This window comes from Candidatus Hydrogenedentota bacterium (assembly GCA_013359265.1).
Classification (GTDB): Bacteria; Hydrogenedentota; Hydrogenedentia; order Hydrogenedentales; family SLHB01; genus JABWCD01.
Map to the genome: position 1 here is coordinate 57,672 of JABWCD010000030.1, position 57,671 is coordinate 115,342.

The window sequence follows — 57,671 nt, forward strand, 5'->3', positions numbered from 1 at the left end:
TCGATCACGCGCACTTCGCGCATCTGTTCGTCGGTGTACTCTTTGTATACGTCATCGCGCGGCGAACCGCTGCCGTTGGTCACGACGATACCGCAATACCACTTGCCGGTCTGCTGAAAGCACTTAACGATGCCGTCGTACGCCATGATCTCGATGTCATCCTGGTGTGCGCCGACCGCCATGTGGGTGGTGCGCGCCAGCGCCGCCTCGGCCTCCAATCCGTCCGGCACGAAGAACTGCGCCGAGGTCATGTTGAATTCAATGGGCACTATCAGTCTCCAAGTACGGGTCCGGGGGATTTCCCCAAGCGTTTTACCATATATACGGTGGTCAATGCGCGTTTCTGGTCCGATGAAAACAAGAACTCGCGCTTGGCGCTCTTGACCCGATAGCCCAGTTTCTCGAACATCGGCTCGACCCCGAGCTCGGCGACCGTTTGGAGAGTAATTTGCTTTGCGCGGTCTCGCCGGGCGACGTCCTCGAGTTCCAGCACCAACGCGCGCGCGACGCCGTTTCCGCGGTGTTTGGCATCGACGACAAGGTTGAACAAATGGAGCCGCCCACCGCGCACGCGGTACGTGACGCTGCCGACGATTCGCCCGGCGGCGACGGCCACCAATCCCCGGCAGCCGCGAACGCTCAAGTCCTCCGATTTAACCGGGGGCGGGTGCGGACCGATTCGCTTTCGAACGTCGCGCGCGCCCGCGTTCACAAGCCGTTCGATCGCCTCGCGATCCTCGCGTGCCGCCTCCCGAATGCGCACGCTTTTCAAATCTGCTGGTCCTCTTTCGTGTTACAGCGCGGGCAAACTTGCCGCAGCTATCGATTGCCCGACGCGCCGCGCCTTTTCGTCCGGCAACTGGACCTGAACCCGCTCCGCCAGCGCCGGAAATTCCGTGTTGATGACCTCATGCGCTCCATCGACAATCAGGTCGCCACCGCGGCCCGACGTGCAGCGTCCGAGCACGAGCACGTGTTTCAGGTCGTAGAAGTCGGCGTAATGCGCGAGCCCGTACCCCATGTACACGCCCATTGTGCGCCAGATATTCTCGGCGCCTTTGTCGCCTGCCTCCAACTTCTCCTGCACAAACTTCAACTTCTCCGCGTCCGTCACGTCCGGCGGCAGAGAAATACCCGCGGCGGGTGCGAGACGAAACACGCACTGCTGGGAAAAGTAGAGCGCGCCGACGCCGCGGTCGCCGCTCCATTCGTCCGCCGGCGCGGCAGGATTGTAGTCGATCGGCGCGAACGCCAACTCGTTCAGCCAGCCGGTGATGTTGCCGTCCATAGTGACGTAACCACCCGCCTCGCTCGACCCCAGCGCAATTCCGAGCACGCCGTTATCCTCGAGCGACATGGACCCGGCCAATGCCGTCACCTCGCCGTCGTTGACCACTTCGACCGGCACGCCGAACTCCTTGCGTATTCGCAGGAAAATGTCGTGTACTTCGCCGAAGCGGTCCTTTGGCACCGAACGAAACAGCGACGCGATCATAGGGCGGCTGTTGATGATGACACCGGCGCTGCTTCCGCCAATTGCGTCTACGCGCGGCAATTTCGACGCGGCCGACTTCAGCGCGGCAAGTATTTCGTTGTAGTGGTAGGAGGGGTCGCCGTGTTTGCGCGGTTCCCACACCACCTCCTCGCTGTAGATGGCTTCGCCGTTCACGACCGCGGAAACCTTGCGGTCCGATGCGCCCAGATCGAACCCGATGCGGTAGCCGTCGAGGTGCCGTCCCAGCGGACGCGTTGTTTCCTTTTCCGCCGGCACTTCGTCCGCGCTGCACGTAACGACGGTAAAGGTGCGTTCATATACGTCCTGTCCCATGAACTGGTAATCGAACGCGCGCGCGCCTTCGGGTGCGTACGTCGCGGCAATGTGTGCGCCGATCGATTTTGGCCCGCCGACGTACACCTTCCAACCGCCGCGCTGCCACAGTAAAAACTTTACGATTCGCTCGACGTACATCAGGTTCGCGCTTGCGCGGACGTGGCCTTCGGGAAACACGCGCGTCTCGAACCGCGACACCGACCCGTCCGCGCGCTCCAATCCGAGCACCAGCGGCACGCCCACGCCCGACTCGTCCACTTCCCGCGAGAACGCGCGGTTGGCGAGCACCGCCGGGCGGAACCCCTCGTCCAACACCGGGACGTGACTCGGTTTGACGAGTTGAAACGCTTTGGACATACGTAACCCTTCCGAAGATAAACGAGGATTGAAGATAGGTTTTATAGCAGTGTGACGCGCCCAGTCAAGTTGACCGCCGCAAAACTTGCCGAATCATGTATGTTTAATACCAAATCAGGCGCGGTCACGCATGGGAGCGCACACAAAGCGCACGGGAGAAGAGACAACGATGGAGACCGTCAACGGACCCACGGACCGCGGTGCGGGTGCGATCAGCATCCTTGCGCGCCGCGAAATCGAGGCGCGGATCGTCGGCCCAATCATCGAAGCGATGTCGCACGAGTTTGGGCGCGAGCGCGTGATTGCGGTTGTTCGCGAGACGATACTAAAGCTCGCTCGCGAGACCGGCGCCGGGCTGGCGCAGCATTCGGGGGGATGTTCGCTTGCGCACTTTGCGAACACCCTGACTTTGTGGCGGGCGGATGACGCACTCGATATCGACATGATCGAATCGACGCAGGAAACGTTGTCGTTCAACGTTACCCGCTGCCGTTACGCCGAGATGTACGAGGCGCTCGGCCTCCGTGAATTGGGCGGAATTCTGTCCTGCAGTCGCGATTACGCGCTGATCGAAGGGTTCAATCCGTCCGTCCAATTGACACGTACGCAAACGATCATGGAAGGTGCTACGCATTGTGACTTCCGGTTCGCCGACAAATCGTCCATAGCTGGGGCCTCATCGAAAGGAAACGAAACATGACTGATCGGATTGGACGGCGCACGTTTGTGAAGAGTGGGGCTGTTCTCGCGGCGGGGCTCGCCTCTTCGCGCGCCTATGGCGCAAACGAACGAGTGCGGCTCGGTTTCGTCGGCGTGGGTAATCGGGGCGGGCAATTGATCGGCGCCGCCTGCAACCATGCCGACGCACAGGCGGCCGCCGTGTGCGACGTGTACACGCCGTACCGCGACAAATGGGCGGCGCAGTTGAAGTGTCAGTCCTTTGCGGACTGGCGCGAGGTCATCGACAACAAGGACATCGATGCCGTCGTGATCGGCACACCCGATCATTGGCATGCCATCATGACGATCGCGGCATGCCGTGCGGGCAAGGACGTATACGTCGAGAAGCCGCTGTCCTTTACGATCGGCGAAGGCCGTCGCATGGTCGATGTCGCGCGGGAGACGAAGCGCGTTGTGCAGGTCGGCACGCAACGTCGTTCGTCCGCGATGCTCGCACAGTTGGGCGAACTGGTGCGCGGCGGCAAGGTCGGCAAGGTGACGGTGTCGCGCGCGTACCGCATCAGCAATATGGCGCCCGCAGGCATCGGCGCCGCGCCCGATTCCAGACCGCCGGCGGACCTTGATTGGAACATGTGGCTTGGTCCGCGGCCCGAGCGCGCCTTTAACGAAAACATCGCGCCGTACAAATTCCGCTGGTGGAAGGAATACTCGTCGCAGACAACGAACTGGGGCATCCACTACTTCGACATGCTGCGCTGGATCATCGGCGAGACCGCGCCTGCGTCCGTCAGCGCGCACGGCGGCGTGTTTGCGGTGAACGACGCGCGCACGATTCCCGACACGATGGAGTCGGTTTACGAGTTTCCAACCGGCCACCTCATGCTTTTCGGCCAGTACGAAGCCAGCGGGACCAGCATGTTTCCCTATGGTGAGTGCGAACTGCGCGGGACGGAGGGCACGGTCTACGCTGGGTCTCGCGGATACCAAATCCGGCAGGAATCGGGCGGCCAGTTCCAGGACTCCGCGCCGCGCGGCGAGAAACTGGAAGTGAAGGTGGACGAAGGCGACGTCACTGTCCAGCACATGCGCAATTTTTTGGACTGCGTTAAATCGCGCAGCAAACCGAATGCGGATATCGAGGACGGTCACCGATCGACGACGATCGCGCATTTGGGCAACATCGCGTTGTGGACCCGGTCGCGCATCGAGTGGGACCCCGTTGCGGAACGCATCACGAACAACGAGGCGGCGAACGCGTACCTTACATACGAGTACCGCAAGCCCTGGACGCTCGATTGAACGGAACTGGACCTACGTGCGGCGGCGTGCGGCAGAATTGCGAATGACGTCCCGCAGCACAATTTGTTCTTCGGTGGTCAGAAGGACGGCGGAATACACGACGAAGTCATGCCACGAAAACAGGAGCGTTTGCGCGTCGGCGATCGCCTGGACGGTCGCTGTCCGCTGCGCGGTAGGTTCCAGTTGTTGCATTTCGCCCAACAGCTCCGGCGCCTGCACGCGCACGGCGTCCTGATTGCCGCGAAGGACTTCAACTTCCCCTTGCAGCAGCACGCAGCCCGTGTTCTCGTCCTCGTCGCCCTGAACGAAGATTGCGTCACCGACCGCGAACTGGGCCGGCTGGCCAATCCAGAGCAGACACATGGCGATGCGCGCTCGCAACGGTTCGGGCAATTCGGTGATAAAGGGCAAAAGCAACAGCCGCTTGCGGTAGTCGGAAAGGGTCATAGCAACTCCTTTTCGTGCCGCTCCTATAGGACAACACTCTACCCGAAATCGGGTACGTATTCCAGAGGGTATGCTCTGCTACGTTGACCGGCACAGCCGGCCCCGGTACCTTGGCTCACATGAGTACCACTCCATTGCCCTCCGGACTTCGAGATATCGTGAGCGCAAAGCTTGCGCAAGCGATTCGCGAGGTCATGCTGCCGTCCGTTCACCATGCGGCCGCTATCAATACAATCGGGTGCCATCTGTTGTGCCACCTCACGGGACAAAATTATGAAGTCGTTGCCGGGTCGCTCATCGTGCGCCAGGGCGGTAATCCGATCGAATTGCGCGCGGACGTGTCAAAGGTCGAAGAAGACGAGTACTACCTGTGGATCGAGTTGCGTCACGCCGATGGCCGTGTCGAGTTGGTCGATTTCGCCGCGCCATACTGGAAAAATTGGGCCCTGGAGAACGGGGCGATTTGGCTCGGCCCGAATCCGGGGGTAGTTTGGGCCTTTGTCGACGAACTTGACGAGCACGTTGCGCGCTACACCCCTGACACCGAAATCACCAACATAGTTCGGGTCGCTCTCCACAATGCGTTTCGTTCGCCCAACCCGCCGGAACAAGTCGGGCAATGGGAGTCGGCGATTAATCGTACAATCGACTTGCTTGCGCTGGAGCCGCTTGCGCTGGAGCATCTGATCAAGGCGGGGGTCGCGGAACCTGCCGGTCCCTCGCGGAATTAGCGCGCGGCCACCCGCACGTCTTTCAGCACCAACTGTACGGTTGTGTCTCCGCGCCAGGTGTTCAGTTGAGGCGCAAACGCAATGTCGATCGCGTCCGCGCGGGTCAGCGCCGGAAGACGATCGGCCATGCGGAATCCAATTGCGTCAATGAGCTTCGGTCCATCCTTCACAACGACCTTGAGATGTCCACCGCGCAACTCGCGCCACGAATCGGCCGCGGCGCGCACACCATACGCGCAGAAGACCGGCGCGGGGTTGCCCTGACCGAACGGTTGCAGTTTGTCCAGCGTGCGCACGAGGCGCATGTCCATTTCCGTTAGCGATACCTGCGCGTCAATATCCAACACGCGGCGTAGTTCGCCGCGAGGAAGCGCGGCGCACGCCGCATCCTCGAAGGCACGCCGAAATGCGGAAAGCTTTTCTTCGCGCACCGTGAGCCCCGCGGCCATTGCATGGCCGCCGGACGCGTCGAGGTGTTCCTTGCAGGTCTCTATTGCGGACGCGATATTGAAACCTGCGATACTTCGCGCGGAGCCGCGCCCGACGCCATCATTGTCCATCGCTACGAGAATTACCGGCCTGTAATAGTGCGCCTGGATGCGACTCGCGACAATACCGATCACGCCGCGGTGCCACTCGCGGCTTGCGAGCACGATGCTGCGCTGCTCCGGGGCGAACGAATTCTTCAACATGGCGAGCGCCTCGGAAAGTGTTTCGCTCTCGATCGATTTGCGCTCCTCGTTGGCGGCGTCCAATTCTTCCGCCATGACGCGCGCTTCCTGCGCGGACTCTGTCAGCAGCAGCTCCAATCCAGTCAGCCCGTCGCCCATTCGGCCGCCGGCGTTGATGCGCGGCGCGATCTGGAACGCGATGTCTTCCGAACGGATCTCATCCACCGCGAGTTTGGCGATGGCCGCCAGTTCGACGAGGCCTACGCGTTTCGACGCGGCGGCGTGGCGTAGCCCCAGCGCGACGATGTCGCGGTTCTCGCCAATGAGCGGCACAACGTCCGCGACCGTGCCGAGCGCGGCCAAATCCAGGTCGCGCCATTCGCCGGTCAAGGCGTGCACAAGCTTGAGGGCGACACCGGACCCGCACAAGTTGGCGGCGGGATGATCGTTCGGCTCGCGCTTTGGGTTGATGACGGCGAGCGCGTCCGGTACGCCGTTTTCAATCAGATGGTGGTCCGTTACGATCGTATCGATGTTCAGTTGCTTCGCGCGGTCGAGCGCATCCAGCGCGGCGGTGCCGTTGTCCACGGTGATAATCAAAGACACGCCGAGACCGCGCGCCCATTCCACCCGGTCCGGGCTCAAGCCGTATCCTTCAACGAGCCGGTTCGGCATGCCGTACAGGCAGTGCTCTATTCCGTAACGGCGCAACCCGCGAATCAACAACGCGGTACCGCTGATGCCGTCGACGTCGTAGTCGCCGAAGACAAGTACGGTTTCGGCCCGCTCGCGCGCCGTGGCGATGCGATCGACGGCGCGCCGCATGTCGGTTAGAAGGAAAGGGTCGGAGAACAGCGATTCGCTGGGATTGAGAAAGCGCCGCGCTACGTCCACGGTTGTTGCGCCTCGCAACAACAGGACGCGAGCAACGGCGGGGGCGATATCCAGTGATCGAGCCAGCGCAAGCGCCTCTGCGCGATTATCGGGCGCGACACGCCACTCGCAGTTTCCCCTCGCGGCGTCTACCATCGTTGTTTCGCAAGCGCCACGATCGCATCGATGACGTCCGATGTCGCCATGTGCGACGTATCCAGCAATACAGCGTCCGGCGCGCGCCGTAACGGCGCGACGGTGCGCGTCATATCTTTATCGTCCCGCGCACGAATGTCTTCCTTGAGCGACGCCGCGTCGTATGCAATACCTTTCGCATCGAATTCGCGTCCACGCCGGCGCGCGCGCTCTTCGATCGAGGCGTCGAGATACACTTTGCACTTCGCCTTCGGGAACACCACCGTCCCCATGTCGCGACCCTCGGCCACTGTGCGTCCGCGCGCACCGACCGCCCGCTGCAATTCGACGAGGTGCGCGCGGACGTCGGGATTGTGATCGAGGCTCGCGATGTAACGGGTAACCTCCGGCGTTCGAATTTCGCGCGTCACGTCCTGGCCATCCACAAAAACGTGCTGCCCGTCGTCCAACTCCCGCGCATCGTACTGCATTGCCCGCGCCGCGCCCGCCAACGCGATGGCGTCTTCTAGATCGATGCCGCGCTGTAGCGCGTACCACGTTGCCGCGCGATACATGGCCCCGGAATCGAGGAACGCAAAACGCAGCGCATCGGCCACGCCGCGCGCGACCGTGCTTTTGCCGGCGCCCGCGGGCCCGTCAATGGCAAGAATGTCGGTGATTTCCGCTGGATTCATGTTTACCCAATCGATTATGCGCGGCCAACTGAAACGCGAATGTTACTGTACTTCCACGATACGCCCGGAATCGCGCACATACGTTTTCGTGGCGTGCGACAGCGGTGTCACCAAAACGGCCCCGCTCTTTGGGTTTGTTGTTTCGTTCAACAGGTAGACGTCGGCCAGTATTCTAACTCCGGCATCGAACGCGCCCGAGACCTTTGGAAGTTCGCCGGAGTCCGCTTCATCGTTTTCGAACGGGATTTGGAACTCCTTTCGCAGGCGGCCGGCCACATCGTTCATCGCATCGCGCGCTTTTTCGATGGTGCGTTTGTCGCGCTCCGCGCGCTCGACCCGGCTGTTAATCGTACGCAGCGCAACGCGCATGAAACCGCTTTGCAGCCGCAGCATTTGCGGGCTGTTCGGCGCATCGCCGCGATCGCGCAAGTGGGTAATAAGTTGCTTCAGAAACTGGACCATTGGCATTGCGGTCGTCATACCGCGGGCGCGCGCATTGGCGCCTTGCAGCAGCTTCACTTCGCTCTCGTGTTTCGCAATCAAATCGTGAAGATGTTCGCGCTCGCGTTTCCAGAGCCGCAGCCGGTCCCGCATATACTCCAGCGTCTGTGCGACCTTGGCGAGGTCCGCGCTGGGTGCGAGCAGGCGTTCGCGCAGCCCGGCAATTTCCTGCATCTCGTTATCCAGGTCGTTTTCCGCGCCGCCTTCGGAGGACAGTTGGGTGAAATCCGCGTGCACTTCGTTGAGGTCTTTCGCGGTTTCCTCGTTCGACTCATCGTCTTCTTCCCAAATCCTGCCTTCGTACCGCGCGAGACGTTCGACACGTTCCTCCGCCAGCGCGATAAGCGTCTGAAAGATGCTGGCAACACGATTGATTAGCGCCAACCGGTGTTGCGCATGCTGCAACTTTTCCGCGACAGGGTCCCCGCCGTCGTCGCCCAGCAGAAACGTCAGGGCGCAACGCGCGGCGTGCTCCGCCTCCGAATGCGCCAGCGCAACGCGTTCGCGCATGGCCGCCAAGTCGCGCTTCATCCGGTTCGCTTTCATCAGGAGACGCAACCCGTCGGGACCCGGATTTTCGCCGTAGTCCTGACAGGTGAGGTCCTGGCGCAGCACGATCGATAACCCGCGGTTGTCCGAACTACGGTAGTGGTCCGCGGCCAGTTGCCGCGTCACGTGGAAAACGCCGCCGTGCACGTCGCCCAATACGGTAATGACCGGCGCCTTGAACTCGCCCATGTTCGTGCTCGCCTCGACGCGGATTTCCGTCCCCGCGAACACCAGTTCGGGCGATTCGGCCGCCTTTCCGCAGACGCTGCCCCACTTCGAGATGACCTTCGATTTGACGAGGATGCCGCGCGCGCGAATATTGCCCTGCCGCACCACGACCATGCCGGAGATGTTTTCGCGCACTTCACAGTGTTGCGACGCGGCGACGCGGCCGAGCACAAACCCTTCGATGCTTACGCTGCCGTCCTCGACGACGACCGTGCAGTTTTCCGGCACCTGATCGAGTATCTTCAAGTGGCCCTTATCGTGAATCAATACGGGGCCGCGCACGTTGACCGGGATGCCGGCGAATATTTTGACATCGCGCGGGCGGGCCGCGGCGATCTGCTTGCTCGTAACAACGTGAAGGCGCGCCGATATCGTGGGAAGGCCGGGCGCGGGAGGCAGCGCCTTCGCCTGAATGGCGAGTTGTTTAGCATGGGGCACCAGCAGCGAGCGCAGGCGCGCGTACGATTCGGGCGCGCCCATCTTGTCGATGAGTTCCAGGACGACGATCCCAAACGTCACCTGGTCCCACGCTAACGATCGCACCCTGCCCGCCTGCAGGTCGTCGATGAATTCGCGAAGCGTCCACTGATGCCGGCGGCCCTCCGTATTGACATTTCCTACGTGAGGGCCGTTTGCCCATTTCTCGACGATCGACGGTATCGCCTCGCACTGCGCTTGGCGCTCCGCGTTGCTATCCCATGATCTGTGCCACGCCAGGCACAAGGCCGCGTCCTGTATGGCAAGGTGTTCCAACTCGTCCGGCCCGGCCTTTTGAACATATTCGATGAGTGCGTCGAGCATCGTCGCTAAAACGCCGCCGCCCGTTGGCCCGCGACCCCGGCGATCGATTCGGAAAACGGAGGGCGCAGCACCCCGCGTTCCGTAACAATACCCGCGATCAGCTCAGCGGGTGTTACATCGAACGCCGGACTGTACACTTTCACGCCGTCCGGCGCGGTCTGCCTGCCGAACGCGTGCGTCACTTCTTCGGCGCCGCGCAATTCGATGGGAATCTCGTCGCCCGAGGCGATCGAGAAATCGAACGTCGACAGAGGGGCCGCCACGTAGAAGGGCACGCCGTGCGCCTTTGCGATCAGGGCGACGTTATACGTGCCAATCTTGTTTGCCGCGTCGCCGTTCGCCGCGATGCGATCCGCACCCACGACGACAAGCTGTACGCGACCTTCGCGCATGACTTGCGCCGCGGTATTGTCGCAAATCAGCGTCACGTCAATTCCCGCGCGCATCAGTTCCCATGCGGTCAATCGCGCGCCTTGCAGCAAGGGCCGCGTCTCGTCCGCGAACACTTGGAACCGTTTGCCCAGTTCGTGCGCGCGAAACATCACGGCGAGCGCGGTGCCGTAGGACGACGTTGCAAGACCGCCCGCGTTACAGTGTGTGAGGACGCCGTCGCCGTTTGCGATGAGTTTCGCGCCGTGCTCGCCGATTGCCCGGCAGCGGCGCGTGTCTTCCGCGCAAATTTCGATGGCTTCCGCCTCGAGCCGCCTCTCGAGCGCAGCGCCGTCCAGATGCGCATGCTCCGCCGCGACGGTGCGCATGCGATCGAGCGCCCAGAAGAGGTTGACTGCCGTCGGCCGGGACGTGGCCAAGTGGTCCGCCGTTTCGTTTACGGTGCGCAGCACGTCGCCGGTAGACGTGCAACCCCGTTCGCGTATCCCGACCAAGACGCCAAATGCGGCGCACACCCCAATGGCGGGCGCGCCCCGCACGCGCAAGGACTTGATGGCTTCCCACACGGCTTCGACCGTTTCGAGTCGAATTTCTCGCAGCTCAGTGGGTAGGAAGGTCTGATCTATGATAAACAACGATCCGCCCGACCAGCGGACAGTCTCTGCCGGCACGAATGGTCTCCCCGTTACGCTCCGTCGGCAATGCTAACGCAGCGGAGCAGCGGATGCAATGGCCATGCGCGGCGCGGAGCCGGGCAGAGCTGGAGCGGCACGCCGCTTACTTGAGCGCGACCTGCCCGTACGCCATCGTGTCGCCCTTCCCGTTCACGCCGATAAGGTCGATCGTATCGCCCGCGGCGTTACCCGCCCGGACTGACGCGAGAAGGAAGCTCCCAAAGGGAGTCTTGAACGGAACCGGAATTCGCCGGGTCGGAACGACGTTTGGGTAAATGGGCAGCAACTCGTTCCGCGGCGATGCGCCCGCGACATAGGCCAGCGCGTAAACCTCGCCCGTCGATGCTACGTGGAAGCGGGCATGCCCCACGTATTCCTGGTCCGATCGCGCCACAAGCACGTGCCTCCCGAAGATGGCGCCGTCGCGAACAATCGCGAGGTTTAGACTTGGAACCGTCGATTTTCCGGGGAAGAATCTGTCGCGCATCAGCGCCGATCCCACCTCCGATTCGGTGTACATGATGTACGCGTCGCCATTCGGCGCAACCCAGAGGTCCTGGTTGGAAATGTGGCCCGCCGTCGCGTCCACATTGGCGATCTCGATCGGCTCGATAAACGGATCGCGTGCGATGTCCTTGTTCGAGGCATAAAACAACCTGCGAAAGACGTAGTCCCACGCCTGCCCGGTCTGTTCTTTCTTGTACGCGCGCCATTCCTCGATTGGTTCGACGATATCACCCACGGCGAGAATATGGCCACGCCCGTTCTCCAACGCGACCTGCGGATAACAGCCGCGAACGGGAAAAGTGACCTGGCCCCTCGATAAGACGGTCCCCTCCATTGCGAGCAGGCAGTAGTGCTGAACGCTGGTTTGGGCGTCAATATTAAACATCAGAATGCGCCCCGCATTCGCGTCCGCTGCGTAACCGCGGTAGGAATGATCGGTAAACGTGGGCGTGCCGATCCACGAGGGCGCGAGTTTCGCGGGTGATAGTGGCGCAGCATTGATGTCGAACGAGAGCAGGTGCGGTTCGCACGCGCCGTACTCGGTGCCCGGCGGCATGATCGAGGGATTGACGTACAAGAAAAGCCGCCGCGCCGCGTCGGTTGTCAGAACGGTTGGCTCGCGTTGTTTGAAGTCGGGCGTTTCCGCGACGACGCTCCAGCCGCCTTCGCCACGCTCGAGGAGTTTCCACCGCGTGTTGCACAACCGCGGCACGCCTTCGCCGGTCTCCATCTGCGCGACGAATACACGATCGCCCACGCGCGCTATCGGGGAACACCCGTAACTCCACAGCGGGCCCGATCCATTGTTCGGATTCGTAAAGGTGTACACATCTTCTTCCGCGACGACCTTTACCTCGACGGCGCCGGCGGACACGATGGCTGCCAGCGTCATGAGCGCAATTCGCATCATGCCTTGTCGCACGCCTTCTGCCAATTCTCCAGCCCCTTCTTCATGTGCGGCACTGGGTCGCTTTCGTGCTCCTCGTATTCGAGCATGATGGGGCCGCTGAAGTTAATCGCCTTGAGCGCCTTCGCAACGGCGACAAGGTCCATGTCGCCTTCGCCGACGATCTGCTCCTTGCCGCCAAGCACCCAGTCCTTCAAGTGTAGCGAATGCACACGCTCGCCCAGCGCCGCGATCACTTCGTGCGGCTTCTCGCCCGACCGAATCACGTGGCCCGTGTCGACGCACGCGCCCACAAGCGCGCTCGAACCCTTCACCGCCTCGATCGTGTTCGAGACTTTGTCGTACCGCGCGCCCGGACCGTGGTTGTGTATTCCAATCTTAATGTTGAACTCCTTGCACAGCGCATCGACGATCTTGAACGCATTTCCTTCCTTCTCGACGTCGGCGGAGATCACCTCGAGCCCGAGCGCCTTTGCGAACTCGAACTTCTTGCGGTTTGCCGCTTCGTCTTGCCCGAACCCTTCGACGCCGTATACGGGCACGGCGATGGCGGTCGACGCGATTAACGCCTTGATTGCGGCGAAACCGGGATCGGAGGCGTCCGGCTTGAAATGCACGCTGCAGAATTCCATGTTCGACAGGCCGAGTTCTTTGAGCTTCTCGATGGCCACCGCCGGATCCTTGAAATACCGGAAACTGTAACTCTGCGATCCCATACGGAACCCGCCGTACTTCGGCGACTCGTCCTCATCCTTTTTCGCGGCGAGCGCCTGCCCAGCCCATGCCACTGCGGGCAGCGCCGCCGCTCCCGCCACAAGAAATTCGCGCCTGTTCACCATTTTCATTTTGATTCTCCAAACGTTTGTCGCGCTCTCCCGTCGCACGCCTGCGCGATACAGCCCAGTGAAAGCTACGCCCTTTGTCCTTTCACCCACCTACCCCGCGCCACTCGCGGTCACATACTCCCGCGACCGCACCACGTAGCACGCTAACGCCAAAAACAATGCGGACGCAACGGCCAACGCCGTAATCGAGAACCATCCCGAGACGGGATACACCGCCCTCATCAGTTCGGGCGGCAGCTCGACTTTTTCGACTTCGATGCGATTGAAGGTCACTTCCGGCAAGAGCCGCAGAACATACTTTTGCAGCGTAATGAAATCCGCGTAGCCCGGCAACGCCGCGACGAGTTTTTCCCATCCGAATATGAACAACGCGGACACCACGACCGGGTGCTTTGTAAGCGTGCTCATTGCTACACAGAATGCGCCGTACGCGACCAGCGCAACGAGGACCAGCAGCGAGTACCGCGCGAACAATCCAAGGTAGTCCGCGAAGGCCAATCGGTTGAAATACGCGCTGCTCGCGAACGTCAGCGCAAATGAAACCAAGATCAGGATTGCCGATACAAAGACGAATGCGGCGTACTTGCCGAGCACAATTGCCGAACGCGGCGCAGCCCGTGCAAGCAGCAACGGCAACGTCCGCGCCTCGATTTCTTCTGAGAAAAGCGAGCACCCAAACACCAACGCCATAAGCGGTGTGATCGTGAGCACGTACAAGAACTGCGCGACCGCATCAACAATTTCTTCCGCGTAGGTCGGCGATTCGGACGGGTTGTATGCGGCCAATAACGGGACGAAGGCAGGAAGCGCGATGAGGAAGGCGATCAACCACGTACGGCGCCGCCGCGCGTGAAGGTACGTGGAAAACGTCGCGACGGACACAAATACGTTTAGAAACAGCCCCACGGCTACTTGGCCTTCGCGTCTGGGCTGGTGAGCGCCGAAACAAGCAGCGCCTCGAACGCGTCGCGGTCTTTCCAGCGCAGGGCGCACCGCACGGGACGCCCTTTCTCGTCCGGCATAGTGTTGCCCTTTTCGTCAATCGAAAGGTGCACCGTTTCGATTTCCATAAGGCTTTCGTCAAACGTCAAATACGCCGCCGCCGTGTCGAACAGCACGCTGCTCGATTCGGCGGGATGGTGTTTCCGATTGGCCCAGAGTTCGTAATTCTCGATCGTTACCGAGGCGAGCGGGTTCGTCGAGTTCTTCACGGCGAGATAGGGCGGGCCCGCCAGGCGCAGCGTGCCGCAAATGTCCAAGGGCGCCATCGTAATCTCCCACGGCGCCGCGAATACCGCTTTCGCCGCCAGGACGTCCTTCACCACGTTCCATTCCGGACTGCGCTCCGGCTTGCCGTCGTAACCGACGTATACGCTGCCCGCCATCAGCACTACCCGCGCCTTCTCCGAAATCGACGCGTCACGCTCGAGCGCCGCCTTGATGTTCGTCTGCGGGCCGATTACACACAAGGTGGTCCGATTCGGCGATTTCTTGACGGTGTCAATCAATGCGCCGACTCCGTCGTCGATAACCGTGCCCTTGTACTGCGCCAATTGATAGTCGCCCAGCCATTGCGCTTGGTGAATCTTGTTGTCGCTGTTCTTCACGCCTTTCGCAAGAGGAATATCCGCGCGCCCCATCTTTTCGAGAATTTTCGCGACGAGGCGCGTCTTTGTCTCCGTGTCATCGGACGCAGTCACGATCAGTCTTACGTCCACCTGTGGCGAACCCAGAAGCATCGCCAAGGCCCACGTATCATCGATGTCGTCGCCCAAATCGGTGTCGAGAATCACGGGCACGGGCGCAGCAGCGGCGGACAGTAGAAATGCGGATGCGAGGAGACTGGCAACCATTCGCAGATACTCCAACGTTGACAGGGACTCACTACTCTCGCTCAGGCGGCAGCAATTTCGCAAGCGTCGCTTCGAGGTTCGCACCTGCCGGCTCCTCGCGAATGACTACGACAAACGGGTGCCGTGCGAAGACGATTGGATTGTCGGGGATCGGCTGCCCCGCCACGGCTTCCGCAACCACCAGGAGTTTTCCGGCCGACTTTGCGATGTCGAACACCCGCCGGTCTTCGATGCGGAGGATATCGAGAAACAATTCCGGCCCTTTTGCACGAACGCCCTCGTCAAACCGGAAGTAGTTCCCCTCGGGTTTGGGCGCGGGCTCCAGCGTCTCGATGGAAACACCTTCGCTTCGCAAGTACGCAACGAGATCGTCCGCCACCTTAATCGGCGGTGCGGACGTGCATGCCGGCAGCATCACTACGGCGGACACAAAAGTTGCGGCGACCAATCGATCTCTCATTGTTTCCATCGGTCTCATCCACACGCGAGTGCTCACCTCAGCCCTGCCAAATCGAACACGCCAAATTGGCTGTCCTCCACGCTGCCGAGGAACAACTTGCCGTCATACTCGTTTGCGCTCGTCACTGGGGCAAGCGATCCGCCGGGACCTTGCAGGTTGTGAATCACTTTGCCGCGCGCGTCCAAACCCAACACAAACGAGTAGCGCACCGCGGCCGGGTGCATCGCTTTCGGCAGTTTCCACACCACGCGCCGCAGCAATGGATACGGCGCCATTCCGTCCGCGGCGGCGTTACGCGGATTTGCCAGCGCGAGCCAAAACGTGCCCTTGCCGTTGGAGGAAACGTTGTCGGGGAAACCCGGCAGGTTGTCGATAAACACGTCCCATGTGTCTTTCTTGTCTCCGGTCAACCAGTAGCGCAAAACGCGGTACTTCCATGTTTCGTTTACCAGCGCGAACGATTCGTCCGGGCTCAGTGCAACGCCGTTCGCGAAACACAAATCGCCGATTAACTTCGTTGTCGTCTTCGTTGCAGGGTCGTACTTCAAGAACTTTCCGTTCCCACGATGCTCCATCAAGTCCGCCAGGTAATTTGGTGCATGAAACTTGTACGAGGCGTCGGTGAAGTAGATTGTGCCGTCCGTCGCGATCGCCAAGTCGTCCGTGAAACCAAACGGCACGCCGCCCTCCTCCGTGGAAAGCGTCGTGATCTTTCCTTCCGGATCGATCGACAGCAGGCCCTTGTGCGCATCGCAGACAATCAGGTTCCCTTGTGCGTCAAACTCCATTCCAAGCGGCCGCCCCCCGGTATTCACAAGCAACTCCGTCTTTAGTAGATCGCGAGCAATTCGAACAATCGAGCCGTTGGCCAGGCCGGTGTAAAAACGCCCTTCCTTGTCTCGCGCAATATCTTCCGGCCCCAGGAGCTGTCCTCGGAAACGAAGCTCAATCGAATCCAGCACATTGTTTTGAGCAAATTGGCCGGTTAGTGAAGGCGCTTCTGGCGGAGTCCACGCAATGGGATCGATTTCGGATGGTCCGAATATGAGCCATGCGAGTACCGCAACGATGACCAAGCCGAGTACCACGGACGCTGTGCCACGCGCGCGCCGTCCTTCAGCGTCCGCATTGGACTGTTCCATCGACACGAAAGATCACCCCTTGTACGTGGAACGGCCGGCGTCCCCGAACGGTTCGTCGCGCTCGCGCACGGCCTGTTTGAATCCCGCCTCGCCGGCGCGCCGCTGGAAGGCATAACCCTCCGGCGTGTGCCGGGTGATTCCATCGAACACAGAACCGAGTATCTGTGTCGTGTGCAGACCTTGCGCCATGAGGGACTGGTTCAGCAGCAGCTTCATCATTATGAGCTGGTTGATGGGCAATCGTGCAATTCGCTCGAGGAGAGCTTCAAACCGTTCGTCGAGTTTGTCCGCGGGCGCGGACTCGGTAGCAAGCCCCCACTCGACGGCCTCGGCTCCGGACAAACAATCGCCGGTGAGCAGTAGCCGCTTCGCCCGTGCGATTCCCAGCCGGTACGCCCACAGCGACGTCGTCGGCGACCCCCACACGCGCGCCGGCGGATACCCAATCTTTGCCTTATCTTCAATGATGATCAGGTCCGAACACAGGGCCATGTCGGTGCCGCCGCCGACACAGTAGCCGTGCACCTTGCACACGACAGGCTTGTCCGCGTGGAACAAACTCATGAAACCGCGGACACACCGCGACGTGAGCGCGTAGTCGATCATGGGGTCCCACGGTTTCGACGGGTCGTGGTTCGCGCGCTGTACATCCGCGTCAAAGATTGTGCCCGCAACCGTGCCAGCTTGTTCGCCGGAATCGCGGTGTTCCGCCGTCAGCACAAGGTCGTATCCCGCGCAAAAGCCCGAACCGTTCCCGGACAGCGCGATGACGTGCACGGACGGATCGAGGCATGCCTGCTCGACAAAGGCCGCGAGTTGGCCCGGCATTTCGAGCGTAATCGCGTTGCCGCGCTCCGGCCGATTCAGCGCAATTCGGGCGATTCTCCCCGTTGCTCGGTAGGCAATAGTCATTGCCCGAACTGCCGAAGATGGTGATCGAAATGCGCCGCGTGAAACTTCAGCCAACGCGTCGGCCCGATATTGCCAAAATACGGATGATGCGGCGGAGAAAACTCGCCGGCCTTCACCTCTGCGAACAGGCGTTGGATCGTGGCCTTCAATGTCTCAAAGTCGCCCTCCGGAAACTTTGGCGGCGGTTGCTTCTTGCTGCGCGGGAGTGGAACGTTCTTGGGGAACTTCGCAATGCCATTCAGCAGCAGCGGAGCATAGATGTACTGCGTCTTAAAATTGCCGCGAAACGCCAGGAGCGGCGTTTCGCCCAGGGTGTACAGCAACGTGGAATTCACGTGCCCAAGCATTTGCGCGCCCGTGAACTTTCCCCACAACGGTTTCGCGTCGGGCGCCACCTTCGCAAACCGATCCAAATAGGTCTGAACGTTCGACTCCGACAAAACAGGCATGGTATGACCCTCCACCGCTGGACCGATATGCTACCGGGAAACGAGGAGAGAATCGAAACCGCCGGGGCGGTTCGGGAAACCAATGGAATGCGAGGCGTCCGAACGTCCCGAGATGTGTTGATGGGAACCGGCCGGCCTCATGAGACCGCCTGTTCGATTGATTGACTGGGCCACGCCGGGTCACTAGACTGAGGTTTGCAGTAGCGGACGAGGGTTGCGTCCGTTCGGGAGGGTATTTACCATGAAAAAAGTACTCGTGCCGCTTGCGGAAGGTTTCGAGGAAATCGAAGCGATCACAATCATCGACTTGCTGCGGCGTGCGGACCTGAATGTCGTCACCGCAAGCCTGAGCGACAAGAACGTGAAGGCCGCGCACGGAGTTACCGTGCAGGCGGACAAGACGTTGGACGAAGCGCTGCGGGACGACTATGACATGGTGGTGCTGCCGGGCGGGATGCCGGGCGCCGACCATCTCGATAACGACAGGCGCGTGCATGACGTGCTGCACAAGATGGCGAACAGCGGGAAATATGCCGGAGCGATTTGCGCCGCGCCAAAGGTGCTTGCGAACGCGGGTCTGCTCAAGGGCAAGAAGGCAACCAGCTATCCCGGCTTCGTCGATAAAATGGGTCTGGCGGACGTGACATATACCGGCGCGCCGGTGCAGTGCGACGGCAAGATCATCACAGGGCGCGGACCCGGTACGGCGATGGATTTTGCGCTGGCCCTGGTAGAAGCGCTGGAAGGAAAAGACAAACGGCACAGCGTCGAAAAGGCGTTGGTGCGGAATTAGTTTGAACTGCGGGTTTTCCAACTCGCCAATCCGAAGCCTAATCACGGGCGGGGCGCCCGTGCTCCGTTGAGGTGTTGTGGCGAAAGCGAAGTCACATGTTCCGGAAGGGTTTCAGACCGTCGTTCCTTATTTCCATGTCGACGGCGCAACACGTTTCCTGGCGTTCTTGCGGGATGCGTTTGGCGCGACTGAGACGTATCGGTCGGTGACGCCGGAGGGGAAAATCATGCACGCATCCGCGCGGATCGGCGACTCGATGATCGAAGTATCCGATGCGACGCAGCAGTGGCGCGCCATGGCGAGTGCGATTCATTTGTACGTGCCGGACACGGACGCGGCGTATGCGCGGGCGCTTGGCGCCGGGGCGACGACACTCTACGAACCGGCGGACATGTTCTACGGGGAGCGTTCCGCGGGCGTGACCGATCCGTTCGGCAACAAGTGGTATATCGCCACGCACGTCGAAGATATACCGCCCGCGGAGATGGAATCGCGGCAGAAAGAGTTTGCGAGGAAACAATCGCAGCAGGGCCAACAGCAGTAATGCAAAATTGGGCGCGGCGCCGGTAACTCGGCGCCGGCGAGTGCAGGAGCGACACATGTTTTACTCGGGAATATCGGACGAAGCGGGAAAGACCATCGATGCGCAGATTGCGGCGCACCGCGAATTGGGCTGGGACCACCTCGAGTTGCGGCTGGTGAACGGCACGAACCTCACAATGGTGGGCGACGAGCTGTTCGATGAGGTTGCGAATAAGGTGAACGCCGCGGGTATGAAGGTCTCATGTTTCGGCAGCGCGATCGCGAATTGGGCCCGGCCCATCACTTGTGACGCGAACATCGATGTAGAGGATCTTGCGCGCGCGATTCCGCGCATGCACCGGCTCGGCACGCCGTTCATCCGCGTGATGAGTTATCCGAACGATCCGAAGCATCCTGTCTCCGAACCGGAATGGCGCGCGGAAGCCATCGCCCGGATGAGGGTGCTCGCCAAAATGGCGGAGGACGGCGGTATCACGTTGTGCCATGAGAATTGCAGCGGTTGGGGCGGGCTGTCCGCGGAAAACAGCAATATCCTGTTGGGAGAAGTAAACAGCCCCGCGCTAAAGGTCGTGTTCGATACCGGCAACCCGGTCACGTACGGACAGGATGCGTGGGATTATTACCAGACCGTCTACAACGACATTGTCTACGTCCATATCAAAGACGCGAAAAGGACCGATGGCGAAGAACTCTACACGTACTGCGGCGAAGGAGACGGATACGTGCCGGAGATCGTGTCCGATCTGCTTGCCAAAGGGTATGACGGCGGCTTTTCGATCGAGCCGCACCTGGCCGCCGTGATCCACACGGGCCAAGGCGCACCAAGCGAAGAAGCGCTGCACGATTCGTACGTCGAGTACGGGCGCCGGTTCATGAAAATTGTCGAAGGGGCAAGCGCGCACAGCGCGTAAACGGGAGGGGAATGGACGATGTCGAAGGCACTGCGTTGGACGAAGATCAGGGCATTTATTGGGGCCGTGTTCGCGGTTGCCGTATTGATCGGTTTTATCGCGGTGGGGGCCGCTCTCTTTGGCGTGCGCCTGCCTGTCCTTAGCGCAATTACTGACGCGTTCGGCATTGGCGCAGGCCAGTAGCCATGCGGCCGTTTGCCGTGCTGAGCGTCCTGTTCTGTCTTGCGTCACTTGCCGCGGACGACATCCCGCCGTATTCGGTCCAGCCCTACGTGCGCCAACGCTTCGACGAGGTTGGCAGGGCGCTGCGATTTCAGGGAACGTCTGCGACGGACGTGGCGACATGGCGCGCCGCATCGAGGGGAAAGCTCGAACAGCTTCTCGGGTTGGACACGATGAAACCGTGCGACCTCGACCCGAAGATTACAGAACGCGTCGATTGCGGCGATTACATCCGCGAGCGCGTAGAAATTCGGACGGAGCCGGGAATCGGTATGCCGGTCTACGTGCTGGTCCCAAAAACGGGGCAGCCGCCATTTCCCGTTGTGATATGTCCGCACGGGCACGGCGGCGGCGGCAAGGTGGCCGTCGCGGGGGTCGCGACGGAGCCGAAGGTCGCGGACGCGATAAAGAACTTTCACTATGACTACGGCGTTGCGTTCTGCAAGGCGGGATGTGTTGTGGTTTGCCCTGACGCGCGCGGATTCGGCGAACGCCAGGAAAATGCGGCGAAAAGCGATCTCCGCAATTCCTCGTGCCAATGGATCAACCAGATGGCGTTGCCGCTCGGCCAGACCGTCACGGGGATGTGGGTTTGGGACCTCAAACGCGCGGCGGATTATATCGCCACACGCGCCGACTGCGACGTGAACCGACTTGGGTGTGCGGGCTTGAGCGGCGGCGGGCTGCAAACGTTGTGGTTCACGGCGTTGGACGATCGCGTCAAAGCGGCCGTCGTCAGTGGATACTTTTACGGCGTCAAAGAATCCCTGCTCGAAATGCACACGAATTGCTCGTGCAACTACGTTCCCCATTTGTGGGAAAACGCGGACCACGGCGATCTCGGTTCGCTCATCGCGCCGCGCCCACTCATGATCCAGACCGGCGACGAGGACAACCTCAACGGCGCGAGCAATCTCGACAACGTCAAACCGCAGATCGACATCGCGCGCCGCGTGTACGACCTGCTCGACGCCGGCGGGAATCTTCGTCACGATGTATTTCACGGGCCCCATCGGTGGGACTCGACCAATGCGGTCCCGTGGTTGGTAAGAACGCTGGCGAAGTAGTCCGCGGGCCTCTACGATTCTCTCGATCGACGTCAGTTGCGCGCCGGAAAAATGCGGCAGGGAAGTGCGCCGCGCAGGGCGCAGTTTGACCGATTCTGAGGCCCTTTGTTATCATTACGGTCTACTCGGTGGGCGGCTAGCTCAGGTGGTTAGAGCGCCGTCTTCACACGGCGGAGGTCACAGGTTCGAGCCCTGTGCCGCCCACCATAGTCCTACCTTTCGCCGCACGCTTCATTGGGGTGAAGATTCGCGGCGGGAAAGTCGGACAACTAACAGCGAATACACGTCGAACGGCGGTATCGTGCAATGCGCCGCCTTACCCTTGAAAGCAATGGCGATGGCTATCTCTGGGTTGTCGGGTGAGCGCACGCTGGCGGATTGCGGCTTCCATCCCGGCGGAACCGGCACGGCTACTCTCAATGGGGCCGGGGAATGCGCCGATACGCTCTCGCCAGTGACGGATACCGCGTAACGCACCGCATGCACGGTCAGCGCGCCTTGTTTCCGGCCAAGCCGCTCGTAGACCACCGTCCGAATACCGGGCGCCGATGCCGTGACTGAGAGGTCTTCTCCTGCCAGTTTTGTCAAGGCCGTTTGCAGCGGCGCGGGCTCTCGCGCATTTTTCGTCTCGGCAACGATTTCGCCCGCGCGTTTCGCGAATTCCCCGGGGTCGAGTATGTCCAGCGCAGCGATACTATCGAGCGCCTGTCGCGATACCAGTTCTTCCAGCGACGAAACGTGCAACGTCCCGGAAGCGTTTTGCGCCGCCGCGTCGTGCAGTATTCGCCGGTGCTTGGCATCCCGTTCGTTGACGCTGTAATCGAACATCGCACAGTCGCCGGCGGTGAGCAGCTTGCCCCCGTTCTTCACGAATTCCGTAATCGCCCCGATGTGATGCTCTTCCATGTATTTCACGTTCGGGACTATCAGGACGCGATACGCTCGAAGCGCCGACGCCACAAGGTGCGACTTGGAAAGTGCAGCGAACGGTATATGCGCCGAATACAGTTCTTGCGCTGTCGCGAGCGCCTGGCGCAGGTGCTCTTTGTTGTTATACCGAAGTTCATCGTACGCGAGGACCAGCCCTACCGGCGCAACCAACGAGAACCGTTCGAGGACGTCGCCGTTCGCCTCGAAAAAGTTCCTCCATTTCCGGCGGATTTCGGGATGCTGCATGTCCGGCTGCACAAACGCGCCGCCACCGCCTGCCGCGCATTCCGCGAAGCCAAGATCGATTTGTTGCGGCGTCGCCGCGTAACCGTGCACGACGGGACGGATGCCCAGCATCAGCGACTGGTTGTATTGGAGCGAGTAGCCGAAGGGTACATCCGCCCCGAACAGTCCCGACGGATGCGCCTCCTCGAACATCACCCACTGTGTCGCGGGCTTCCACACTTCAATGTCCTTACCGCTCTGTGCGCGCCCCGCTGCGCCCCTGACGCGCGAGATTGCCCCCCAGTTCGCGACTGCAATGAACTCCAGATTGTGCGCGTGCGCTGCGGCCTGGATGCGATCGAGGTAGTTTCGCATGGATTCCTGCCAGAACAGGTGGGTCGCCGCGTCGCGGAACGTACCCTGCGCGTCCCCTTGCCACAGCGGCTGAATCGCGCCCATGGAGTGGTCATCGCCTAAGAGCGCCTCGGCGTGCTTGCCGCGGTAACGCCGTTTGAGGAATTCGGCAAATCGCCGCGCACACTCGTCGTGATGGCATTCGACGATGCAGTCGTCCACGAACACGCCGTCGTATCCACACTCCGCCACAAGCCGGACGACGGCCTCGTGGTACCGGCTCCAAGCCGGTTCATTCACGCACGGTCTATAAAGCCAAAGCGGGTAGTTCGGCTCGGGGGCCCAGGCGCCGAACGACTGACGCTCGCGCTGCATCCAGCGAATCGGGTCACGCGAGGGTTTGCCACCGATTCCGAGGGACGCATAGTCGTCCCAATGGTCGTAGAACGACCAGAACCCCTGGCGGCTCGTGTGATCTCCGCCAATAATGGCGGGGTTTATGTAGCAGACAACCCGCTGAACGCCGGCCGCGTGCAACTCGTGAATGAACGTACGAATCCTGTTGCGCCGTTGGCGTATCGTCTCAACGGGGACCAGTTCGGGCTTGAATCCGCTGTAGTCTGCGGTTGGGCCGAACACGCTGTTGAGCGGCAATACATGCCCAAGGTGCAATACACTGGGAGGCGCTTCGCGAACCGATTGCAGAAACCCGGGATCGTCCATTACATTGGCCGAAACCGCTGTTACGTATGTCATCGGGGCCGTCGTAACCGCAGGCCCCGAGGCATATGCGAACGACGATAGTGCCGCCACGAATGCGGCCCGGCGGACAGACCGGTGTCCAAATTGGAAACCGTACCTGCGCGCACGCGCAGTGCGATTATTGCCGTACAACGGGCTCAATCCTTCCTTCGGTTACGCGGACCAATTGGGCCAGTAGAGGTTGCGCGCGCTCGGCATTCATGTAGGTACAAAGCAGCACATCGGGCTCAACTTCTACGATGCATCCCATCCCCCAAACGGGATAATCGATGATCGTACCCGCGTCCCAGTTAAGTCCATCATCCCGGCTGACGTTGATTGCGTATTGCGGATAGCGGTGCGCGCAGACAATGGCGCCGGAATGCGTGCGCGCGATGGATTGCGCGTAGCCGGGGAACGTCGTGCGCGCCGCGGCGTCCCACGAGGCTCCTGCGTCGTTAGACCAGCACTGCCACATCGTCTCGCTGTATACAGGCCGCACCAGCACGGTGACAGTGTCGCCCATCACGACCGCGGACGGTTCCGTCAGATCAAGCGAGCCGGAAATCGTCCCGCGTTTGGCGTCGGTCCACGAGGGCCAGTCGATGTCAATCGGGGCGGACCACGTGGCGCCACGGTCGACGCTGCGAATTACGAATGCCTTTGCGTGCGTTGCGCTCCACGTGCGTACGTCGGTGAACACGGCGCCGTCCTCTTTAGCGCCGCCAAGCAGGAAGCGCAGCCACACACCGCCTTGCGTAACATGTACCGGTCCGTACGGAACGAGGTTCTTTGGAATGCTGGGCCACTCCGTCGCAACCTGTGACGGAATCGGTTCCGTCCATGTAACGCCGTAGTCGTTCGAACTCGCCATTGCAATTTCGGGTACCGGTTTCTGAACGGCCTCTTGCGGTCGATAGACCATTACGTGCAGCGCGTCGCCCGCATGAAACAGTGCGGACCCATAGTCGCCCACGTCACCGAGCGTGCCCGGCAACGTCTCGATTGCGCCCCACGTGCGCCCTTTGTCTTTTGAGCGCACAAGTTTGTTTGCCTGCGCCAGGATGACGTCGCCATTTGGTGCGACGCAACCACTCGGCATCCCTTGGCTGTCCAGACCCACCGTGAAGTTGTGCGATGGAATCGGATCCTGTTTCCACGCGTCCGCAGGGGCCGGTTCGCCCGAAACATACAAATTGCGAAACGCATACCAGCCGTAACCCGCGAATCCGACGTATCCGCGATCGAAACGATCGTCCGACACATCCAGCGCGTTGCGGCCATCCACCCAAACGCGGATACGCGGACCGATCGCCTCGACACGCACGTGGTACCACCGATCCGTTTCGCTCGGAACGCCGGGGACATACGCGAACGCAATGTTTCGCTGATAGGCGTCTCCCTCCACCGCGGCGAGACCCGCCCAGAAATGTTTGGCGCGGAGTTGCTGCCCTCCCCAAGGGAAGTGAACATAGTAGAAATGGTTCGAGTCCCGTGCGCGCAGGATGAGACCTGCGTTACCTGTACCGGTCTCGCGGTAGCTTCCGTTATAGTCGAACTCGATGGTAACGTCGCCAAATTGCTCCTTCGTATAGAACGCGCGGCTGTGCAGGTTGCGCGCGTCGGGCGGGCGAATTGCGCCGTCCTCGCTTTCGCTCCACGGATCGCCGGACACGCTCCACCCCTCCCCGCTCGCCCAGGAAATCCGTTTCTCGGATTGTGGCCCTCCGGCCTGTTCACGAAGCCATTGCGCCGTGCGCAGCACCGCCTCCGGTTCGTTATCGATCGTCAAATAGACGACACCGTGAATCTGTTTGCCGCGCGCCATCGAGAGCGCCGTCTCGTTCGACTGTTGCAGGAGGTCCGCGGGGATCGGCCGGCCGTCGCCGTAGTCGTGCAAGTAGAGGCCGACAACGATAGGTTTGTCGGGCCACTGCGCCGCGCAGTACGCGACGTTTTCCGCAAGCTGCGGCAAATCGCGCGCGTGCCATGTCCACAAGTTGATTACATCGAGTTCGCGCACGTACGCGTCGAGCATCGGATCGCGCAGGTTCATGCTGTAAACCACGCCCCAAATTCGGATGCGCTCATTGTCCGAGCCAAGTTGTTCGCGGATCGCGCGGATATGTTCCGGTTTCAGCCCCGCGCCGATAGCGACAGTGCTCATATCGTCGAGCAGAATCCCTTCGATGGCCGGATGTTGTGCCGCAAGCCGTTTGATACGCGCAATCGAATCGGAATAGTCGAATGGCGCGGAGCCGCCCACCGCGGGCGCAATTTCCCATACGATTCGCCGCGCGTCGCGCACACCGGCCATTTCGCGATCGGCGGATTCATCAGAACTCGGCAGGCCGTGACCCGCCATGATTACATTCGGCGCTCCAAGAATACGCGCTCGCTCCATCGGGCTTGCCTGCGCGAAGGAAACCGCCGTGTGCCGGCCCTCGCGTGCCATCTCCGGGTTACCCCAAACCCATACCGAATCGCGGAACGAATCGTCCGCGAACACAACGAGGCCCGCCGCCATCAGCAGCACGGTCGTAACTCGAATCATACCCGCACCTCCAGCAGTTTTAGTGACTGGCGCAAATTCCGGCCACTTAGTGTCGCGTATACACGATAAACACGGCCCCCGGCTTCTCGTTGAGCGTCACCGGCAGCCCTCGTTCCATCAGCGTTTTACCGTCGTAGTCTCTTCCGGCGTCCGCGCGGTTGGGCTCCCCAATTCGGTATGTTGCATCCGGGTCGAGCCCGTGCAGCGGCAAGCGCGCGGATTCGTACACGCTGTCCGCGCGCCGAAACACCTGCACAGCGCCTTCCCCAACATCCGGCCGATTGAACTGCCACGCAATCCACTGATTGTTGTCGAGCGAATACTCCGTGATGGGATAGAAGTCGCCGAGATAATTGGGTGCGATCGCTCTCCACTCATCGACGACACGTCCGATAGTGGGCCAATCGATCGAATCGTCCCGCTGGTCCCAGCACGCCGTAAAGCTGGGGCACAACGTGCTCTTGATCAGGTACGGATCGGTCTTCGACGTACCCGTACCATAGAAAGGAAACCAGGGCGACAGCGCGAATGTGTGGCACTGGTTGCCGACGGGTTCCATGATGTAGTCGCTGCGTAACAACGGCACCGCGCGCCGCAAGGTCTCGAGATCGTTGCGGCGCCCTCCGCTTGCGCACGAGTCAATCAACATGTCCGGATGCCGGTTCCGCAGGTCGTCCCAATATGCGAGGTATCCCTCGACGTGACGAATCTCGGTGATGCCTTGACGGTCCTCGGCGTCATTTGCGCGCCAAAACGACAGCGGGTCCATGTTGAAATCCTGGCGGTAGAGATCGATGCCCTCGCTCTTGATGAGTCCATGTACATGGTCCGTTAACCACGCGCGCGCATCGGGCATGCCCAGGTTCAACAATCCGCCCTTCGCGCCGCCGTGAATCCATTCCGGATGCGTCGTGGCCAACCACGTGCCCTCGGTCACACGCTCGGGTTCAAACCACACGATTATGTCAACATTGCGCGCGTGTGCGTAGTCGCTGATTGGGCGCAGCCCGCCGGGAAAACGGTCGGTGTCCACTTCCCACGTGCCGGTGTTTGGCCAGCCGGTTTTGTTCCAGTACCAACCTGCGTCCATCCACCAATAGTCGAGCTTCATGCCGCGTTCAAGATACTTGTCGATAAAAAGTTTTTGGCTGTCGGAGTTCGCATGAATCATCTCGCCGAACTGGTGTGAACTGCACGCATTCAGTTGTGGGACCGGCGGGAGCTTTCCGCCCGGCCGCGGCAGATTGTGCGCAAGCATCCACGCGCGCCACACGTTCTGCGCGTGCCAGCGGTCGCCGTGGTAGAACTGCAACACGATCATCGGCGTGCGCACTTCCTCGCCCGGAAGCAGTTTGAAGTGGGTCAGTTCCTGACCGGCCCTCAATTGCAGTCCGTTGCCCGCGTCGCGTTGGAACTGCGCCGACCATTGGCCCGCCCAACTGACGACGGCAATCAACCCTTGATTGCCGAAGTTGAGGTTCCAATACGGGAATGCGATTTGCGTTGGCCGTCCGCCGGTATTGGCGATACGCATGTCCGAGCCAGGTTTCAACGTTTCGACCAGCGGCTCGTAACTGTCCGCGGTGCAGTTGTCGCCTTTGTTATAGTACAAGGCGAATTCGCTGCCGGCGCCGCGTTCAAATCGCGTGTCGATGGCGCGGATGTCGCTGAGAATTGGAGAATCGGTTTTTGACGTATTTCTGAAATACAGCATCCACTCCACCGTCGGGAAGTCACGGTACTCGATGCCTTCGCATCGCACCTCAAGGCCCGTATTCGGATCGCTGTACCGTAGCCTGTGTCGCGTGCGTTGATTGTCGATGCGTTCTGAACTCCGCTTCAGCTTCCACTTCGGCATCGATTCATGCGACGGCACGCCGCCGTACACGAACGAGAAAAAGGGGTCCGTCGAATACGGGGCGCGGCCAGCGCCTTCGATTGGCAAGTCCCCGAGCCACACGTCGGAACCGTCGATTAACGTGACCCGTGCGTCGGCCCAGTCGGCCTGATCGCACGATATGCCATCTTGCGCGTCGCCGACTTCGAGCCAGAATTCCGTCGCGCCTTCAAGGTCGACGCTTACGTCCTTGCCCGGCATGCCTTCGCGCATGACGCCCGATTTCCATGCTTCACGGTCGCCCACGCGGACCAAAAACTCGATGCTCCCGCGCCCGCCGGCGGTCTGGTCGTTCGAGTCAACCCCAGCTACCGCTTCGAATGTTTTGCCCGGTTTGGGCAGACGAACCCGAAGCCTGCTGACGGCATGGCAGTATAGCCCTCGCGTGTATTGCTTCCCGGCGATGTTCATCTGCTTACCCGCGCGGCCGTTCGGTTGGACGGGATCGTTATTCGCATGCACAACGATAGATGGCGCGGATTCCACCACGAGTTGTTCGCCCTTGAATTTCGCCTGGACCCAGAGCGATGCGTCCTGAAGTTCATTCGATGTAGGCGCAGCCGCGTACAATGGTGGGCAGACCGCTGCCAGCATGACAAGAAATCGCATCGTCGGACCTCCCCCGTCACTCCCCCCGTTTTCAACGTCTTATCCTACGCCCAACGAAACGTACAAACGAATACGCAACCGGCGTTCGACGCAGCGTGCACCCACACCACATTGCATTCGTGCAGGGGAGTATGGTTCACTGCGCGCGGGATGCATTCCGAGGGGTGAGTTCGTGTGGGAGACTGTGGCATGCGTTGGATAGCGCGGGCCGTTCTAGTTCTGTACATCGTGTCAGGCGCGCTGCACGGCCAAGAACCTGCCCCGGCCCCGGAAGCCGCTCCGCCTGCCCCCGCCGAACCTGCGCCACAGCCTGAATCGGCGCCAGCGGAACCGCCTGCGCCCGCGCCGGCAGAACCGGCGCCACAACCTGAACCAGCGCCTGCGCCCGCGGAGCCGCCCGCGCCAGAGGCCGTCGCCCAAAAGACTTTCGAACGTGTGTTCGGCGCCGCGGCGGTATTCGACGCGGTGTTCAGCGCACAGGTACTGAAAGGCGAACCCGGCAAGCGGCATTATGTCGACGCGAATGTCGATGGCAAGCCCGAAGAGGTTTGGTTCGTCGACACGTCGCCGCGCCATCCGGAAGCAATACGCCCGGTCCTCGTCCGCGTCATCGACGAAGACGGCGATCTCGTGGAGGGCCAGGAGCCGGACCAAGATAACGATCTGTATCTTGCAGATTGGAAGGGCGATGGCACGGTAGACGCCGTCATCGATTTCTCGGATCAGGATGGCGACCAGGATGTTGGCGAATTGGCCTTCTACCGTCCGGGCGGCGACTTGGCCGGCGGCGACAACAACGTGATGACCGTGTGGCTTTCGCGGGACATCGGCGACGACAATCAGCTTTGGTACGACGTCGGCTACGCTTACGATCAGGCTGCGTGCCAGTGGCGGTGCCATTTCGGCGGAAACGAGATGCACTACGCAATGGTACTCGCGCCGGATGCTACGGAATGGAAACCCGTTTTCGAGAACCCGTTCGTGTTCGTGACGTACGATGGGGACGTGACCAGCGAAGAAGCCCTGCGGTATGAAGTAGACACCGGTAGGATTCTGACGCTCCGGCAGAGTATGGACGCGGACAACGACGCAACGACGGACGAGCAGCACGACTATGACGTGTCTATCGCGGCGCGCGCCCCGAAGGACGGCCTCGCTATTCCGGACGGATCGACGGAAACGCTTCAGCTTCGAGGTATCCCAACAGCGCCGGTAATCACATTCGCAGCCGCGCAGTCGCTGCATACACAGTTGGTTTGGGACGCGATGCTCCTCACGTGGGACGAGAACGACGACAACGTCGAGGGCGTCGAGTACGCCGACCGGCACGAGCGATGGGAAGGCGTTGTCGCGCCCGCTGTCGACGGTTTCGATCCGATCCCCGGCGTCCACTGCGGCGCGCTCAATAAGCGGTTCGAACTGGCCACACAGATCGGGAAACCGACCGCGGTCTACTTCCACCCCGCCGATCATCGCATTCACCTGCTCGGCGCCAAGCGCGCCTGGATGGACGTGGACGCGAATTACGACCGCACGCCGGACATGAAATACATCATGAGCGATACCGACGGCGACGGCGCAATCGACACGTGGAGTATCGATGTCGACGCCAACGGAACGGAAGATGATTCATGGAAGGCCACGGCCGCGATTCGCCCGATTGCGTGGACATGGCAAGAAGTAAACGCGGTTCAGGCGACGGAAGTGGCTGCGATGCCTGCGGTACTCTTCTCTCTGAACCAACGGCTCGAACAGGCTATCGCCGCAAAGGGCGCAGACCCATTTGCCGGAAGCGTAGTCGCGCAGTTCGTTCACAACGGCCTGCGCGCGGACAATTTCGATGCCGCGATTACGTCCAAACTAGTGGCCAGCAACGAGTCGCTTCGCTATTATTTCGACATTTTGAAGGACGTGTATCTCGCGCAATTGAAGAAATTGCACGATAACGCACCGTTCTGGCAGGGCGTAGGCGAAGCACGCGGGCAGGGTGACTACGCGAAGATACAGGCCTTGTTCGAACAGGAATTCGCACTCTCCGCGCCCGTGGCCGCGTATGCCGAATGGATAGCGGCGCGCAGCGCGGAGGCTAACCCGAACCCGCGGGTGAGCACCGCCATCGACTGGATTCCGGACAACATCGGATGGGAGTCCGAAGTCGCCGCATATCGCGCGTACTGGGGCCAGATCGATTTCTTCGGCAAGAACGTCCGCCGGTTGACTCTAGCCGACGCGGCGATCGAGACTGCCAATCAGATTCCCGCGCCGTGGGGCGTCGACGCCCTCGCCGTGCGTGACACGAGCGGGCTGGGCGGCGTCACGCTGTATGTGAACGAACAACCCTTCGCCGTGCGCAGCCCCGGCGGAAACGGCGTCGTGAAGTTCGAGAAGTCGCTCGTCGAACAGGACAACCATCGCGCCGTTGTCGAAATGAAAGCATCGAATGTCGGACCGATTGGCAATACTTACACGGTCCGTCTACGGTTTTCGATTGAAGCGGGCCATCGCGAGAGCGCCGTCGAAGTGCTCGTCGAAGGCGCCGAAAACAACGACCTGTTGGAATTGGGTATCGGGCTTACGCGGCTTTCGCATCAAGAATATCTGCTCGATCCCCAGGCGGGCGTTATGGCGGTGTGGGGCACACAGACGCCGGCCATCGGCCGCATCGGGCTCGGCGCAGTCTTCCCCGCGGAACGATTCGTGCGCGAAGGCGACGTGCCGGGCGAGAACCACATCGTATTGAAAATAGAGCGGGGCGTGCCGATAACGTACTTTATTCAGGCGAAGTGGCAGAACGGTTTGCAGTATCCCGTCGCGCCAGTCATGGAGAATTGGGTGAAGGAACTGCGCGTACTCGCCGGCGCGAAGTTTCCCAAGTAGTTCAGCGGACGATTACACGGACAAGGTTCGGCTTACTGTAGAGGCGCCGCGTCGTCCTTCCGATTCAGAATCATGTAGACCACCAGGGCAATCACGGCCGCAATCGGCGTCGTGATGGCGACACTCGCCAGCCACGATCCCATCGCCGGCATTACGTTCTCCACGCCGACACGCCATATCCATGAGGTCAAGTACACCTCGGCTACTGTATCGGACCCCGGAACGGGAAACGTCCAGCCTTCTCCTGGGTCGCGCGAAAGTATGAGCGTGACAGTTGGCGCGGCCAAGTCAAGCAGGTCCATGAGCAGATCGAATCCCGCCCAGGATAGCGCCGCGACGAGCACGAGCCGCTCGGCGCACGGCGGGCAATTGCACCACCAAATCCAGACGTAGCATGCCGCGACCGCGAGCGCAAAAAAGACCCCCCGCAGTACGAGGCCTATCATTGGGCCAGGCGCGTTACCGGCATCGAACATCGTTTGGTCCCAGCCAAGCCGCGGCACAACGCGCGAGATCAGCAACAAGATGACGAGCAACACGACGAGCCGGGTCTCGGGCATGGATGCAAGCCAGTGCGGCTTGCCTGCAGTGATGCGCCGTTGCGCCTGCAGGAGCACGAGCAGCACCGAGGCAATTACCGCGCAGCCCACAACGAAATTCCACGCGACGTATACGATGGATTCGTAGTATGGCGCCAAGCGATAGGCGAGAATCGCGCCATTCGCAAATTGCAGCACAAGGGCAACGGAACGCGCCGCAAGAAGCACCGCCGCGGCGATCGCGACGCGCCGTCCAAAGGTCATAGCGATTTGGATCGATTGCGGCTGGACCTCCGCAGCGTCGCTCATTGCCCGTCCTCGTAGTTGAACGGAAACGGCCCTCCACGCGGAGGACCGTCTTGCTTCCGAATTCGCGCTACGTGCGCTTTTCAACCGGCACGTACGGCCGAAGCGTTTCGCCCACGTACACCTGCCGCGGACGATGAATCCGGTTGCCGGCTTCCGCGCGCATTTCGCGCCACTGCGCAATCCAACCCGGCATTCGGCCAATCGCGAACATAACGGTGAACATGTTCGTGGGAATGCCGAGTGCCCGGTAGATGATGCCGCTGTAAAAGTCGACGTTCGGATACAGCTTGCGCTCGATAAAGAAACTGTCTTTCAGTGCGGCTTCTTCGAGGTGTTTGGCGATTTCGAGCAACGGCTCGTTGATGCCCAGTTCGTTCAGCACGCGGTCGCACGCTTCCTTCAGCAATTTCGCGCGCGGATCGAAATTCTTGTACACGCGGTGACCGAACCCCATCAGACGAAAGCCGGAATTCTTGTCCTTGGCCATGTCGACGTACTTCTTGTAATTGCAGCCGTCGGAGACGATCTTTTCGAGCATCTCGATGACTTCCTGGTTCGCGCCGCCGTGCAGCGGGCCCCAGAGGCCGCTGATCCCCGCGGAGATGGAGGCGTACAGGTTCGCACCCGAGCTGCCCACCATGCGCACCGTCGACGTCGAACAGTTCTGTTCGTGGTCGGCATGGAGCACGAGCAGCATGTTTAGCGCGTCTTCGATGACCGGCGAAATCGGATACGGCTCCGCCGGCGTGCTGAACATCATGTACAGGAAATTCGCCGCGTAGGAGTTCGCCGCGATGGGATAGACTATCGGCTCGCCCCGCGTCTTCTTATAGGAGAACGCCGCGAGTGTCTTCGCTTTCGCGAGAAGACGGATGATATTCAGATCGAGGTGTTCGTCGTCGCCGGAGTCCGGATAGAACGTTGAGAGCGATGCCACCATCGCGGACAGGATCGCCATCGGGTGTGCCGTCGGCGGATAGTGATCGAAGAAATTGATCATGCTTTCGTGAATGAAGCTGTTCAAGGTGAGCTGGCGGCGCCATTCGACCAATTCCTTTTCGTTCGGAAGGTTTCCGTATATCAGGAGGAAGCAAACTTCGGAAAAGCGCGACTTCACGGCAAGTTCTTCGATCGGATATCCGCGGTAGCGAAGAACCCCCTTGTCGCCGTCGATAAACGTGATCGCGCTCCTGCACGAGCCCGTGTTGCCGTACCCCGGATCGTACGTAATGGCCCCGGTCTGCGCGCGGAGTTGCGTGAAGTCAATGGCGGCTTCGTTCTCCGTACCGACGATTACGGGGTATTCGTATTCTTTTCCGTTGTAGATCAGCTTGGCAGTACTCATGCTTCGTCTCCATTCACTACAAAAAACCAGAATGGCCGCCGTTCCGCGCAATGGGAGCGCACCCAAATCCCCCTGGTGGCTGGAGAGAGAATAGTACCTTTACGGGTCATGTTAATCAAACCCGGATCGGGGTTTGAATCGCCCCACGACGACCTGCATAGTATCGGCCAATCACCGGGGAGAGTTTTATGCATTCCGTCAAACGTCTAATCATTGCGGCGTCGTGTCTTGCGCTGCTGGCATCGATGGTCGCGCCGGCCGCGGCGGAAATTCGGCTGGGCACAATTCGCTTGCCCGACGGGTTCCGAATCGAGACCTATGCCGAAAACGTATACAACGCGCGGCAAATGGCCCTCGGTGCGAACGGCACGGTGTTCGTCGGTTCGCGCGACAAAGGGGCCGGCCAGGTGTACGCAGTCGTCGATACGAACAAGGATGGCAAGGCCGATGAGGTCCACGTTATCGCAAAAGGCCTGACGCAACCGAGTGGCGTGGCATTCCGCGATGGGGCGCTTTACGTCGGCGCCGTGAACCGCGTCTTGCGGTACGACAACATCGAGTCCACCTACATGAGCACGCCGGAGCCGGCGGTGGTGACCGAGGCGTTCCCATCCGACGCGACGCACGGTTGGAAGTTTATCGCGTTCGGGCCGGACGGGAAACTGTACGTGCCCGTTGGCGCGCCCGCCAATATCGGCGACCCGCCGGCCGGCATGCACGCGTGCATCACGCGAATGAACCCGGACGGCACGGGCCTGGAAATCTTCGCGAAAGGCGTGCGCAATACCGTGGGTTTCGACTGGCATCCGCTCACTCAAGAACTCTGGTTTACGGATAACGGCCGCGATCTGATGGGACCGGACCTTCCGCCGGACGAACTCAACCGCGCGCCGCTACCGGGTATGCATTTCGGATACCCGCACTGGTTTGGAAAGAGCGTGCCCGATCCAAAATACGGCGAAGGCCGAAAAGCGGAGGAGTTCACGCCCCCCGTTCAGGACCTGGCCCCGCACGCCGCCGCAATTGGCATGCGCTTCTATACCGGCACGATGTTTCCCGAGAAGTATCGCAATCAGATTTTCATCGCCGAGCACGGCTCGTTCGAGCGCAAACCGCCCTTGGACCCGACGGGATACTGCATTTCCTGTGTCACCTTGGACACGGACGGAAACGCGGCGTCGTATGAGACCTTTGCCCGCGGCTGGATGCAGAGCGGCACAGCATGGGGCCGGCCCGCGGACGTCTTGGTCATGCCGGATGGCGCAATCTTGGTCAGCGACGATACGGCGAATTGCATATACCGAATCGCCTACGCGAAATGATCCAGCCGTTCTACTTTTTGTCGTCGCTGTCCATGATGGCGGAGGCCATCATCGGGTCTGTTGCGGGCTTGGGCTCCGCTACGACCGGTTGCACCGCATTCTTTACTTCGCGCTCGTACTCCAGCCCGTGGCGCTCCTTGAAGTCTTCTTCGGTGATGCGACCCGTGATCCACGACCAGTTCATCGGGTACGTTTCCGGATCGAGAATCATGTAGTACATGTGCCACACGAGGATCGTCCCTACGGCGAGCCATGCCTCGTAGTAGTGAATCGTGGCCGCAATGTCGAGGAAGAGTTTCGAGAAGTACCTCATGAAGTCCTCGGCAAACCACATGCAGAGACCGGTAATTCCCATGAGCACCGAGCCCCACATCATGCCCCAGTATTCCAGCTTCTCGGAGTAGCTGTACCGGTCGTATTTGGGTTGCTCTTTCCGAAGGCCGACCGCGTACAGCAGGTTTGCGAACAGATCGCGCACATCGCACACGCGCGGCAATAGCGACAGCACTTCCTTCCTGCCTTTCCGGCTGAACAACCCATGCAGCATGTGCACTATGAGCAATACGATCAGCACGGCCCCGGCCCAGCGGTGAATGCTGCTGCGCATTTCGATGCCTGCACCGTTGAAGAAGATCATCTTCAGCCAGTAATTGTCCGGAAATCGCAACGCAAAGCCGGAAATTGCAAGCACCGTGAAGGAAATCATGAGCACGAAGTGGCCCAACGTCTGCCCAAGCGAGAAGCGGCGATAGGCATTCGGCCCGCGCAATTCCGCACGGAATTTCACGGCCATGTGCCGCAGCATCAGCAGCGAATTGTGAAACACCATTCCGCCAATGAGCAGCACGATCAGCCAGATATAGACTACGCGCACAATGCCTACCGCGAGCTGCCCCGAATCGGTGGGAATGATATGGACGGGACTCGCGGCGAAGTTTTCGGTGGCCCCCTCGTGGCAGGCCCCGCACGTTTTGACCAGGTTGGCCTTGTTAATCGACGACGCTGGATCGTCCTGCGGTAGGATTTCGTGTGCGCCATGGCAACTCGCGCAACTTGCAATAACCTTTCCGCCGGCGGTCGACGCCATGCCGTGATAACTGTCCATGTAGCTCGCCTGCAGGTGCGTCGCGATCCCGTATTTCATCATCACGGTTTCGTCTTCGTGACATTTCGGGCACGTCGATCGCGACACCATTTGCGCGGCCAGAATGGACTCCTCTGTCTTGGGCGGTTCGATGGCGTGCTCGCCGTGACAGTCCACACAGCTCGGTGCGTCCTTAATGCCGGCGACCAGCGCGCGACCGTGAATGCTCCGGTTGAATTCAGCCAGTTCCTTTTCGTGGCACTTGCCGCACGTGGTATGAATGTGCGCGCGTGCAATGGGCGAGTTCGCATCGTTTGACGGAAGAATTTCGTGCGCGCCGTGGCAGTCGGAGCAGACAGCCGCCTTGTCGTTGCCCGCAGCAATCGCTATCGCGTGGACGCCCTTCAAGTACGACTCGGACGGTTCGGATATCGACACCATGTGTTTCTTGACGAGGCTGGCGTCCGAGTGACAGCGCCCACAGGTCTGCGCAAGATTGCGCGGGTTGGTCATCGACAACGGGTCGTCGCCCGAGCGCGTATCGTGCTTACCGTGGCAGTCGATGCAGCCTCCCACGTCTTTGTCACCGCTGGCAAGCGCTTTTCCGTGCAGGCTGAGTGTGTAGGCGTCGGCCTCCGCGTGGCACGCGCCGCAGTTTACCGGTTTCAAGTCCGGATCGTGCGGTAGTTCCTCGATGTCGGCGTGGCAGGATGCGCATCCGATCGTGCCGTGAATCGATTCGGAAAAGGCCTTCGCGTCGAGATACATGGATTTTGCGACGCCACCGCCCATGTCCTTGGTAAGGTTCGGATCGCTGTGGCAGACCATACACTCTTCATCGGTGGGCGCAGCGGCCGCGGTAATGCAAGCAAGTGACACAACGACGATAGCGAGTTGGCTGACGGTATGCGTGCTCATTTCAAACGATACCTCCCGCTGCGCTTGGGCAGGGGCGCTTGGAACTTGTCAGAACAGGGCGTGCGTCATTTGTATCCAAACACCATCGACCAAACGATAAAACCGACCAGCGAAAATCCGACGACGAGGGCAACCGTCCCGAATATTGCCGCCCAGAATTTGAACTCTCTCGCCGCCTGCGGGGCGATTCGCTTCTCGAGTTCCCCGCTCTGGGCCAGTTCCTCGTAATACCGTGGGCGTTCTTCCTTCAGTTCGTCCTCGCTGATAAGGCCGGTAAACATGGCCATGTCCATCGGGAATTTCTCGGGCCTAAAGTGCGTATTGAAAAAGTGAATGGTGAAGATGAAGCCCACGGCCAGCAACGCCTCGTCGCTGTGAATAATCGTCGCGACGTTAATGACCCATCCGGGCAATATCAGGGTGAACGTCTCGGGAAACCACAACATGAGGCCCGTCGACCCAATAATCGCCACGCCCCAGAACACCGCGAAGTAGTCGAATTTCTCCCAATAGGTCCATTCGCCGTACGATGGCCGAGGCCCCTTTCCTCGGAACCACTTTACCGTCGCGAGAAACTCGCGCACGTCGCGCCACATTGGAAGCAGGGATCCCGTGCCGAGCAGCATTTGGCTCCATGTCGAACCCGTTTTGCGCTTGCGCTGGACGACGTAGGCCAAGTGAATGACGAACACAAGGAACATCGCCACAGCGCAGATGCGATGGATCGTGCCCATCGTGTAGAAGCCGCCCATGACATTTGACAGAGCTTGCGCCCACCCCATATACGAGAACTTCAAGGCCATGCCGGTTAAGGCAAGCCCGAAGAAACTGAGGATAAGTACGAAGTGCATCTGCCGCACCACGGGGTCAAAGCGGCGAACCATCCGGCGCTCGGTGTGCGCGGCGGCCGCTTTGCGTTTGCGCATTTCCTTCAGCGACCGCGGAAACCACATGAGCGTGTGAATTCCGAAGAACCCGAAGGTGCCGACCAACAGCGCCGTCATGCCCCAGAACGCGAAGAACAGCGCCGGGTACTTCTCCGGATCGTGGTGCGTCGCGTGCGTCAGGTAACCTGCGAACCGGCGATTCGCACCGGGGTGACACTGCGCGCACGTCTGCACGATGTTGTCGCGGCTCAAATGCGAATTGGGGTCGGAGACTGGAAGCGCGTCGTGCGCCCCGTGACAATCGTGACACCGTGCCGCAACGTCCGCGCCCAGTTTCGACACCTTGCCGTGGTAGGTGTCGAAGTATGTTTCCGTGACGTCTTCGTGGCACTTACCGCAGGTATCGACGATGTCAAGGCGAAATGTCTCGTCGTCGGCGCGCGCGATATTGTGCGCGGTATGACAATCGCTGCACACGGGTAGCGGCTTGTCCGTCGTGGTCACCAGCGGAGAGTGAACACTGTCGAGGAACGTCTCCTCGACTCCGTTGTGGCAACTCCCGCACGTATTGGGAATGTTCGTGGGATGCACGCTGGATGCCGGATCGCCTGGCGGCAACGGGTTGTGCGCCGTGTGGCAGTTGGTACAGGTCGCCGAGACTACAAGCCCGGACGCGAGCAAGCCTTTCCCATGCACGCTTTCGGAATAGCTTTCGACAATGCCCGAGAACTCCTCCGGCAAACGCGTCGCCGCCTTCTCCCCTGCGCGGTGACAACGCCCACACAGGTTCGGCACATTGGACGGAAACGTCGGCGATGCCGGATCGATTTTGCGTTGCGTAGTGTGGCCCGCATGACAATCGAGGCAACTCGGCGCATCGGGATCGCCCTTCGCAAACAATTGCCCGTGGATGCTCGCGGCATGCAGTTGCACCTGGTCGTCGTGGCAGATCGAGCAATCCACGGCGGATGCCACCGTCTCGCATGGCCGCGGGAGCGCCGGCGATGCGCCCGTATGGCATTGTGCGCAGCGCACGGTCGAATGCGCGGAGTTCAGGACCTCATCGGCGCTCACGGCGGCGATCGTCCCGCCGGCGCTTGCGACCGGTTTATCGTGGCAGGCCATGCAATCCCGATCGCTCACGCCTTCGTCGTAAAATACCTTGCGGGCTTCGTGCGCCTGGTGGCAGTCCACGCAGACCGGCACCTTCTGTGGGTCTTTCTCCCAGAGTTCGCCGTTGATGACCTTCCGGTGGACCTCTTCGATCAATGCGTGGCACTGTGTGCATGTCGATACCACGTTGTCCCGGTGTATGGAGGATTCGGGGTCGGTGTGCGGCAACACATTGTGCGCGGTGTGACAACTGGTGCAAACAGCGGTCACCTTCAGTCCCTGCTGCAACAATCCCGTCGCGTGCATGCTGTCTTCGTAGTTCTCGAGAATGTCGTGCTGCGAAACGTTGCGCGTTTGCGCAACGGGCGCGTTCTCTGCGTGGCATTGCGCGCACATGTGGGGAATGTTGATGGGATTTGTTCGCGACTTTGGATCGTCCGGCAACCGAATGTCGTGGGCCGTATGGCAATCGGCGCAGGAAGGCGCCAGCGGGTCGTTCCTCTCCACCGCCATGCCGTGCAGGCTTTTCGCGTAAACCGCTGCTTCGTCGGAATGGCATGCGGTGCAGTCAACCGGCTTGATTTCCCCTGTATGAGGAACTTCGGTGATGTCGGCGTGGCAACCGACGCACCCAATCCCGGCGTGGATATTGTTTGCGTAGGCTTGCTCGTCGACAAACAGGGACTTCGTGCCACCGTCAGGCAGGTCTTTGGTCAGGCTCGAATCATTGTGGCAAACGAAGCACTCCGCGTCGTCCTGCGCAAACGCACACGGAAGACACGCCAGGGCGAGGAAGAATCCAACGACCCCGAAATACTGGTGTTTCCCCCCGGAAACCATAAAAAACTTCTTTCCGAACCGGCTGGCCGGAACACCTGCCCGGATGTTGCATCCGGCCCCCAAAGTGCTCCGCGCACAGTTCGCCCTAATTATGCCACAAAAGGGATCATTTTCAAAATGCCGGCGGCGGCGCCTAGTCCCAGTACTGCACTAGATATTGATTTCGCGCCCAGCGACGGCGAGGGCAGCTTCCTTAACTGCTTCCGACAGCGTCGGATGGGCGTGACATGTCCGTGCGATGTCTTCGCTCGATGCCCCAAATTCCATCGCAATTGCCGCCTCGGCGATGAGGTCGCCCGCGCGGGGACCGATGACGTGTACCCCGAGTACGCGGTCGGTCTGTGCGTCGGCGAGAATCTTTACGCGGCCCTCGGTGCTGCCGAGCGCCTTCGCGCGCGCGTTTGCCATAAAGGGGAACACGCCTTTCCGGTAGGCGATGCCGGCTTCCTGGAGTTGTTCTTCGGACTTGCCGACGGTGGCGATCTCCGGGTGCGTGTACACGATTCCGGGAATGCAGTCGTAATTCACGTGTCCGTATCCGCCGGCGATGTGTTCGGCGCAGGCGACGCCTTCTTCTTCCGCCTTGTGCGCAAGCATCGGTCCGCGCACGATGTCGCCAATCGCGTAAACGCCCGGTGCGCTGGTCGCGAAATGCTCGTCTATTGAAATGAACCCGCGCGCGTCCGTCTCAACCCCGACAGTTTCCAGCCCGATGTCTACTGTGTTCGGCGTACGCCCAACGGCGACCAACACACGGTCACACATAATCGGCGCACTGCCTTCAATAACCACGGTACACTTGTTGCCTTCGACCGTTGCGCCAACAACCTTGCTGCCGAGCCGGAATTCCATCCCCTGCTTCTTGAACACTTTCTCCGCTTCGCGCGCGAGTTCAAGGTCCATGCCCGGAAGGATTCGATCGAGGTATTCGAGCACGGTGACCTTCGCGCCGAGCCGCTGCCACACGGAACCCATTTCGAGACCGATGTACCCCGCGCCGATGACGACGAGGTGCCCCGGCACTTCAGTGTATGACAACGCTTCGGTGCTCGACCCGATTCGATCGGCGACGAATTCGACGCCTTTGATGGTAGCGGGTTTGCTGCCCGTCGCGATGACGATATGCTTCGCCACCAACTCGACACGTTCGGCCGACTCGACAATCACTTTGTTGAGCCCGGCAATTCGTGCGCGGCCTTCGTACCGCGTTATAGTGTGCTTCTTGAAAAGCCCTTCGATGCCCTTGGTGAGTTGACGGACGATTCCGTCCTTGCGTTTCATCATCGTATCGAGATCGAGCATGACCTCGCCCACGCCAACGCCATGCGTCTTCAGTTCATGTTTGGCCGCGACGAAATGTTCGCTGGATTCCAGGAGCGCCTTGCTCGGAATGCACCCAATGCGCAGACAGGTGCCGCCAAGGGCTTTCTCGAGTTCGACACAGGCGACGTTCAGACCGAGCTGCGCGGCGCGGATCGCGGCGACGTAGCCCCCGGGCCCCGCCCCGATAATGACGACGTCATGTGTCTGTTGGCCCATGTGCAGCTTCCCCCTCCTGCTTGCGCGGCGCGAACAGCCGTGCACCAAACAACAAGAACACGCCCACCATTACCGCCAGATCAGCAACGTTGAACACGCCCGTGCGGATCGGCCCCCAGACCTCCATCACCATAAAGTCGACGACAATGCCATCGTTGGCGATTCGGTCGATCATGTTTCCGATCCCGCCGCTCAACAACAACGCGATCGCAACGACATCCGGTCCTCGCAACTCCGCGCTCATAAAGACATAGTACGTGAGCGCAACGAGCACGACGCTCGTGAATACCGTGAATATCCAAAAACGCGCCGCGCGGGGTAGCGTTGCGCCAAGGCTTAGGAACGCTCCCTCGTTTTCCGCGTACTGCAACGCGAAGAACTTTCCGGCAACTTCGATCTTTCCCGAGGATTTCAACCTGTCCGTGGCGATGTGTTTCGTGGCCTGATCGCAGCCAACGGACGCGACGACTATCAACAACACGAGGACCGCACGCAGTTTCAATGGAATCGACTTCATTCGGCACACCTACAGATCGAGCAGTAGGCGCGCGGGCTTTTCGACGTATTCCTTCACGCGCCTAAGAAATGTCACCGCCTCGCGGCCGTCCACGAGACGGTGGTCGTACGACAGCGCGAGATACATCATCGGCCGGATGACAACTTGTCCTTCGCGCGCTACGGGGCGGTCTTGAATCGCGTGCAGCCCGAGAATTCCGCTTTGCGGCGGGTTCACGATCGGCGTCGACATCATCGAACCGTACACGCCGCCGTTGCTGATGGTGAACGTGCCGCCCTCGAGTTCATCGAGCGCAATCTTGTTCTCTTTCGCGCGCGCACCAAAGTCCGCGATTCGCTTTTCGATTTCCGCAAAACTAAGCGCCTCGGCGTTGCGCAGCACTGGCACAACAAGGCCTTTGCCGCCGCCGACCGCAATGCCAATATCGCAGTAATGGTGATAGACGATGTCGCCGTGGCGAATCTCCGCATTGACGCGAGGGATCTGCGTGAGGCCCTCGACGACTGCTTTCACGAAGAACGACATGAATCCAAGCTTCACACCGTACTTCTCCTGGAACTCGGCTTTGTACTCTTCACGCATGGCGATGACCGCCGACATATCGACTTCATTGAACGTCGTTAGTAACGCCGCGGTGCGTTGCGCCTCGACGAGTCGCTCCGCGATGCGGCGTCGCATCGGCGTCATGGGCACGCGCTCTTCGTCGCGCGGCCCGCGGTGCGGCGCGGGGCGTTCCGGTTCCACCACTCGCTGCGGCGGCGGCTTCGCTACCTCAACGTGCGCCACCCGAAGCACGTCCTCTTTGAGAACGCGTCCGCCCGGACCGGTCGCAGTCACGGCTTCCACGCCGACACCCTGTTCCGCCATGATCCGTCGCGCTGACGGCATGATGCGCGCCGCTTCTGCCGGGACCGGCGGTGCGGGCGCTTCCAACGATTTCGGTTTTGGCGCCGCAGGCGCCGCGGCTTTCGGCTTCGCCTCGGGAACACTGGACGCCGCGGACGCCACTACCGCGGCTTCATCCATGTATCCGATCACTTCGCCCACGGCCGCCCGCTCGCCCTCTTTCTTTAAGACCTTGGTAATGGAGCCGGCTACGGGTGCGGGCAGATCGACTGTCGCTTTGTCGGACTCAAGTTCAACGACCGATTCGTCGCGCTTGATCGGATCGCCCGGCCGCTTGCGCCACGCGCCAATTTGCACTTCCGTAATCGATTCGCCCATCGGCGGAACGATAAGTTCAACGGGCATCTGCAATTCTCCAAAACCTCATCGCGAGAACCCCGCAATGGGCCCAAAGGCCTGTTCGATGATTTCGCGTTGTTCTTTCTTATGCATGGACGGCGAACCGGTGGCCGGGCTTGCAGACGCGGGCCGGTACAGACCGTAGAACGGCAACCGACCGTCCAGGATATATCCGAACTTCCCGCGCATGCGCCGCCACGCACCCATATTCTCCGGCTCTTCCTGGACCCAGAGTACGGGCGTGTTGTCCGCATAGTGCTCGAACACCGCACGCATGTCCTCGGGCTGCAGCGGATACAACTGTTCGACCCGGACAATGGCGACATCGTCGCGCTTTTGGTTGTCGCGTTCTTCGAGCAACTCGTAGTAAATCTTTCCTGTGCAAAGCAGGACGCGATCGACTTTGCCAACAATTCCCTGTGCGTCGGGCAGAATGCGACAAAAGCGGCCCTTGGCCAAATCGTCTAATGTCGACACGCAGCGCGCGTGGCGCAATAGACTCTTTGGCGTCAGCACGACCAATGGCTTGCGCCACGGCCGTTCGACCTGCCTGCGCAACACGTGAAACAACTGCGCAGGCGTTGACGGATACACAACCTGCATGTTGTCCTCCGCGGTCAACGAGAACAGGCGCTCGATGCGCGCGCTCGAGTGTTCCGGGCCCATGCCTTCGTACCCGTGCGGGAGCAACATTACGAGCCCGGAGAGGCTGCGCCACTTGTCTTCCGCGCTCGAGATAAATTGGTCGACGATGACCTGCGCCACATTGAAAAAGTCGCCGAACTGCGCCTCCCAAATGGTCAGCCCGTCTGGGTAGGCGATGCTGTATCCGTATTCAAACCCGACCACGCCCGCTTCGCAAAGCGGACTGTTATAAATCTCGAACGGCGCTTGTTGCGGCGAAAGGTGCCGCAACGGGACGTACAGGTCGCCGTCTTCGATCGAGTGCAACACGGCGTGCCGATGACTGAACGTGCCGCGTTCGGAGTCCTGGCCGGTGATGCGGATGCGCGTGCCCTCGCTCAGCAGCGTCGCAAACGCAAGCGCCTCCGCGGCGGCCCAATCGACCGGGGCCTTCCCAGCCGCCATCTCCGCGCGCGATTCGAGGATACGTTCTATCTTCGGGTGCGGACGAAAGTCAGGCGGGACTTTGGATTGCGAGATCAGCAGGTCCTGCAGGATGTCCATCTCGACGCCGGTGTCGACGTCGGGCACGTCGCGGTCGGGACCGCCCTGGTAGTTGGCCCAGATGCCGCGCAACGCGCTGACCGGACGCGGCGCCTCGCCGCTGCGCGCAACGGTCAATTCCGCTTCGAGCATCTCGCGGCGTCGCACCGCGATTTCTTCGGCTTCCTCGCGCGTAACGGAGCCCAGCTTCTGCATGTGCTCGAGATACGCCTCGCGCACCGGCTGGCGCTTCGCAATGTGGCGATACAAGACCGGTTGAGTGAACGCGGGCTCGTCGCCCTCGTTGTGCCCGCGCCGGCGGTAACAGTACATGTCCACAACGACGTCGCGCCGGAACCGGCGCCGATATTCCATCGCCACTTCGATGACCTGCGCCACGGCTTCCGGGTCTTCGCCGTTGACGTGGAAGATTGGGCTCTGGAGCATCTTGGCGACGTCTGTCGCATATACGCTCGAGCGTCCTTCCGACGGATTCGTCGTAAAGCCGATTTGATTGTTCAGAATAATATGCAGCGTGCCGCCCGTCGTGTAGCCTTCGAGCTCGGACAGGTTGAGCGTTTCCTGAATGATGCCCTCGCCCGCAAACGCCGCGTCGCCATGGATCAACAGCGCCATGCTCTTGCGCCGTTCGATGTCGTTGATGCGGTCCTGCTGCGCGCGCGTCCGGCCAAGCACGACGGGGTTCACGAATTCCAGATGGCTCGGATTGAACGCGAGCGCGAGGTGCACCTTGTGGCCCGAATGCGTGACCCATTCCGTGTGATGGCCAAGATGGTACTTCACGTCGCCGATGAGGCTGGCGTCCTTGTCCTCGAACTCGCGGAAAATAATGCGCGGGCTCTTGCCCATGATGTTGGCGAGTACATTCAGCCGGCCACGGTGCGCCATGCCGATTACGATCTCGTCGACTTTGTGGTCGCCGGCCTTTTCAATTGCGAGTTCGAGCAGGGGAATTAGACTTTCGCCGCCTTCAAGCGAAAACCGCTTCGCGCCGACGAACTTCTTTTGGATGAACTCTTCGAAAATTACCGCGTCGGTCAGGCGCGTGAGGATGCGCAACTGCTGCTCGCGGCTCAGCTCCGTGCGATTGGCGGTGCCTTCAATCTGCTGACACAGCCAGTCGCGGATGGACAGGTCGTCGATGTGCATGAACTGCACGCCGATCGACCGGCAATAGGTGCTGCGCAGCCGTTGGATAATCGTTCGCAGCTTCAACGGCTCGCCAAGCGGCGACAGGCTGCCCGCGTCGAACAGCGTGTCCATGTCTTCGGGCGTGAATCCGTGAAACCCGGGATCGAGTTCCGGCTGCCGCGGCCGCGGCATGTTCAACGGATCGATGCGCGCGATCTTGTGGCCCAACACGCGGTAGTTGCGAATGAGCATGTCGACCCGGTGCTGAATCGCGGCTGCCTCTCCCTCGCGCCCGCAGACCGGGCACGGTTGCGCCTTGCCGCGCACCGGCGCGAGCGGCGCCTCGTGAAAGGCCGCGGGCGCGACAACGGGTCCGCCATTTTGCCCCTGAAAGTAGACGCGCCACTCCTGCGGCACGGACGCGGGATCCCGCAGGAAATCTTCGTAGAGTCCCTCGACGAATGCGAGGCTCAGACTGTTGGGCTCGTGGGATGCGCCCAACCCGCTGCGTGTGGATTCCATACCTTCCTCGTTTGGGCCCAAATCGCGGGGCCGAATCGGAACTCGGCATCACATTGTCTGCCGGGTGTCAGGCCCAATTCCGACTCGTCGTGCGTGTTTCGGACAGGCTGCACGACGCGATCATACACGAATGGTTCGGGCCTGTCACACGGCGCGCCCGGACCGCGCCGAAACGGCTGACAATCGCCGTTAACCCGAGTACACTACACGCGATATGCGCAACTTTCGTCTGCCACTACTCTGTGCCTCCGCGATCTGCATATTCGTGGCGTCGAACGCGTTCCCGGACGCCCCCGCGGACAAACTGGTTTACGTCGCCGTGGCATCGAACTTCGCGGTCCCCCTCGATGAGTTGTCACGGGCTTTTCAAAAGACGACAGGACATGTCGTGAAGGCAAGCGCGGGGTCTACGGGGAAGTTGGTCGCCCAGATCAAAAACGGCGGACCCTTCGACGTTCTCCTTTCGGCGGACACCGCGCATGTCGATCTCTTGATCAAGGATCGGTTGGCCGACGACTCCCAGCGGTTTACCTATGCGATTGGGCGGCTGGCGCTGTACGCGCCGGGGCTCGCGCCCGTCAACGAGGGGGCTCGCGCCCGTCAACGAGGGCGTACTAACCAAGGGACCAATTAAGCATCTTGCTATCGCCAATCCGGAGACCGCACCGTATGGCGCGGCGGCAATGGAAGCGCTTCGCGGCCTTGGCATGGCCGGCGCGTACGCCGATCGCATCGTGACCGGCGAGAACATCTCGCAAACGCTTCAGTTCGTTGACAGCGGTGGCGCGGAAGCGGGGTTCGTCGCGTACGCGCAGGTCAAGAGACTCGACGCAATGAGTTTCTGGCTTGTGCCTGACCGCTTGCACGCGCCTATCCGGCAGGATGCCTGCCTCCTGCGCAACGGAAATGACAACAGCACGGCGAAGACCTTTCTTGACTTTCTTCGCTCGAAGGACGCCATCGCCATCATTGAGTCGTATGGATACGCGGTCGAAAAGCCACATGTCGCCGCAAAGTGAGCTCCGGTGATGCACGAGCTCGATTTGGCGCCGATCGTACTCACGGTCAAACTCGCGGCGGTGACCACGGTCATTCTGCTCGCCCTGGGCACACCGCTCGCATGGTGGCTTGCGCGCACGCACAGCCGCGCGCGCATTGTCGTCGAAGCGCTCGTCGCGATGCCGCTGGTCCTCCCGCCCACGGTGTTGGGTTTCTACCTCCTATTCCTTCTCGGACCCAATGGCCCCGTAGGCGGACTCTGGGAAACGTGGGGCGGTCCGCGCCTGGTGTTTTCGTTCTGGGGACTCGTGATCGGCTCGGTCCTGTATTCGCTGCCGTTCGTCGTACAACCGATACAGAACGCGTTAATGGCCGCCGGCAACCGGCCACTCGAGGTCGCCTCGACCCTCGGCGCGTCGCCTTGGGACCGTTTCCGCACCGTTGCCGTGCCGATGGCGCGTCGCGGGTTCATAACCGCCGCCGCACTGGGGTTTGCGCACACCGTCGGCGAGTTCGGCGTTGTGCTGATGATCGGCGGCAACATCCCCGGGCGGACCCGTGTCATCTCGATCGCGATCTACGATTCGGTCGAGGCGCTTGACTACCCACAGGCGCATGTGCTGTCCGCGATGATGCTCGCATTTGCGTTCGTGGTCTTTGTATTCGTCTACGCCCTGAACCGACGGGCGGATGCGCCCTCCCGATGAGCGGCATCCACGCGCGATTCCACGTGATGCAAGGCGCATTCGCGCTGAACGCCGAGTTCACCGCGCCGTCGAGGGGCGTTACCGGCCTATTCGGCCCCAGTGGCGCGGGCAAGTCAACGCTGCTGCGTTGTATCGCTGGTTTGCAGCAAACCAAAAACGGGTACCTCTCGATTGGCGGCGAAATCTGGCAAGACGACTCAAAGCGGATTTTCGTTCCTGTTCACAGGCGCGGAATCGGTTATGTCTTTCAGGAACCGGGCCTGTTTCCCCACATGAAGGTGCGCCGAAATGTCCTCTACGGCTACCACCGAATCGCCGGGCGGGAGCGCGCGATTCAGTTTCGCGACGCAGTCGAATGGACCGGCATTGCAGAACTGCTCGAGCGCATGCCCGGCGGCTTGTCCGGCGGCGAGCGCCAGCGTGTCGCCATCGCGCGCGCGCTGATGAGCAGCCCCAAGCTACTGCTAATGGACGAGCCGCTCTCCGCGCTCGATGAAGCGAGCCGCGCCGAAATCATCCCGTGCCTCGACCGGCTCCACCGCGAGCTTTCTATCCCGGTCATCTACGTAAGCCACGCGTTGCGCGAAATCGCGCGCATTGCCGACACGCTGATACTCATCGACGCGGGGCGCATCTCGAAAATCGGCCCCATACACGACCTGCTGCCCGCAGTCTGCGCGTCGGCGGACGGCGATCCATTTTCCGTACTCGATGCGCCGGTCTTCGATCACGACGATACGTACCACCTGACACGATTGCAGACACAGTTTGGACCGCTGTGGTCAGGCCGCATCGGCACGGAAATCGGCGGCGTCGTACGCGTTCAAATCGCGGCGCGCGACGTCAGCATCGGCAAGACCATCGACGAACAAAGCAGCATCGTCAACCAGCTCCCCGTGCGGATTCACGCGGTTACCGAACTGTCGGCGGGACACGTGTTGCTGGAGCTCGTGCCGGCGGATGACGACGGGGATTCCACCGTCATCCTGTCGATGATCACCCGTCGATCGTGGGACCACCTTCAACTCGCCGTCGGCCAGACTACGTACGCGCGCATCAAGGGCGTAAGCATTTTGCGGTAAGACCGTCAGCCCCTATAATTGACCCGCTGGGGGAATTCATGCACAAGGAAGCATCGCGTTGCCGTCGTTCGTAAAACAGCGCATTGCGGGTTGGGGCGGTTGGCCGCGCGTCGAGTGCGCCGTGTATCGTCCCGAGAAGCGGCGCGGTATCGCTGAGATTCTCGCGGATACCGATCAGCCTCATTTTATTGCGCGCGGACTGGGCCGCAGCTACGGGGACGTCTCCGTCAATCCGGGAGGCGGCGTCATAAACACGACGCGCCTGAATCGGATGATCGCGTTCGACGAGAAGGCCGGGGTGCTCGATTGCGAAGCGGGCGTCAGTCTCGAAGAGATTCTCGAAACGTTTGTGCCGCGCGGATGGTTTTTGCCCGTAACACCGGGCACGAAGTTTGTCACCGTGGGCGGCGCCATTGCGAACGACGTGCACGGCAAGAACCACCACGTGGACGGCTCGTTTGGCGAGCACGTCAATCGGTTCACGTTATTGACACCCACCGGCATGCTCCTGAATTGCAGTGCGCGGGAAAATGAGGACGTGTTCTGGGCGACTATCGGCGGCATCGGGTTGACAGGCATCATTTTGACCGCCACGATTCGACTGCAGCCCATCTCGAGCGCGTACATCAAAGTGGACTACCGCCAGTGCGCGAACATCGACGCGGCGCTCACTGCGATTCGCGAAACCGATGACCAGTACAAATATTCCGTCGCGTGGGTGGATTGCCTTTCCAAAGGGAAGAAACTGGGACGCTCCGTCCTCATGTCCGGCGATCATATCGCCGGGAAGGACCTGCCGGCGCAGTATGGGCATGCCCTCACCATCCCGAGGAAGCTGAAAAAGAACGTACCGTTTAACCTGCCGGGGTTTCTGCTGAATTCCTTGTCCATCGGCGCGTTCAATTCGCTCTTCTACGCAATTCACCCCTCGAAGCAGGGGCTAATCATCGACTATGACAAGTACTTCTACCCCTTGGACGCCATCCACAACTGGAACCGCGGATATGGCAAAGACGGGTTTGCGCAGTACCAGGCAACGTTTCCCCACGACGGCGTCGAAGGTTTGGTGAAGCTCCTCGAAAAACTGAGCGAGTCGGGCCGCGCATCGTTTCTCGCCGTCCTGAAGCGGATGGGCCCCGGAAGCAAGGGAATGCTGTCCCACCCGATTGACGGGTGGACGCTGACGCTCGACATTCCGGTCAAGAGCGGACTGATTCCCTTCCTCACCGAATGCGACGACCTCGTCGTCAAACACGGCGGCCGCCTGTACACGGCGAAGGACGCAACAACCCGCGCGGAAGTCTTCGCGGCAATGTACCCGCGGCTCGACGAATTCAAGGCAATCAAGGCGAAGCTCGATCCCTCGGGCAAACTGTCGTCGCGTCTCGCGCGGCGCTGCGGCATCGTGGACGGACCGATCGAACCATGAGCAATTCCGTCGCGCTTACCACCACTGCAGCGCCCGTGAGCGGGCCGGGCACGGTCATCGTGCTGGGTGTCACCTCCGCCATTTCGCGCGCGCTTGCGGCCGAGTTCGCCCGTGGCGGCCACGACCTGATTGTCGCGTCACGCGACATCGAGGAGACAAACGCAATCGCATCCGATCTCGAGGTGCGGTACAACGTCAAGGTCATCGCGAAATACGTCGAGGCGGAGGCGTTCGGGACGCATGCCGCATTTGTGGACGAATGCGTCCGCGACGCGGGCGCGGTGCTGGACGGGATCGTCCTCGGTTTCGGGTTCATGGACGAACAGTCCGCCGCACAATCGAAGTTCGATATCGCGCGCAAAACGGTTGACGTGAACATTACCGCTGTGATGTCGATTTGCGAAAAGTTCGCGGTGCATCTCGAGTCGGCGCGGCGCGGGTTCATCGCGGGCATCTCGTCCGTGGCGGGCGATCGCGGCCGCCAATCGAACTATATCTACGGCGCGTCGAAAGCCGGCATGTCGGCCTACCTGCAGGGGCTCCGCAACCGGCTTTATCCCTCGAACGTTCATGTCATCACAATCAAGCCGGGCTTTGTGGATACCAAGATGACCTGGGGCCTGCCGCTGCCCGGCCCGCTTGTGGCCACGCCGGAACAGGCCGCGCGCGCGATTCACCGCGCCATCGAGTCCAGGAAGAGCGTCGCCTACGTTCCCTGGTTCTGGCGCTACATCATGCTCATCATCCGTGCGATTCCCGAGTGGCAATTTAGGAAGATGAAGTTGTAGCGTGTGTCCTCGAACGTGCAAATTGAACATCCCGTGTTCAATTTGCACCAACCGCGGGCTTGAAATCCCTGTTTTTCGCTCGCTTCCGAGAATCCCGCGATGGCCAAAGCGATTTGAGATATTACGTAGTTGTATTTTCGTGCTCGTGCTCGTAATCTTAATGGCACACTCGATTCGCACCGAAACCTGCAGGACACACCGCCTACGTCATTTCTTAAATCGCTCTATTACGCAGCCCTTTTCCGTGCGTCAATGTAGCGGCCAACAACTTTCTCCAGCACTTCCATCGGCATCGAACCATTGCCGATGACAGCGTTGTGGAACTCCTTCAGTGTAAAACGGTCGCCCAATTCCTGTTTGGCTTTTTCTCGCAGTTCGAGGATTTTCATCATGCCGATCTTATACGCGCAGGCCTGGCCGGGCATGACAATGTAACGCTCGATCTCCGCGGTCACTTCCTGCTCGCCCATTCCGGTGTTGGCGATCATGTAGTCGATGGCCTGCTGGCGCGTCCAGCGCTTCTGGTGAATTCCCGTGTCGACCACCAGGCGCACCGCGCGAAACAGTTCCGCCTGCAACCTCCCCAAGTTTGCGTAGGGGTCGTCCTCGAATCCCAACTCCCACGCGAGCCGCTCCGCGTAAAGCGCCCAACCCTCCGCGAATGCTGTGAATGGAATCACGCGGCGAAACGTCGGGCCCTCGACCTGCTGTTGGATTGCGAGTTGGAAATGGTGCCCGGGAATCGCCTCGTGGTACGCGAGCGTGCGCATTCCCCACTTTGGCACTTCCTTCATGTTGCGCAAGTTCGCGAAGAAAACGCCCGGACGCGAACCATCAAGCGCGGGCGATTCGTAATATGCCCCCGCCGATCCTTGCTCGCGAAACTCGGGAATGCGCTGCACTTCGACGCCTGCTTTCGGCCGGACGTCAAACGAGTCGCCGAGGCCCTTGTTTATCTCGTCGATAATCGCCTGGTAATCCTTGATGCATTGCGCGCGCCCCTCGTCCGAGTCGGGATAGTGAAACTGCGGGTCGTTCTGGAGTTCGCGCATTAATTCCGCAACCGGCTTCCCGGTTCGCCCAATCCCGTCGAGGATCGCCTGCATCTCCGCGGTAATGCGCTCGACTTCCGCGAGACCCAGCGTGTGCACTTCCTCCGGCGTCATGTCGGTGGTCGTCATGCTGCGCAGCACGTACGCGTAATACGTGTCGCCGTCCGGAAATTTCCACACGCCGTCATCGTCCGTCGCGCGCGACTGCATATCGGTCAGTTGCGCCGCAAGCTTGTCGTACGCGGGATAGACGTGCTCGGCAATGGCCGCCTCCGCGCGTACACAGATGTCCTTCTTGTCCGCGTCGGCAATCGCGCCGGCCCTGCTGACCTTTTCAATGAGCGACGTGTACAGAATGTTTTCCGTCGGCGCCTTGCCTTTGAAGCCCGCCATTTCGTCGAGCACTTTACCCAGCACAAACTTCGGCGGCGTGACGCCTATGCTTTCCCGTAGCTTCAATCCCTCGATCACGCCGTCGAATTTATCTCCGAATTTCGTGAGACGGGTAATGTACTGATCCGCGTCGTGCACGGTGTGCACCTGGTGCTTCATCGCCATGAACGTCGGCAAGTCGTTCTGCACGCCGTACATCTGGTTCACGGGATAGTCGTAGTACAGAAAAGGCTTACTGCGCGCGGCATCGTCGAGATACCACTCGAGAATATCGAAGGAAAGTTGCTGCTCCACCGACAAGCCGGCGCGGTCGTACTTGCGCAGCGTGTCCAAATCGCGCTTGCCCTTCTCCCACATCTTCTGGTCGAAGGCCGGCGACGCGTCCGTAAGCTTCGCATTGTGCGACGTAATCCCGAACTGTTCGAGCAGGCGCAGGTCCGTGAGCATTTCCGGGTCTTGAAGCACGTATCCGATGAACACGCGCTCGAAGAAGACGTCTATCGAAAACGGCTTAAACCAGATGACATTGGCCGCGGCACACGCCAAGACCAACGCCGCGCCCGCGACGAGCCAGCCGAACCAGCGCAGCATACGGCGCACGCCACCCTTCGCCATTTCGATTTCCTTTCGTGTACCACGGACTGCGGAAAAGTGTGGGCTATCATGCGGGTCTGCGCTGCCGCCCGTCAATCGCCCCTCCCCACGTCTGCCGAAGAGTCCGTAAAGCAAGCAGGCTAAACCACTAGCGAAAACATCGCTTTCGTCGTATCATTACTCTTGCCCCGTGTCGTGAGAATGGGGCAATGAAGGGGCTGTATGGAATCCCTGTACTACGCGCTGGGCGGCGAAACCGGCCTCGACAGTCTGGTGGAGGCCATGTACCGCCGCGTACTAGCGGACCCGGAACTCCGCCCCTTCTTCGACGGGCTGGATATGGCGCAACAGCACAACAAGTTTCGCGCATTCCTCCAGACCATCAGCGGCGGCCCCGTCCGCCGTTCGGGCATCGAGCTCCGTGCCGCCCACAGCGCCTCGGTGGAGTCCGGACTCTCCGAACGCCATTTCGACGCGTTCGTTTCCCACCTTGGCGCGGCGCTCGCCGAAGCCGGCCACGGAGACGACATAATTCGTACCACCACCGGGCGGCTCAATGAGACGAAAGCGGATGTCCTTGGCCTTTGAGACCGTCCGAATTGCCACGGCATAAACTCTCGCCTATATTTCGCAGGTGATCGATCGAGCGGTTTGGCGCCATAATGATTCTGGGGAATGCGATCCCGAGCGGGAGCGTCACGGGCGCATGGGCGTCTTTCCCCCGGGCGTTTGGCCAATTGAGACGGGAAAAACTCGGGCGCCGATGCGGCTACACGTTTCGGGCTGACTCCAGAGGACGCGGGTGCGAACTGCGGGAGTGTGAGCGAGTGCAGACAATGCTCGACACATCGCTGATGCGGTACGTCAGTCAAGGGGACGAATCCGCCTTCGCGGAATTGTACCGCCGGTATAACCGGAAGCTGCTCGACTTCTTCTTCGCAATGAGCCGCGACCCCCAAGTCGCCGAGGAGTTGGCCGGCGATACCTTCGCCCGAATCTGGCATGTCCGCCAGCGGTACGCGGCCACCGGGTCGTTTCCCGCGTACCTGTTCTCGTTCGCGCGCCACATCTGGCTCGAACACTGCCGCCGCTCGCGCAAGGTCTGGAAACTCGGCAAGGCCGCGGACTGGGCAGACGTCGAGAACTCGCTTGTCGCACTTGATGCGTTCCGGCCGGACGAGGCGGCCGCGAGCGAGGAGTTGGAGCGCCACATCCTAACTGCGCTCGACGCGCTGCCTGAGGAGCAGCGAATGGTATTTGTAATGCGCGTCATGCAACGCATGTCATTGGAAGATATTGCGACCGTGATGCAGTGCCCGGTGAATACCGTGCGCTCGCGCAAGCTGCTTGCCCTCAAGCGGCTGCGCGACGCGCTGAAAGATATGCTGGCGATATGACCGCCGGCGGTTCGGAGTTGTAACGAAATGCAGTGCGTGCGAATTCGTAAGATGTTGATTAATTACGCGATCGGCGATGCCCGCGTTACCGAGCGGCTGTGCGTCGAAGTGCATACGTCCCGCTGCCCGTCGTGCCAGAAGGAACTCGAGGACATATGCGAACTCCTCGCCGCGAGCGAACGCGTGCTTGCGCATCCGTATCCGACACACGATTTTGATGGGCTGATGGCGCGCATCCGCTCGGGCGAAATACCCATGCGCGACATTACGGTAAGCGGAGGCTGGCGTTGGCGCACCATTGGAGCGCGTGCGGCGGCCTTGGCTGCCGTCATTGCAGTACTCGTAATCACCGCCCCGGCCGCGCGAAATGCGGGCGACGTCATGCGCGATTTGCGGGACGTATCGGCCAACAGTGAGCTGGTGACAGGCGAAAGCCTGCAAGTTCCCATAGTGAGCGGTCCCTTCGTAAAGCGCGCTCTTGAAATCTCGCGCGGACCGCTCAGTGGCGCCTCGGCGCTCGGGGCCGTCGAACAACTCTTTCCCTGACACGCGTGCGCCACGCTGATCGCTTCCCCTCCCAACCGTCATTGTCTACATGGGTGTGTCCACGAAGTGTGTCGCCGCGTTGGCGGCGGGACGAATGTCCGCGGGCACCGCGGGAGTCAGGAAATCATGCCGCTCTATCGCTACAAAGCTGTTGACGCGAACGGCCAGGCCTCGAACGGGACCATGGACGAGGCGTCGGCCCGGCGCGTCACCGCGATACTCGAGGAACAGGGCCTGCAAGTCAGTTCGGTCGAGCCGGCGGAACCGGCACGCGAATTCTTGTTTCGAGGCGGTCGCGTCTCGTGGGAGGACGTCGAGTTCCTGAACACGCAGCTTATCGCGCTTACGCGAAGCGGATTGCCGCTCGCCCCCGCGCTGGAAGCGATTGGCAAGGAGCTTCGGCGCGGCGCGCTCAAGAACGTCGTAGACGACTTGCACTCGGCGTTACAGTCCGGCAAGTCATTGAGCGATTCGCTGGAACGCCACCGGGGCGCCGTGCCTCCGGTGTACATCGCCGCGATTCGCGCCGGGGAGGAAACCGGCAACCTGCCTGCAATACTTCAACTCTGCGCCGGGTACACCGCGCAAATGGTCGCGCTGCGCTCCCGCCTTCGCGAGGCGATGACCTATCCGGTTGTCGCCCTCGTGATGATGGCGATGATGATGACGTACTTGTTGACCTATACGATTCCGCAGTTCGCGGATGTCTTTAGGGACTTTGGCGCGAAACTCCCGGCGCTCACCATGTTCTGGTTGAACACGAGCGAATTTATCCGGCTCAACTTCGGCGCCGTTCTCGCTTCGGTTTGTGTCGTTATCGTGGCGGTATCGTTTGCGGCGCGCACAGAACAGGGGCGTTACGTCGGCGATTGGTTGCGGCTCAAGGTGTGGGGCATCGGTCACGCGTTCAACTCGGTGTCCATGGCACGGTTTTGCCGCTCGATGGGAATCCTGCTTTCCAGCAAAGCGCCCATGGACACAAGCATCGCGCTCGCGTCCGCGACCTGTGGAAACACGGTGCTTGAAGCCGCCGCGCGCGACGCCGCCGATTCCGTCCGCAACGGCATGCGCCTCTCTCAGGCCTTCGAATCGACAGGATACTTCAGCGGCCTGTTCTGCTGGTTGTTGCAGGTCAGCGAAGAGCGCGGCGACATGGATCAGGCCTTTCTCGATCTGGCAAAGAGCTACGACGAAACGTTTTCGCGCGTCAGCGGCGTCATGTTGTCGGTGCTTACGCCGGCGATCCTGTGCGCGATGGCGCTCATTGTCGTTTCCGTAATTCTGTCCCTCTACTTGCCAATCTTCACGTTGGCGAATGTAATGAGCGGGCAATGAACTGGCGGCGCATATTATTCGACGTCGACCTGGCCACCGGCGTTTCGCGGCGCAACTTGTATTTGCGGCGGCGGCGCAATTGGCCGGGGCCGCTGTTCTGGACGCGAGCCGCATGGCGGCGAAACCTGGCGCTGCTGACGTCGCAACTCAACGCGATCGTCCGCTGCAACGCCCCGCTGGTAACCGGACTCGAACGCGCAATTGCGGACGGACCGTCCTTGAAATTGACCCAGGCAATGATCGCGTTGAGCGACGACTTATCCTCCGGCATGCGCCTGGCCGATGCGATGGAACAATGCCCGCGCTTTTACCCCAAATGGTACGTGGACCTCATCCGCGCGGGCGAAAGTACGGGCACGCTGGAACACTCGCTGTCGGCTGCGGGCGAACACCTCGCCACTTCCCAGCAATTCACCAAGAGCGTGAGTGGGTGGTTTGCCTACATCGGCGCCGTCCTTGCCATTCAGTTGAGCATCGCGACTTTCTTGTTCACCTACATCGTTCCGGCGTTTGGCGAGGTGCTTCGCGAATTCGGCGCACGGCTCCCCGCTGTCATTATCGCAATCGATCGCTTGACGAATTCCGTTACTCGAGGCCACGTCTATATCGTAATTCTCGCATGCGCGGGGTTGTTGGTGCTGAAGTGGGTGCGGCGTGTCTCGGGCGAAGAGCGCATTCGATTCCATCGCGTATTCGCACCGCTTCTTGCCCCGCTGCCGATCGTGGGCGAAATCTCCGCCAAGGGCCACTTGGCCGCCGTGTGCGCGGTACTCGAACGGCTCGCCGCCGCAAACGTGCCGATCAACGACGCGCTCCGCGATTGCGCCGAGTTGGACATCCCGGACGGACTCCGCCGCGCGTTGCTGCGCGCGCGCGCCCGCGTCGAGCAGGGCTACACACTGTCCGATGCCTTGCGCGCCGAACGCGCGTTTCCCCGGTCGTTCGTCACCATGCTGGCGCTGGGCGAGGCGTCCGGAAAACTGGACAGCGCGGCGGGGCACCTGCACACCTTGTACCGGCAGCAGGTCATGTCGAACATTCGCATGACATTGGATATCGCCGGCCCTATTGGTGTGTTGGGCCTCGGCGCGGTAGCGCTGGCCTTGTACGGCGGGATATTCGCCTCGCTCATCGCGATAAGCGATACGCTAATCAACGTGATCTAGCAACTCACGGGATTTAATCGCAT

48 protein-coding genes, 1 tRNA gene and 1 pseudogene (2 of these 50 cut by a window edge) are annotated in these 57,671 nt (G+C 60.8%); 22 read left to right on the top strand and 28 right to left on the bottom strand.

Features of this window, described 5'->3' with window-relative positions; all coding sequences use genetic code 11:
- The 3 genes in view from HUU46_21610 to HUU46_21620 are tightly spaced (at most 30 nt apart) and all read right to left on the bottom strand, a layout consistent with a single transcriptional unit that may run on beyond the window.
- On the bottom strand, positions 1–263 hold the 5' portion of the coding sequence (locus tag HUU46_21610) for a PIG-L family deacetylase (GenBank protein ID NUM56245.1). Its footprint begins 589 nt before the window's first position; only the first 263 of its 852 coding nucleotides appear in the window; its start codon is at positions 261–263; its stop codon lies beyond the left edge, outside the window.
- An 8-nt stretch (positions 264–271) separates the two neighbouring features.
- Positions 272–763 carry a GNAT family N-acetyltransferase gene (locus HUU46_21615; protein NUM56246.1) on the bottom strand — a complete coding sequence of 164 codons (492 nt, stop codon included), beginning with the start codon at positions 761–763 and terminating at the stop codon, positions 272–274.
- Positions 764–793: 30 nt separating this feature from the next.
- On the bottom strand, positions 794–2,188 hold the full coding sequence (locus HUU46_21620) for an ROK family protein (protein NUM56247.1): 1,395 nt from the start codon (positions 2,186–2,188) through the stop codon (positions 794–796).
- 217 nt (positions 2,189–2,405) lie between these two features.
- On the opposite strand from HUU46_21620, the gene HUU46_21625 reads away from it, so the two are divergent.
- Positions 2,406–2,888, top strand: coding sequence for an L-2-amino-thiazoline-4-carboxylic acid hydrolase (locus HUU46_21625; protein ID NUM56248.1), 483 nt, complete (start codon positions 2,406–2,408; stop codon positions 2,886–2,888).
- Entirely contained in the window at positions 2,885–4,168 is a 1,284-nt protein-coding gene (locus HUU46_21630) for a Gfo/Idh/MocA family oxidoreductase (protein ID NUM56249.1), read from the top strand. Before HUU46_21625 ends, HUU46_21630 begins: the two co-directional genes overlap by 4 nt.
- A 12-nt stretch (positions 4,169–4,180) precedes the next feature.
- Here HUU46_21630 and HUU46_21635 read toward each other — a convergent pair whose 3' ends face one another.
- Positions 4,181–4,615 (bottom strand): cyclic nucleotide-binding domain-containing protein, encoded by a 435-nt coding sequence (locus HUU46_21635; protein NUM56250.1) that lies wholly within the window; start codon positions 4,613–4,615, stop codon positions 4,181–4,183.
- Between the two features lie 158 nt (positions 4,616–4,773).
- Here HUU46_21635 and HUU46_21640 point away from each other — a divergent pair, with 158 nt between their 5' ends.
- The gene (locus HUU46_21640) at positions 4,774–5,346 is read left to right on the top strand and encodes a hypothetical protein (GenBank protein ID NUM56251.1); all 573 of its coding nucleotides are present in this window, start codon (positions 4,774–4,776) and stop codon (positions 5,344–5,346) included.
- Here HUU46_21640 and recJ read toward each other — a convergent pair.
- From recJ to HUU46_21700, 12 genes are all read right to left on the bottom strand, one after another.
- Complete coding sequence (gene recJ, locus HUU46_21645; protein ID NUM56252.1) at positions 5,343–7,046, bottom strand: single-stranded-DNA-specific exonuclease RecJ; 1,704 nt, start codon at positions 7,044–7,046, stop codon at positions 5,343–5,345. The genes HUU46_21640 and recJ overlap by 4 nt on opposite strands.
- Positions 7,040–7,720, bottom strand: a complete 681-nt coding sequence (locus HUU46_21650) for a (d)CMP kinase (GenBank protein ID NUM56253.1) — start codon at positions 7,718–7,720, stop codon at positions 7,040–7,042. The genes recJ and HUU46_21650 overlap by 7 nt, the downstream gene beginning before the upstream one ends.
- A gap of 42 nt (positions 7,721–7,762) precedes the next feature.
- On the bottom strand, positions 7,763–9,799 hold the full coding sequence (locus HUU46_21655) for a hypothetical protein (GenBank protein ID NUM56254.1): 2,037 nt from the start codon (positions 9,797–9,799) through the stop codon (positions 7,763–7,765).
- 5 nt (positions 9,800–9,804) lie between these two features.
- Positions 9,805–10,860: an S-methyl-5-thioribose-1-phosphate isomerase gene (gene mtnA, locus HUU46_21660; protein ID NUM56255.1), complete on the bottom strand. Its 1,056-nt coding sequence runs from the start codon at positions 10,858–10,860 to the stop codon at positions 9,805–9,807.
- Positions 10,861–10,966: 106 nt separating this feature from the next.
- Positions 10,967–12,280 carry a hypothetical protein gene (locus tag HUU46_21665; protein ID NUM56256.1) on the bottom strand — a complete coding sequence of 438 codons (1,314 nt, stop codon included), beginning with the start codon at positions 12,278–12,280 and terminating at the stop codon, positions 10,967–10,969.
- On the bottom strand, positions 12,277–13,122 hold the full coding sequence (locus HUU46_21670; protein ID NUM56257.1) for a sugar phosphate isomerase/epimerase: 846 nt from the start codon (positions 13,120–13,122) through the stop codon (positions 12,277–12,279). Before HUU46_21670 ends, HUU46_21665 begins: the two co-directional genes overlap by 4 nt.
- 90 nt (positions 13,123–13,212) lie before the next feature.
- Positions 13,213–14,028, bottom strand: a complete 816-nt coding sequence (locus tag HUU46_21675) for an ABC transporter permease (GenBank protein NUM56258.1) — start codon at positions 14,026–14,028, stop codon at positions 13,213–13,215.
- Between the two features lie 2 nt (positions 14,029–14,030).
- The gene (locus HUU46_21680; GenBank protein ID NUM56259.1) at positions 14,031–14,975 is read right to left on the bottom strand and encodes a nucleoside hydrolase; all 945 of its coding nucleotides are present in this window, start codon (positions 14,973–14,975) and stop codon (positions 14,031–14,033) included.
- 31 nt (positions 14,976–15,006) lie between these two features.
- Positions 15,007–15,444 carry a hypothetical protein gene (locus tag HUU46_21685; GenBank protein ID NUM56260.1) on the bottom strand — a complete coding sequence of 146 codons (438 nt, stop codon included), beginning with the start codon at positions 15,442–15,444 and terminating at the stop codon, positions 15,007–15,009.
- Positions 15,445–15,467: 23 nt separating this feature from the next.
- Positions 15,468–16,577: an SMP-30/gluconolactonase/LRE family protein gene (locus HUU46_21690; protein NUM56261.1), complete on the bottom strand. Its 1,110-nt coding sequence runs from the start codon at positions 16,575–16,577 to the stop codon at positions 15,468–15,470.
- 12 nt (positions 16,578–16,589) lie between these two features.
- Positions 16,590–17,489 carry a crotonase/enoyl-CoA hydratase family protein gene (locus tag HUU46_21695; protein ID NUM56262.1) on the bottom strand — a complete coding sequence of 300 codons (900 nt, stop codon included), beginning with the start codon at positions 17,487–17,489 and terminating at the stop codon, positions 16,590–16,592.
- Positions 17,486–17,938, bottom strand: a complete 453-nt coding sequence (locus tag HUU46_21700) for a DUF1569 domain-containing protein (protein NUM56263.1) — start codon at positions 17,936–17,938, stop codon at positions 17,486–17,488. Before HUU46_21700 ends, HUU46_21695 begins: the two co-directional genes overlap by 4 nt.
- Positions 17,939–18,179: 241 nt before the next feature.
- On the opposite strand from HUU46_21700, the gene HUU46_21705 reads away from it, so the two are divergent.
- From HUU46_21705 to HUU46_21730, 6 genes are all read left to right on the top strand, one after another.
- Positions 18,180–18,731, top strand: a complete 552-nt coding sequence (locus tag HUU46_21705; protein ID NUM56264.1) for a DJ-1/PfpI family protein — start codon at positions 18,180–18,182, stop codon at positions 18,729–18,731.
- A 76-nt stretch (positions 18,732–18,807) separates the two neighbouring features.
- Positions 18,808–19,275, top strand: coding sequence for a VOC family protein (locus HUU46_21710; protein ID NUM56265.1), 468 nt, complete (start codon positions 18,808–18,810; stop codon positions 19,273–19,275).
- A 55-nt stretch (positions 19,276–19,330) separates the two neighbouring features.
- On the top strand, positions 19,331–20,185 hold the full coding sequence (locus HUU46_21715; protein NUM56266.1) for a sugar phosphate isomerase/epimerase: 855 nt from the start codon (positions 19,331–19,333) through the stop codon (positions 20,183–20,185).
- An 18-nt stretch (positions 20,186–20,203) separates the two neighbouring features.
- A complete protein-coding gene (locus tag HUU46_21720) occupies positions 20,204–20,368 on the top strand; it encodes a hypothetical protein (protein ID NUM56267.1) in 165 nt (54 codons plus the stop codon).
- A 2-nt stretch (positions 20,369–20,370) separates the two neighbouring features.
- Entirely contained in the window at positions 20,371–21,474 is a 1,104-nt protein-coding gene (locus tag HUU46_21725) for a hypothetical protein (GenBank protein ID NUM56268.1), read from the top strand.
- A 130-nt stretch (positions 21,475–21,604) separates the two neighbouring features.
- Positions 21,605–21,681: transfer RNA gene (locus HUU46_21730), tRNA-Val, on the top strand.
- Between the two features lie 24 nt (positions 21,682–21,705).
- Here the strand turns inward: HUU46_21730 and HUU46_21735 are convergent.
- The 3 genes from HUU46_21735 to HUU46_21745 form a co-directional block, all read right to left on the bottom strand.
- Positions 21,706–23,739 carry a hypothetical protein gene (locus HUU46_21735; GenBank protein ID NUM56269.1) on the bottom strand — a complete coding sequence of 678 codons (2,034 nt, stop codon included), beginning with the start codon at positions 23,737–23,739 and terminating at the stop codon, positions 21,706–21,708.
- Positions 23,740–23,863: 124 nt separating this feature from the next.
- Entirely contained in the window at positions 23,864–26,278 is a 2,415-nt protein-coding gene (locus tag HUU46_21740) for a DUF1080 domain-containing protein (protein NUM56270.1), read from the bottom strand.
- Between the two features lie 46 nt (positions 26,279–26,324).
- A complete protein-coding gene (locus tag HUU46_21745; GenBank protein NUM56271.1) occupies positions 26,325–28,784 on the bottom strand; it encodes an NPCBM/NEW2 domain-containing protein in 2,460 nt (819 codons plus the stop codon).
- A gap of 189 nt (positions 28,785–28,973) precedes the next feature.
- Between HUU46_21745 and HUU46_21750 the strand changes: the two genes are divergently transcribed.
- Complete coding sequence (locus HUU46_21750; GenBank protein ID NUM56272.1) at positions 28,974–31,661, top strand: DUF4861 family protein; 2,688 nt, start codon at positions 28,974–28,976, stop codon at positions 31,659–31,661.
- A gap of 32 nt (positions 31,662–31,693) precedes the next feature.
- Here HUU46_21750 and HUU46_21755 read toward each other — a convergent pair whose 3' ends face one another.
- Positions 31,694–32,509, bottom strand: coding sequence for a hypothetical protein (locus tag HUU46_21755; protein NUM56273.1), 816 nt, complete (start codon positions 32,507–32,509; stop codon positions 31,694–31,696).
- A 67-nt stretch (positions 32,510–32,576) separates the two neighbouring features.
- Complete coding sequence (locus HUU46_21760) at positions 32,577–33,854, bottom strand: citrate synthase (protein NUM56274.1); 1,278 nt, start codon at positions 33,852–33,854, stop codon at positions 32,577–32,579.
- 188 nt (positions 33,855–34,042) lie between these two features.
- Here HUU46_21760 and HUU46_21765 point away from each other — a divergent pair, with 188 nt between their 5' ends.
- Positions 34,043–35,176: a sorbosone dehydrogenase family protein gene (locus HUU46_21765; GenBank protein NUM56275.1), complete on the top strand. Its 1,134-nt coding sequence runs from the start codon at positions 34,043–34,045 to the stop codon at positions 35,174–35,176.
- A 10-nt stretch (positions 35,177–35,186) separates the two neighbouring features.
- On the opposite strand, the gene HUU46_21770 is transcribed toward HUU46_21765, so the two are convergent.
- From HUU46_21770 to HUU46_21795, 6 genes are all read right to left on the bottom strand, one after another.
- Positions 35,187–37,178, bottom strand: coding sequence for a hypothetical protein (locus HUU46_21770; GenBank protein NUM56276.1), 1,992 nt, complete (start codon positions 37,176–37,178; stop codon positions 35,187–35,189).
- 65 nt (positions 37,179–37,243) lie between these two features.
- On the bottom strand, positions 37,244–40,018 hold the full coding sequence (locus HUU46_21775; GenBank protein NUM56277.1) for a cytochrome c3 family protein: 2,775 nt from the start codon (positions 40,016–40,018) through the stop codon (positions 37,244–37,246).
- Between the two features lie 150 nt (positions 40,019–40,168).
- Positions 40,169–41,557, bottom strand: a complete 1,389-nt coding sequence (gene lpdA, locus HUU46_21780) for a dihydrolipoyl dehydrogenase (GenBank protein NUM56278.1) — start codon at positions 41,555–41,557, stop codon at positions 40,169–40,171.
- Positions 41,538–42,074: a signal peptidase II gene (lspA, locus tag HUU46_21785; GenBank protein NUM56279.1), complete on the bottom strand. Its 537-nt coding sequence runs from the start codon at positions 42,072–42,074 to the stop codon at positions 41,538–41,540. Before lspA ends, lpdA begins: the two co-directional genes overlap by 20 nt.
- A 9-nt stretch (positions 42,075–42,083) precedes the next feature.
- The gene (odhB, locus tag HUU46_21790; protein NUM56280.1) at positions 42,084–43,325 is read right to left on the bottom strand and encodes a 2-oxoglutarate dehydrogenase complex dihydrolipoyllysine-residue succinyltransferase; all 1,242 of its coding nucleotides are present in this window, start codon (positions 43,323–43,325) and stop codon (positions 42,084–42,086) included.
- 18 nt (positions 43,326–43,343) lie between these two features.
- Positions 43,344–46,160, bottom strand: coding sequence for a 2-oxoglutarate dehydrogenase E1 component (locus tag HUU46_21795; GenBank protein ID NUM56281.1), 2,817 nt, complete (start codon positions 46,158–46,160; stop codon positions 43,344–43,346).
- A gap of 214 nt (positions 46,161–46,374) precedes the next feature.
- Between HUU46_21795 and modA the strand changes: the two are divergent.
- The 5 genes and pseudogenes from modA (at position 46,375) to HUU46_21820 (ending at position 51,165) form a co-directional block, all read left to right on the top strand.
- Positions 46,375–47,179, top strand: a pseudogene (gene modA, locus HUU46_21800) (molybdate ABC transporter substrate-binding protein).
- A 9-nt stretch (positions 47,180–47,188) separates the two neighbouring features.
- Complete coding sequence (modB, locus tag HUU46_21805; protein NUM56282.1) at positions 47,189–47,866, top strand: molybdate ABC transporter permease subunit; 678 nt, start codon at positions 47,189–47,191, stop codon at positions 47,864–47,866.
- On the top strand, positions 47,863–48,948 hold the full coding sequence (gene modC, locus HUU46_21810) for a molybdenum ABC transporter ATP-binding protein (protein ID NUM56283.1): 1,086 nt from the start codon (positions 47,863–47,865) through the stop codon (positions 48,946–48,948). Before modB ends, modC begins: the two co-directional genes overlap by 4 nt.
- A 58-nt stretch (positions 48,949–49,006) precedes the next feature.
- Positions 49,007–50,377, top strand: coding sequence for an FAD-binding oxidoreductase (locus tag HUU46_21815; GenBank protein ID NUM56284.1), 1,371 nt, complete (start codon positions 49,007–49,009; stop codon positions 50,375–50,377).
- Complete coding sequence (locus HUU46_21820) at positions 50,374–51,165, top strand: SDR family oxidoreductase (GenBank protein NUM56285.1); 792 nt, start codon at positions 50,374–50,376, stop codon at positions 51,163–51,165. The genes HUU46_21815 and HUU46_21820 overlap by 4 nt, the downstream gene beginning before the upstream one ends.
- Before the next feature lie 227 nt (positions 51,166–51,392).
- Here the strand turns inward: HUU46_21820 and HUU46_21825 are convergent, their stop codons facing one another.
- Positions 51,393–53,201, bottom strand: coding sequence for a DUF885 domain-containing protein (locus tag HUU46_21825; GenBank protein ID NUM56286.1), 1,809 nt, complete (start codon positions 53,199–53,201; stop codon positions 51,393–51,395).
- Between the two features lie 225 nt (positions 53,202–53,426).
- On the opposite strand from HUU46_21825, the gene HUU46_21830 reads away from it, so the two are divergent.
- The 6 genes from HUU46_21830 to HUU46_21855 all read left to right on the top strand — a co-directional run.
- Complete coding sequence (locus tag HUU46_21830; GenBank protein ID NUM56287.1) at positions 53,427–53,792, top strand: group 1 truncated hemoglobin; 366 nt, start codon at positions 53,427–53,429, stop codon at positions 53,790–53,792.
- A 239-nt stretch (positions 53,793–54,031) separates the two neighbouring features.
- Entirely contained in the window at positions 54,032–54,601 is a 570-nt protein-coding gene (locus HUU46_21835) for an RNA polymerase sigma factor (GenBank protein ID NUM56288.1), read from the top strand.
- A 36-nt stretch (positions 54,602–54,637) separates the two neighbouring features.
- Positions 54,638–55,147: a hypothetical protein gene (locus tag HUU46_21840; protein NUM56289.1), complete on the top strand. Its 510-nt coding sequence runs from the start codon at positions 54,638–54,640 to the stop codon at positions 55,145–55,147.
- Between the two features lie 126 nt (positions 55,148–55,273).
- On the top strand, positions 55,274–56,482 hold the full coding sequence (locus tag HUU46_21845) for a type II secretion system F family protein (GenBank protein NUM56290.1): 1,209 nt from the start codon (positions 55,274–55,276) through the stop codon (positions 56,480–56,482).
- The gene (locus tag HUU46_21850; GenBank protein ID NUM56291.1) at positions 56,479–57,648 is read left to right on the top strand and encodes a type II secretion system F family protein; all 1,170 of its coding nucleotides are present in this window, start codon (positions 56,479–56,481) and stop codon (positions 57,646–57,648) included. Before HUU46_21845 ends, HUU46_21850 begins: the two co-directional genes overlap by 4 nt.
- Positions 57,649–57,669: 21 nt before the next feature.
- Positions 57,670–57,671, top strand: a 2-nt sliver of a protein-coding gene (locus HUU46_21855; GenBank protein NUM56292.1) for a type II/IV secretion system protein. The gene runs 1,264 nt beyond the window's last position; only 2 of the gene's 1,266 nt are visible here; only part of the start codon is in view: it crosses the right edge, with 2 bases visible at positions 57,670–57,671; its stop codon lies off the right edge, out of view.

Bases quoted from the DNA above. Each gene is read 5' to 3' on its own strand.
- HUU46_21690 (NUM56261.1), bottom strand. From the start codon at position 16,577: ATGGAACAGTCCAATGCGGACGCTGAAGGACGGCGCGCGCGTGGCACA.
- HUU46_21740 (NUM56270.1), bottom strand. From the start codon at position 26,278: ATGATTCGAGTTACGACCGTGCTGCTGATGGCGGCGGGCCTCGTTGTG.
- HUU46_21725 (NUM56268.1), top strand. From the start codon at position 20,371: ATGCGGCCGTTTGCCGTGCTGAGCGTCCTGTTCTGTCTTGCGTCACTT.
- HUU46_21775 (NUM56277.1), bottom strand. From the start codon at position 40,018: ATGGTTTCCGGGGGGAAACACCAGTATTTCGGGGTCGTTGGATTCTTC.
- HUU46_21635 (NUM56250.1), bottom strand. From the start codon at position 4,615: ATGACCCTTTCCGACTACCGCAAGCGGCTGTTGCTTTTGCCCTTTATC.
- HUU46_21670 (NUM56257.1), bottom strand. From the start codon at position 13,122: ATGAAAATGGTGAACAGGCGCGAATTTCTTGTGGCGGGAGCGGCGGCG.
- HUU46_21825 (NUM56286.1), bottom strand. From the start codon at position 53,201: ATGCTGCGCTGGTTCGGCTGGCTCGTCGCGGGCGCGGCGTTGGTCTTG.
- HUU46_21620 (NUM56247.1), bottom strand. From the start codon at position 2,188: ATGTCCAAAGCGTTTCAACTCGTCAAACCGAGTCACGTCCCGGTGTTG.
- HUU46_21755 (NUM56273.1), bottom strand. From the start codon at position 32,509: ATGAGCGACGCTGCGGAGGTCCAGCCGCAATCGATCCAAATCGCTATG.
- HUU46_21685 (NUM56260.1), bottom strand. From the start codon at position 15,444: ATGGAAACAATGAGAGATCGATTGGTCGCCGCAACTTTTGTGTCCGCC.
- recJ (NUM56252.1), bottom strand. From the start codon at position 7,046: ATGGTAGACGCCGCGAGGGGAAACTGCGAGTGGCGTGTCGCGCCCGAT.
- HUU46_21820 (NUM56285.1), top strand. From the start codon at position 50,374: ATGAGCAATTCCGTCGCGCTTACCACCACTGCAGCGCCCGTGAGCGGG.
- HUU46_21795 (NUM56281.1), bottom strand. From the start codon at position 46,160: ATGGAATCCACACGCAGCGGGTTGGGCGCATCCCACGAGCCCAACAGT.
- HUU46_21720 (NUM56267.1), top strand. From the start codon at position 20,204: ATGTCGAAGGCACTGCGTTGGACGAAGATCAGGGCATTTATTGGGGCC.
- HUU46_21680 (NUM56259.1), bottom strand. From the start codon at position 14,975: ATGGTTGCCAGTCTCCTCGCATCCGCATTTCTACTGTCCGCCGCTGCT.
- HUU46_21715 (NUM56266.1), top strand. From the start codon at position 19,331: ATGTTTTACTCGGGAATATCGGACGAAGCGGGAAAGACCATCGATGCG.
- HUU46_21745 (NUM56271.1), bottom strand. From the start codon at position 28,784: ATGCGATTTCTTGTCATGCTGGCAGCGGTCTGCCCACCATTGTACGCG.
- HUU46_21735 (NUM56269.1), bottom strand. From the start codon at position 23,739: ATGACATACGTAACAGCGGTTTCGGCCAATGTAATGGACGATCCCGGG.
- HUU46_21750 (NUM56272.1), top strand. From the start codon at position 28,974: ATGCGTTGGATAGCGCGGGCCGTTCTAGTTCTGTACATCGTGTCAGGC.
- modB (NUM56282.1), top strand. From the start codon at position 47,189: ATGCACGAGCTCGATTTGGCGCCGATCGTACTCACGGTCAAACTCGCG.
- lpdA (NUM56278.1), bottom strand. From the start codon at position 41,557: ATGGGCCAACAGACACATGACGTCGTCATTATCGGGGCGGGGCCCGGG.
- HUU46_21850 (NUM56291.1), top strand. From the start codon at position 56,479: ATGAACTGGCGGCGCATATTATTCGACGTCGACCTGGCCACCGGCGTT.
- HUU46_21700 (NUM56263.1), bottom strand. From the start codon at position 17,938: ATGCCTGTTTTGTCGGAGTCGAACGTTCAGACCTATTTGGATCGGTTT.
- HUU46_21770 (NUM56276.1), bottom strand. From the start codon at position 37,178: ATGAGCACGCATACCGTCAGCCAACTCGCTATCGTCGTTGTGTCACTT.
- HUU46_21705 (NUM56264.1), top strand. From the start codon at position 18,180: ATGAAAAAAGTACTCGTGCCGCTTGCGGAAGGTTTCGAGGAAATCGAA.
- odhB (NUM56280.1), bottom strand. From the start codon at position 43,325: ATGCCCGTTGAACTTATCGTTCCGCCGATGGGCGAATCGATTACGGAA.
- lspA (NUM56279.1), bottom strand. From the start codon at position 42,074: ATGAAGTCGATTCCATTGAAACTGCGTGCGGTCCTCGTGTTGTTGATA.
- HUU46_21695 (NUM56262.1), bottom strand. From the start codon at position 17,489: ATGACTATTGCCTACCGAGCAACGGGGAGAATCGCCCGAATTGCGCTG.
- HUU46_21630 (NUM56249.1), top strand. From the start codon at position 2,885: ATGACTGATCGGATTGGACGGCGCACGTTTGTGAAGAGTGGGGCTGTT.
- HUU46_21650 (NUM56253.1), bottom strand. From the start codon at position 7,720: ATGAATCCAGCGGAAATCACCGACATTCTTGCCATTGACGGGCCCGCG.
- HUU46_21665 (NUM56256.1), bottom strand. From the start codon at position 12,280: ATGATGCGAATTGCGCTCATGACGCTGGCAGCCATCGTGTCCGCCGGC.
- HUU46_21845 (NUM56290.1), top strand. From the start codon at position 55,274: ATGCCGCTCTATCGCTACAAAGCTGTTGACGCGAACGGCCAGGCCTCG.
- modC (NUM56283.1), top strand. From the start codon at position 47,863: ATGAGCGGCATCCACGCGCGATTCCACGTGATGCAAGGCGCATTCGCG.
- HUU46_21830 (NUM56287.1), top strand. From the start codon at position 53,427: ATGGAATCCCTGTACTACGCGCTGGGCGGCGAAACCGGCCTCGACAGT.
- HUU46_21760 (NUM56274.1), bottom strand. From the start codon at position 33,854: ATGAGTACTGCCAAGCTGATCTACAACGGAAAAGAATACGAATACCCC.
- HUU46_21655 (NUM56254.1), bottom strand. From the start codon at position 9,799: ATGCTCGACGCACTCATCGAATATGTTCAAAAGGCCGGGCCGGACGAG.
- HUU46_21765 (NUM56275.1), top strand. From the start codon at position 34,043: ATGCATTCCGTCAAACGTCTAATCATTGCGGCGTCGTGTCTTGCGCTG.